The organism is Jiangella muralis, from assembly GCF_001270745.1.
GTDB classification, from domain to species: Bacteria; Actinomycetota; Actinomycetes; order Jiangellales; family Jiangellaceae; genus Jiangella; species Jiangella muralis.
In genome coordinates this window covers 1-42,701 of sequence record NZ_LFXL01000053.1, presented here as the reverse complement: position 1 = coordinate 42,701, position 42,701 = coordinate 1, and the positions used below count along the sequence as shown (strand labels likewise).

Here is a 42,701-nt window from a genome sequence, read left to right as displayed (position 1 = left end):
TTGCCCTGCGCGACCTCGTGCTCGCCGACCTGGTGCCCGCGGGCTGCGAGGTCGAGGCGGGAGTGCAGGAAGACGACGAAGCTGCCGACCTCGGGAGACGTGACACCCTGGCCGGACGACCAGGTCGTGTACTCGGTGGCCGCGTCGACGCGGTAGACGCTGGCGTGCGTGTAGGTGCGAGTGCTGGCCTTGGTGTGGGCCTCGCCGTCGACCTCGTAGCGCAGCTTGCCGTTGCGGAGGGTGGCGCGGGTGACCGTGACGCTGGTGGTGTTCTGCATGTCGGCTCCTGATGGTCGGTGGTCGAGTCCGTCGCTCGACCTCATGAGAAGAACGGTACCCCGTCAAGGTACCACCTGTCTAGCCCGCTAGCGAGATAGACAGCAGCTCGCCCCGCCACCAGGGGGCTGGTGACGGGGCGAGCGGTCGAGGGGATCGGTCAGCGCCAACGCGACGGCGGCACCACCGACCCGAACGGGTTGTCGTACGTGCAGCCCGACGGGCTGACGCACAGGGACCGGCCCGACGACTTCGAGACGGTGCCGGCGTCGGCGACGGCAGCCACGCCGAGCGACAGCGCGACAGCCGACGAGACGGCGGCGACGGTGCGGACGAGACGGTTCACGGTGGTGCTCCTTCGGTTGGGTGTGGTGGTGCGATGTGTCCTGCCCTGTGTGTCCCGGGGGGCGGGCCACAGGGCAGGGGTCTAGGGGATGATCGTCCGGCCTCGGGTGGTCAGCACGACGGGGCGGCCGCGGAGCCTCTTCCAGCGGTCGTGCCAGATGGTGCGGTTGCTGAATGCGGGGATATCCTGGGCGGGCTCGTGGGGGGCCCACAGGATCAGTTCCTCGTCGTACAGCTCCCAGACGGTGCGGGCGTTGGCGCTGTGCACGTAGGTGCGGCCGGCCGGTGAGTGCGGGTTGGTGATGATGACGCCGTACCGCTGGCCGGGCTCGTCGATAAGCAGGATCTCGCCGGCGGGTGCGCTGGCCTGTAGGAGGTCGAGCAGGTTGACGGCGGTCTTGCTGATGGCGATTGGCGCGCTCATGGTCAGGCGGCCGTTTCGGTGCCGGGGTAGGTCGACGTGCGGGTGCCGTCGGACCACTCGGTGTCGACCCGGTAGATGTGGCCGGTGCCGGGGCCGCCGGCGGTGTCGAGGCGGCGGTCGGTGACGCGGACGATGGTTCGCTCGTCGGTGAGGCGGGCGGCGTCGCGGGCGATGGCGGCGGCTCGGTCGGCCTGGCCTTCGCGGTGGCCTTGGGTCATCTTGTACGACGCGTTGGCGGGCAGGTCGCGGCCGGCGTAGCCGAGGGCGTGGCCCTGGGCGTGGTGCATGTCGAGGATCTGCCGGCGGGTGAGGCGGGGCTTGCGGTAGCGGCCGCGGGGGCGCTGGCTCATGGTGTGCTCCTGATGGTGTCGGGGCGGCCGCGGGGCCGTCAGTCCCCGGTGCCGTTCTCGTGCTCCGACGGTAACCTGTGGGGGTACCGGTCGTCAAGCTTTCTCGACAGCTAGCCCGCAAGCTAGCTGGCAGGCCGGGCGATTGTGTTGTCGTGAGATATCCGCCTATGATCAACGTTCCAATTCACATCGAATGTCAGTCGATGAGCGAGGGCCCGCCCGGCGTGCAACCCGGGCGGGCCCTCGTGCGTGGCGGGTCAGGTGATGTCGGTGGTGGTCACGTAGGTCATGGTGGCGGCGTCGGTGACGACGTCGCTGGTTTCGACGCCGCGGTCGCCGTGGTGGAAGATCCGGGTCAGGTTCATGACGGCGCCGGCGACGGGGAGGTCGAGTAGGGCGCGCTCGTCCTCGGTGGCGAGGCGGGCGCGGACGTACTCGGTGACGCTGGTGGCGGGGACGCCGAGGTCGTGTAGTTCGTCGATGGTGCCGCCGCGCCATGGTTGGGCGGCTGGGTCGGCGACGTCGGTCCCTTCGGCGAGGGCGTGGTCGATCCAGCCGACGCGTAGCCGGCGGGACAGGCCGGGTGCCTCTTCGATGAATTCGCGGCGCAGCGCCGGCGCGCCGGTGGGCATGCCGAGGCGGGAGGCGACGATGTGTGGGGCGGCTTCGACGCTGTAGCGGACGACGGTCAGCTCGTGCTGGTCCCAGTCGATGCCGTCGTCGGGCATGCGTTCGCCGCGGTCGTCGTCGCCGCGGCGTAGCCGGGCGGCGGCGTCGAGCTGGTGCCAGCGGGCGGCGGCGACGTCGTACCGGACGATGCGGGGTGCGACTCGGGCGACGACGCCGCGGGCGGTGACGATGTGGCCGCGGGCGGCGAGGAAGTCGAGTGCGCTCGTGACGGTGGTGATCGTGACGCCGGTCTGCTGGTGCAGCTCGCGTTTGCTGGGCAGCGGGTCGCCTGGTGCGAGGCGGCCGTCGTCGATCGCGGCGACGATGGCGTCGGCGATCTGCCGGTACTGCGGCCGCGCGCGGTGCGGGTCGACGGTGTCGGCGGCGAGTAGCTGACTCATGGGCGCATGATACCGGCAGGGCCTTGACTTAACCACATATGTGGTTACCCTCGTGATCAACGCCGGTCCGCACGTGACCCACCCCACAGCATCACCCCGATCCGTGCGGGCCGGCGCCTCAATCTCCCCGTCGAGGAGTTGGCCGTGTACATGAGGCATCACGTTCCGACGTTGGGCCCGGTGGCGTGGTCGACCGCGGAAGTCGACGACTACGCGGCCGAGCTGCTGCGGACGCATAGGCCGGTCCGGCGGGGGGCTGGGGGTTGGCTGTTGAGGCGCCGCCCGCTCGTTTGTGGCCGCTGCGGCGGCCTGTGGGCGTGCCCTGACGCGATGTGGGCGCTCGGGTGGATGACGTCGCTCGACCGGACATTGGCGCTGGACCGTGAGTAACGGTCGAGGTCACCCCATTGTGGTTGAAACGGGTCCGGGTGACCTGGTGCTGCTGCTAGCGTTCGGCCCCGTTCTGGTCATCCTGGTCGCGCTGCTGGTGATGGTGGCGTGGCGGGATCTGGACAGCCGTCGGCGACCGGGTCGACGGTGATGTGGGGGCGCCGGGTTGGGTGCGCTCCGCCCGGCGTCTCCGCTGGTTACTCTGCGACGTCGGTCGCGATGGGTAGGCCGGCCGCGCGGCGGCCGCGGGTGTAGCCGTCGAGCCACGCGTACAGCGCGACGGGACGGTCCCGCTCGTACGGGCAGTCGGTGACGGGGCCGCCCATGACGCCGACGTCGTACCCGGATCGGGCGGCGCGCAGCGCGAGCCCGCGGGGCCCGTACTGGCCGGCCTCGACCGCGGTCGACGTCATCAGTCCGTCCTCCGGTTGCGGATGGTGTCGCCGCCGCGGTCGATCTGCCCGCGTCGGCGCCGCCGGTCCCGGTCGCGTCGGCGCTGGGCCCGCGCGTCTGGGTCCTCCTCGTATCGTGCCATCGCCTCGTCGCGGGCGCGAGCTGCTGCCTCGGCTCGCTGGCGCATGGTGGCGTTGTCGACGCCGGCGCCGAGGGCGTACTCGGCGAACGACAGGCGCGGGTTGTCGACCCACCAGCGCCACAGGTCTTCGGACGCGTAGTAGAGGGCACGGTCGATGGGGCCGGTCAGTAGCGACAGGAGCGTGATGCCCTGGTCGGTGGCCTCGACGGCGCGGGCCCGGGAGATGTGCGAGGCGCCGCGCAGGTACCGCTCTATTTCCAGCGACGTCCGCATGGTGTGGTTGTCCCACTCGTCGCGGACTCTGTCGATCGCGCGGCTGGCCCGGGCCGGCTCGGTGCCGCCGGCGAGGACGCCGCCGGTGGCGTTCATGTGTTCCTCGTAGGCGGCGCGGATGGCGGCGATCTCGTCGTCGGTGGGTGCCGTGTCGTCGAGCCCGATCGGGGCGTCCCAGTCGTCGTCTGGCGCCCGGTACAGGTCGGCGTCGGTGGGCACGAGGGCCTGCTCGTCGACCTCGGTGAGGGGCTGCGCGCCGGCGCGGCGGTCCAGCTCGTCGCCGTACCGTTCGGCGGTGTCGAAGTCGCCGCGGCTGGTGGCGGCGTGCAGGGCGGCTTCGAGGGTGTCGTCGTCCATGCCGTCGAGGTCGTTGACGTCGACGGCCGGTTCGGGCGCTGGTGGCGGGTTGACGGGGCCGCGTGGGGTGCGGTCGGTCGGGATGGCCGGCGGGGGCCGGTCGCCGGGGTCGTCGAGGGTTGGCGGCGACTCGGTGCCCCACACGAGCACGAGCGTTCCGCGGCAGCGGCCGCCGCCGGCGCAGGCGACGTAGCCGCCCATGTCGGGGTAGTCGACCAGCGCGGCCGCGAGGTCGGTGTAGGTGCGGCCGTCGACGTCGCCGCAGGGGCGGCAGGTGTCGCGGTCCATCAGTTCGGACGCGTAGACCTCGCGCGGCTCGGGCATGGTGGCGGCGGCTTGGGCGCGGCCGGCGCCGTGGGCGCGGTTCGCGGCCTGGCGGGCGACGTCGGCGGTGCCGGCGTCGCTGGCGGACTCGGCGGCGGTGATAACGGCGTCGACGACGTCTATCGGGTCGGCGTCGCTGGCGGCGCGTGCGGCGGCACGCTCGGCGACGGTGAGGAGTCGGGCGACGGGCTGGGCTGCGACTCGGCGGGCTTCGCTGTGCGCGATGCCGCGGGCTTGGTCGCTGACGGGGTCGTCGTCGCCGGTGGGCGGCGGGGCGGGCTGGCGGGCCTGGCGGGCGTTCTCGGCGGCCAGGCCGCGGGCGCCGTTGCGGGACAGGTTCAGTAGGTCGGCCTCGATGGTGGCGGCCGCGTCGTCGACGGCGCGGGCGACACCGGGCAGGACGGCGCCGCTGGACGGGTCGGCGAGGGCGCGTATGCGGTCCAGGATGGTCAGCGGGCTACCGGTGGTGGCTAGCTCGGTTAGGTCGTTGGCTAGGGCGTCGAGCAGTTGGTCGCGGACGCCGGCGGCGTGGCGGTAGACGCGGCCGCCGGCGCCGGCGATGGCGCGTTCGAGGTCGCCGAAGCGGACGTGCGCGGTGACCTCGTGCCGGTGCAGCGGGCGGCGGGCGCCGGGCACGGACCAGCCGGCGGCAACCTCGGCGCGGATCAGCTCGTCGCGCAGCTCGTCGACGACGGTGTCGGCGGCCAGGCGGGCGACACCGTCGCATAGGTCACACACGGGCCGCCCGCAGGGCTTCGATGCGCTCGACCAGCTCGCGGGCCTCGGCGAGACTCACGTGCGCGGTGGCGGCGATCTGCTCGGGGTCGAGTTGCGGCGGGACGGGACCGGCGGCCGCGGGGGCGTCGCCCTCGACGGGCAGCTCGTCGACGCTGTCGTCGCCCGGCTCCGGGGCGGGGGGCGGGGCCGGCTTCTCGGGTGCGGGGCCCTTCATGCCGATGAGCTGGCGGGCCTCTTCGGGGCTGATGATGTACGCGTCGACGAGGGCCGGTAGGCCGACGTCGGCGAACGGGGACGACTTCGCGGCGGCGTCGTCGTCGTTGACCTTTTCCATGGGGGGGAGGCTGTAGCGGCGCCGCACGTCCGCTTCGAGGGTGGCGTCGGGGGTGATGAGGCCGGCCTCTTTGAGCAGCTTCAACGCCTCGGCGGTGGGGGTGGACTCGGCCGAGATCTCGTCGGGGACGAGGGACGGGTAGGGCTCGTCGGCGCCGAAGTTGATGGCGACGAACTCGGCGATGGCGCCGCGGGTGCCGTCGTCTCCGTCGGTGGTGATCTCGCCGGCCCACTCGCACGTGTACCGCAGCGACATGACGAAGTAGTCGACGAACGTCTCGCCGAGCGCGCGGGCGCCGTTGTCGTGGCCGAGGTTCATGAACATCGCCAGGGCGGACTTCGACATGGCGCGGTCGTGGTACTCGACGAGCGGCAGCTCGTCTTTCGTGGTGCCCGTCACGCCGAGCAGTTCGACCCGGCCGGCGCCATCGGGGATGGCAATGCCGGCGGTGGCGCCGGCGCGGGCCTGCGTGGCGATCGCTAGGGCCTCGTCCTTGCCCATCTTGTCGGTGTAGTAGACGACGGGCAGCCCCATGCCGGTGCGCTCGACGGCCTGAGCGCCGGTGCGCAGCAGGGCGTCTTTGATCAGCCAGTTCTTGTACGACTGGCGCAGCAGGGACCGGCCCGTCCAATCGGCGCCCTCACGCTCGAAGGAGTAATAGGCGAGGTTGGCGGCGTCGATGAACGTCGGGGTCGCGTCGCCGGGGTCGCCGATGCTGGACGAGCGGGCGTACTTGACGGCGGGGTCGCGTAGGCCGACGTCGTCGCCGAGGGGCGCTTGCACGACGCCGGCGAGGGCGCCGCCGCGGGTGACCCGGATCTCTTCCATGGTGCGGGGGTGACGGATCGCGAGCTTGGCCAGGTGAACGAGGTCGTTGCCGTACCGCGGGGTCTGCCCGGGGTGGGGGCGGCCGTACTCGAACACCTTCTCGAACGGCATGAACCCGAACACCATCGACAGCAGCAGGTCGGACAGGTGGCGTTTCCACACGATGGCGCCGGGCCGGCGGCGGGGCGTGTTGCCCTCGTCGTCGGGTATCCCGAACTCGATGCGGACGGCCTCCATGACGTCGGAGGCGACGTCCTTCCCGACCAGGTGCCAGCCGGTGCGCAGCATCGGCAGGCAGATCGCGCGGAGCAGGCCGCCGATCTGGCTCTCGCTGTCGCGCATCCGGTCGTAGATCGGGAGGTTGTGCGGGAACACCAGTTCCGGCGTCGCCTCGTAGCCGAGGGCCTGATAGCCGTCACCGGCGTACGGCGACCACGATCGGATGTGTCCGCCGGGCTGGCCGAGTTCGCGGCCGATGTTGGGAGTGTCCGCCATGGTCGTCACCGTGCCTGTCCTGGTCGGGGTGAGGTTGGAGGCGGCCGGTGTCGCGGCCTCAAGGGAACATCGCGACACCGGCCGGGCCCGGGGTTAGGCCGGCACAGGTGCCGGCGTGCCCGTGATGAGCCGGGCGAGCAGCGCGCCGAGCTGGCGGTCGCACTCGGCGCGCTTGGCGTCGAGGAACGCGGCGGGCGGGCCGTACAGCGGGCGGTCACCGAGGAACCGCTCGACGCCGGCAGAGCCGTCCTCGATGGCGGCCAGATCCTCGGCGAGGTCGCGGAGGTCGGACGCCTGATCCCTGGTCGCGTTGATGCGGAGGATGCCGAGGTCGGCGACCAGTTCGAGCAGGGACTCGCCGCGGGCGAGGTTCAGTGCGACGGCGGTGAGGATGGCGTCGCGGACCTCGGGGCGGTAGTCGCTGGGCATGAGCACGGTGCGTCTCCTGATGGTTGGTCCGGGTGGTCGTTGCCGTCACGCTGGCCACGCGGGGTGGTGGTGGGTGGGAGGTCGCCGGTGTCAGAACAGGGCGACGGTGCCGGCCGGGTCGGCCGGTGGGACGAGGGCGAGCTGCTGGTCGGTAGCGGCGGCGTCGAAGTCGCGGCGGCCGAACGGCAGCCACGGGCGCGGCGTCGTCGGCGTGGCGATGAGGTCGTCGACGTCGGCGCCGGCGCGGAGCCGGTAGGCGGTGGCCTCGGGGGCGGTGACGGTGGCGGTCATCGGTCGCCACCGTTCATCAGCTTGTCCAGCTCGGCCCGCCGCGCCGCCTGCTGTTCGCGCTGCCGGGCGTGGATGCCGCAGCGGCCGTCGCGCTTCACCGGCCGCCCGCACGTGACGAACTGCCAGTCGGGGCGCTCGCGGTAGTAGACCTCGGCGCATGTGGCGGGGGCGGTGGTGTTCTGCATGTCGTCCTCCTGGTGGCTGGTGCCGGCGGCCGCGGTGGGCGGCCGCCGGCGGGCGGGTCAGACGCGGCGCAGGACGCGGATAACGCGGTCGGCCGGGTGGATGAGGGTCTTGCCGCCGTCGCTGTTGAAGACGTGGAGGTTGCCGGCGGCGTCGGCGACGTACCGCGACCGCTTGAGGTGTTCGCGGCGGCTCCCGCGCGGGATGCCGAACGACTCCCAGATGACGCCCTCGGTGGCCTCGGCGGCGATCTCGCCGGCGCGGAAGGCGAACACCTTGTGACCGGCCGGGACGCCGTCGATGGTGTGCCGGCCGGTGTAGGTGTCGCGGGCGATGTAGTTGGGGGCGGCGGTGGTGTTCGTCATGAACAGAACGGTACCTTGACGGGGTACCACTTGTCTAGCCCTCTCGCGAGATAGCTAGCTAGCGGGCTCGCCGTCTCGACGGCCGCCGGCGTGGCTCGTGGTCGGGGTCGCACGCGGGGTGCTCGGGGCGGCCGTTGACGAGCGGCACGACCGGGTCGACCGGGGTCCGGCAGGCGTGGCAGCGCGGCCACCCGGACGTGTCGGCCGCGGTCGGGCGGGCGTAGATCGGGCGCAGGTCGGCGAGGGTGGTGCCGGGCGGCGGCGTGGGTGGGGTGTTCCGGTGCTCGGGGCAGTAGTAGCCGCCGGGCGCCGGGCGCCAGCAGTAGCCGTCGCTGGTGGCGTCCCAGCACCAGCCGATGCCCGGGGGGAGTTGCTGCGACCGGCTGGTCGGGTACGCAGGGCCGGCCGGGGCTGGCGCCTCGACCGCGGCCGGGGCCGCCGGCTCGGCGTCGATGAGTAGGTCGGCGACGGCGTACCACGTGTCGTCGCTGGCGGTGTTGACGCCGGCGTCGCGGCAGACGGCGCGCTGCCGGGCCGCGGGGGCGGCGACGATCTCGGGGCCGATGCTGTTGGTCTGGCAGTAGGCGGCGAGGGCGGCGGCCTTGGCGGCGCGGTTGCGTCGGGCCTGCTCGGTGTGGGCGAAGTCGACTGGTGCGGTCACGTGGGTTCCTCCTGATGGTGCGGTCGGGCCGTCATCCCAACCGGTACCTTGTCAGGGTACCAGATTGAGCGGGGGTGGCGAGCAGCCGTGTACGCTCTAGTCAAGGCCGCACGCTTCTCCTGATGGGGGCGTGGCAGGCCGGCGGGACACCCCCGGATTGCCTCCCGAGCGCCCGTCAGCGCGGAGGATTCACAGGCGCCGGCCGGGTGTCCCGTTCGCATGTCAGAACCCGGCCGTGGTGAGGTCGGCCGCCGCGGCGGCGACGTCGCCGGTGTGGGCGCCGACCAGCTCGCGGCCTGGTGGGGGCGCGGTGGAGCGGTGCGGGCCGGCGCCTTCCAGCTCCATCAGCAGGTACCGCAGCGCGTCGTAGGCGTGGTCTTCGGCTTTGGTGTCGACGTCTTCGGGGTCGCGGGTCGACCGGCCGAGCGCGGGCAGGGTGCGGATGAGGTTGACGCACGTCGAGTAGACGAGCAGCCGCGGTAGGCCGTCGGGCCGGACGATGAGTTTGTCGTCGACTAGGGCGACGCCGGCGCGGCGGTCGTTGCGGGCCTTCACGACGTGCGTCCCGAACTTGCTGGTGTAGCTGTGCGCGATCGACCCGATGGGCGGGGCGTCGGGGTCGACGACGGGGGCGACGGCCTTGCCGGCGGCGTGGGGGTTGCGGGCCCATGTCGACGGGTCGAGGGCGAGCGGGACCGGGCGGGCACGCTCGTCGGCGGTTTCGGCGTCGGCGATGGCGGCGGCCTGCTTGCGTGGGGTGAGGCCGGCCTCGTACAGCTCGCGGTAGACGACGACGAGGCCGTCGCCGAGCCGCGCACCCCACAGGGCGGCGAACGGGGCGTCGAGGCCGTAGTCGACGCCGATCGCGCGGACGGTGCCGCCGAACGTGATCGGCAGCTCGTGCGGTTCGATGACGTGGATGTCGCGGCGCCAGCGGGAGAACCGGGCACCTTCGAGGACGTCCCAATCGCCGTCGCGGAGCGCGCGCCGCAGCATCTCGTCGAGCCCGTTGAGGCGGTTGACATAGGAGCCGTCGATGTGCGGGTTGTCGGTCACCCGGGCGGGGATGAACGCGCGGGTGCCGGGCTGTGGGTCTTCGAGGGTTGCGACGGGTCGCCACACCTGGCCGGGGCTGGCCGGGTCGATCCACCGGGCCTTGACCCAGTGGTGGCCGGGGCCGCCTGGGTTGGCGGCCGACATCACGCGGGGCCGCAGCCCGAGTGCGGCCATTCGGTCGCGGACGTCGCCGCCGGCGCGCAGCCGCGACAGCAGGTACCGGTACTGCGACTCGGTGAACTGCGTCAACTCGTCAAACGCGATGAACTGGTACTCGGCGCCCTGGTATTTCAGCACGTCGTTTTCGCGGCTGAGGTGGGCGAGTTCGATCGTTGAGCCGTTGCGGAATGTCCACCGGTGGGCGGTGGCGTGCCATGTGGCGACGCTGCTGGGTAGGTACTTCAGCAGCCGCGGGATCAGCGACCGGTCGAGGTCGGGGAACGTGCGGCGGAAGATCACGGATGCGCTGCCGGGCACGAGCAGCGCGAAGTGCACGGCGGTCGCGAGCAGCATTTCGGACTTGCCGCCGCCGGCGGCGCCGCCGTACAGCATCTCGTCGACGCCGCAGTCGTGGGCGCGCTGCTGTGCTTCGGTGGGCGTGTAGGGGTAGCGCCAGCGGGGCGGCTCGGCGGCGCCGCCCTCGGTCACGGGTCCAGCTCGACGGCTTCGTCGTCGGACTTGCCCATGTCCGGGATCATCCCCGGCATGATCTCGATGATCAGGGGGTTTCCGCCGGCGCCGGTGACCTCGGTCTTGGTGGGCATGTCGAGGCCGAGCAGCTTCGCCCGGCGCACCATGATCCGCAGGATGCCGGTGAGGGCCTTGTCGTCGCCGAGCGCTGGCTCGAACCGTAGGGCCTTGTCCCAGATGGCTTGCTGTAACTCGTCGAGGCGCTGCGCTTCGAGTATGCGCAGCTCGTCGACGTTCTCGACGATGACGCGTTTCAGGGCGCGCTCGACGGCCTTACGGGCGCCGGACCGGTCGGCGTACCCGACCAAGATCGCGATGTCGTCGTAGGTCTTGCCCTCGCGGCGGTACCGCAGGCACTGGGCCTCGCGGTCGACCTGGTCCGGGTCGGGGCTGTTCTTGGTCACGGATCACCGGCCCGGGTGGTCAGGCCGGCAGCGCGCCGCCGGCGCGGCGTGCGGCGATGGTGAGGGCCCGGTCGACGGCTGACGCGATGATGCCGGCGCGGCGCTCGCGGCTGATCCGGGTGAGGGCGGCGCGGCCGGTGCTGCCGAACGGGTCGACCGGGTCGGCCGCCTTGGCGAGCGCGGACGGCCAGCCGGCAGCGGAGACGCGGGGGAGGGTGCGGGCGAGCGGCCGGTCGGTGGCGGCGTAGACGGTCGGGGCGGCGTCGAGGTTCGCGCGGTCGGAGGGGCGGGGGGTTCGGCCGGTGCGGTGGGTGAGCATGGCGGCTTCGGCGTCGTCGGCTCGGCGGGCGGGGCCCTCGGGCGACGGCGGCGACGGTGGCATCGCGGCGCGGGTCTCCGTGGAGATCTCGTCGGGGTCGGCCTGGATGACGCCGGCGCGGCGCAGCTCGTCGGCTGCCTCGGCCAGGGCGTAGCGGCGGCCGAGTGAGCTGGACTGCGGGTCGTCGGGTGGCAGGACGGCGGCGGCCTCGCGGGACGCCGCTTCGAGGTACATCTCGATCGAGCGGGCGACGACGGCCGGCTCGTCGCGGTAGAGCGCGGCGGCGCCGAGCTGGATAGTGCCGGCGCCGCGGCAGACCGGACAGTGGTCGTCGACGAGGGCGGCGTAGCGGCGGGTGCACGCTGGGCAGAGACGAGAGGGCATGTTCGTGCTCCGTGGAGGTGTCCGGGATGTGAGAGTCCTGCCACGGAGACTACGTGCTAGCAGACTGGCTCGCCAGCTAGCCAGCGGGCTAGCTGGCTGGCTATCCCGCCCGGCCGCTGGGCAGGCGACCGGGCGGGGTTGAAACGTCTCGGGCGTGTCGTCAGGCCGGGGGGCGTTTCGGCGTGCAGGTGATCTTGACGTCGAGGCCGTAGAGGTCGGCGACCTCGGCCAGCTTCGACAGCGACACGTTGTACTCGCCGCGCTCGTACCGGCGCATCGTCACGTGCGTTACGCCGAACTGGCTGGCCAGCGCGCGGAGGGATAGCCCGGCTGCCTCGCGCGCCTGTCTGAGCTGCTGCCCGACGTCGGCGGCGAGCGCCGATCGGGGCTTCGGCGGGTCTGTGGTCATGTGCGCTCCTGGTTGTCGTCGGTGCCGTCCAGCGGGCCGAACACGATGGCGTCGTCGACGTCGTCGAGGTCGTCCTCGTCGACGGCCGGGCCGAGCGCGCGTGCCGCGTCCTCGTCGCTGAGGGCATCGGCGACCGGGGTGCGCGCAGGGTCCGGGGCGTCTTGGTCGCTGGGTGGTGCTGTGCTGCTACACAGTGCCAGCGTTCCGGCCGTAATGGCATCAGCGATGCGGTCGAGTTCTTCGGCGTCGGCGAGCGCGTTGGCGATCCGGACGGCCGCGGATCGTGGGTCTTTCGGTGCGGTGGCGCGCAGGGTGGCGGCGGCTTTGGCGGCGGCGCGGCGGCCTGTTCTGGCGGCGTCGCGGAGCGCCTGGGCGACGAGGGCGGTGTCGGCGGCGGCGGTCACCGCTGCGCCTCGTCGGGGTCTCCGAGTCCGAGCCGCTGCTCGTCGCCCGCGGGGTCGTTGCGCCACCAGGGGTCGTGCTCGTCGAGCCACGCCTCGGCCGTGGCCTTGTTCAGCGGCTCGCGCAGCATGCGGCGCGCCTCAACCTCGGGTGTGGTGGCGCCGCCCTGGACGTTGGTCGCGTGCGCGACGGCGTGCTCGATGGACTTCCACGACCCGTCGGTGTTGAAGAACGCCGGGTCGACGACGTTCGGGGCGTCGGTCGTGGTGGTGTCGTCGCGCGGCTCGTCGACAGGCTCGGCGAGCGCGGCCTCGATCGCGTCGGCCTTGGCGTCCTTGTCGACGGCGACGGTCAGGTGCGGGTTGGACGGCTTGCCGCCGAGGCCGGGCACGATGACGCCGAGCTTGCGGTCGGCGGCGTAGTACCGGGTCTCCCCCTCGGGTGCGGCCGGGTCTTTCTCGACGACCAGTTCGCCGAGGTACTTCCCCTGGAACGCCTCGCGCACGGTGGCGTCGCTCTCCTCGACCGGCACGCCGGCGAAGTCGAGCGCTTCGAGCGCGGCCGGGAGCTGGTCGGCCGGCACGGTGATCGTGGCGACGACCTCGGTCGGCCACTGTTCGGCGACGAACGACGCGAACTCGGCGCGGTCGCTGACGACGGCCTTTGGGTCGAGATCGGCGCCGTCGAGGCGGATCGTGCCGAGTCCGCGGATCTTGTACGACGGTGCGGCGCCGGTTGCCTGCCATTCGGCGCGGGCGCGCTCGTCGATGCGGGCGCGTAGCCGGTCGATCCTGGCTTTGGTCGCGTGCTGCTGGGCGGTGAGCCGCAGAACCTCGGCGAGGTCGGCAGCGTTGCTGCTGGTCATGTCTGGCGTGCCTCTCTGATGGGGGCGGCGGGCGCCGGCCGCCACCGACGGTGTAACCCTGTCAGGGTAACAGACGGCTAGCGGTCTAGCTAGCTCGCTGGGCAGCGTGCAAGCTGGCACGCTGGCGTGCGAGCGGGATGGTTGAGCCGGCGACGTCGTAGGCCGAGCGGACGTGCCGCAGCTTGCCGCCCTTGCCGATGCGGTTGAGGCCGAGGGCGCGCTCGCGGTCGGACACCAGGACGAGCGGGTACGCCGACAGGGGCGACGAACCGTTGCGGCCGGGCGGGACGCGGACGAGGTTCGGCCACACGGCGAGCAGGTGCCCGAGCACGAGGCCGGCGGCGATGACCGCAGCGGGGTTGATCTTCGAGTCGCCGTCGCGCCGGCGGACGTGGGGGTTGGGGGCGACGACGGACTCGGCGCCGACGTGCTCGACGGCGTGCTCGTGGACGAGCTGGCGGGCGGTCTCGGCGATGGCGCCGAGGTAGATCGGGCCGACGCCGACGCCGCGGGTGCCGTCGTCGGCGTCCTCGTCACGGTCGCGGTGCACGGTGACGTGCGCCAGGACGTCAAGGCCGCAGCGGACGACGAGACCGGTGTCGACGCTGCCGGGATCGATGCCGAGGACGTGCGGCGCTGTGCGGCCCGTAGACGGGTTCACTCGGTGCCTCCGGTGGTCGCGGCCGCCGGCGCGGCGCCGGGCTGGCTGGGGCGGCGCGTGGCGCCGTTGGCGCCGCTCTTTCGGATCGCCGAGCGTGCACGTTCGGCGCCAACCTGGGCCGGGATGGCGTCTCGCCGGTGAGCGAACAGTTCGTCGAGCTGCTGGCGGGACGCCTCGCGGTCGCGCTGCGACCGGCGGTGAAGCTCGGCGGCCTCGAACGCCTCGCGCTGGTCGCCGCAGCGACGGCACGCCGGCGCGTCGAGGGACAGCCGGTGCGCGGGGCACGTCGGATAGAGCGGCCCGAACTGGTCGCGCTCGGTTGCCCGGCCGGCCGCGCCAGCGGCCGGCAACGGGCCCGCCGCCGACGTCGGAACTTCGGGGGGGTTTGCGCTCGCGTGCGCGGAACGGTGAGTTTCTACACCCTGGGTGACCACAGGTGGGTTAGTGGACGGTTCGGGTGACACCAGTGTCACCCCTTGCGTGTCGTCGGTGTCACCCCTGGTCGGGTGAGGGGTGACAGATTGACGCCCCTCGTTTCTGGCAGGGGTGACAGACTGTCGCCCCTGCTGAGCTGCGCGTTTGCTCTTGCTGGGGGGCGGGTCGTCGCGGCGGCGCGTCATGTCGAGTTCGTAGACGATGGGCGCGTACCGGCCGTACACGGCGGCTGGCGACTGGTCCTCGGCGCGGCTGATGACGCCGGCGGCTTCGAGGTCGCGCAACGTCCGTTGCACGGTCCGCTCGGACACGCGGGTGCGGTACGCGATCGTCGCGACGGACGGGAACGCGCCGCGGCCGTCGTCCCACGCGTTGTCGGCGAGGGCGACGAGCACGAACGCTTCGGTGGGGTTGCTGACTGGCGCGTCGTTGAGTGCCCACAGCATCGCGGCGAGACTCATGCGGTCACCGCCTCGGCGTGGCGTGGCGCGGGCATGCTGACGCGGGCAAGGTGTTGCTCTACCATGGGTGTTGCTGCCTCTCGTGCTTAGCGGTCGGAGGTGGTCAGCCCGCGGCGGCGGTCACCGCGCGTCGGGCCTTAGCGTTAGGCGCCCGGTCCCGGACAGGACCGGGCGCCTCGCTCTGTGTGGAGTTGATCGACGTCACGCTAGCCCCGGCCGTGACGGGCTCGACGGAGGCGCGCCGTTTGCGGTCGGCGTCGACGAGGGCGAGCACGTAGACCGACGTGGGTATGCCGAGGTCGGCGGCCTGCTCGTGCACCTGCTGCCGCTCCTCCGTGCTCATGCGGAGGAAGAGTCCGGCCGATTGGCTGGCCGGGCGTGGCGCCCGCCGGTCGGTTCGCCGGTGGGAGGTTTGGGCGGTCTGTTCGCTGGGCATGGTGCCAGGGATAGCCCGCAGGTATGAGGCGTTGGTGGACGCGGCTCGTGTCGCGTCGATCGGGGCGAAGCGGGCAATGCCCGAGCTTCGGGCCGGTAGGTTGGGCATCGACTGTGTCCTGTTCCGTGATGTGAGAGTCCCGGGGGAAGCGGTGCGGTCGATCCGTGGGGCGCGCTGGTGTAGGAGCCAGCGCGCCCCCAAGTTTTCCTTGGGTGTTACACCTGGTCATGGCGCGGTTCGGGGTGGTCACAACCAGTGACGCTTGTCGCTACGCAGGGTAGCCCGACGGGGTACCACCCCGGTAGAGCAGAGCCCGCATAGTCGGGGCCGGACAGGCGAGCTGTTCCGCCCTGACAGCGCCCTGACACCGGTTACAGCACGCCTCCGCTTTGGATCTACGTTGACGTGCTGTAACGCCGTCACGACGGCACCGGCTCCGACGGGGCGTCCTCGCGGGGGAGCGCGGCCTGCCGACTCATGATCAGCCTGCCGATTGTGACCAGTCCGTTATCGGGGGTCTCGACCTCGACGCCGCGGATGTCCAGCTCGCCCGACTTGCGCCACGCGTCGCGGTAGTCCTCGACGTTCTGCGCCTGGCTCAGCTCGGCCATGAACGCGATGACGACCGGCGGGTACGTGCGGCTGCCGTCGTCGTCCTGTGCGGGCTCCTGCTGCGCGCTGCTGGCGGCGCTGGCGGCCGCGGGGGCGGGCTCGCGGTAGAAGCGTTCAGCGCGCCGTTGCTGCGGCTCCTGCGGCGCAGGGGCGGCCTGCTCAGCCGGCGCCGCCGGCGGCGCCTCGCGGGGGTCGATCGCGGAGTGCTGCCGGGGCGCGGTCGCGTCGGGCGCGTCGAGCCCGAGCCGGCGCCACAGGGCGTCGACGGTGAAGTTCTCGAACGGCTTCCGCTCGCCGACCGGGACGTCGTACTTGACCGACCGGACGCCGGTGACGAACGCCTCGCCGCGGCGCGGGATCTGCACGACGACGCCGACGTCGAACGGCAACGACTTCTCGGTTTTGATCTTCAACTCTTTCGCCGTCGACGGCTGCCCGTTCACCATGACGGTGACCTCTTCGAGCCGGGCCGTGATGATGCTGGGCCCGTCGTGGCCGCGGAGCGCGTCGACGAAGTGCGCCCACCGCTGCTTGGCGATGTTCCACTGATCCATGGTGATGGTCGCGTCTTCGCCGTCCCACTCGCGACGGGCCCGCTCGGCCTTGCGGCGGGCGCGGTCGTTGGCGACGAGCTGCTGCTGATCGCACAGCAGGTCCCAGTACCGGGTACCGGAGTCGCCCACGATGAGGTTCGGCAGGCCGTCGATGCGCGGCTGTCGGGTCGCCCACACCGCCGCGCCGAGCAGGTCGCGGTAGGTGCCGTCGTGCTTGACGATCTCGAAGTCGGCGCCGGGGACGTGCTTGTACTCGTCGGGGTCGTCTTCGCCGATGCCGATCCAGAACGTTCGGCCGACGAGGTCCGAGCCGGACGCCTGGGCGGCCGTCCAGCTCTTGCCGGCCTTCTCGGCGCCGGCGACCAGGACGATCGGCCACGGCGGCTTGCCGGTCGGTCGGCGGGTCTCGTACTCGCGGGTGATCATCGCGCACATTGGGGTGGTGCTCCTTCCTGATGGGTGCCGCCGGGCCGTCACCCGGTGGTACCCCCACAGGTTACGCGCGAGCGGGCTAGCCCGCAAGCTAGCTGGCTGGCTAGCTGTCGAGCAGGGTGGCGAGACAGGTGGGCCCGCCCGCCAGATGGCGAGCGGGCCCGAGAGCGAGACGGCTGGTCAGCCGCGCCGCAGAGCGGCCGTGCCGGGGTCGCCGAGCTTCCGCGCGGCCTGCGCCTTCAACCACGTCAGGCCGGCCAGGATCGGCACCGCGGCCCACTCGGGCAGCGACCCGACCTCGACCGCGGTGACGGCGATGGCGGCCTGCACGGTGGTCGAGGCGATGCGCTCGCCGGCGTCCTTGGCCCACTGCTTGAACTGGTTCGCGTCCATGATCGATCTTTCTGTGAGGGATGGGATGGGGTGCGGGGGAGTGCCGCGGCCGCCCGGTCAGGCGGTGACGCGGAACCCGTGCTTGGAGCCGAGCCGCCGCAGCGAGTCGAGGCCGGGGACGCCGTCGGCGTCGCGGCCGCTGTAGCCGCAGCGGCGCTGCCACGCCGCGTAGGCGGCGACGGTCTTGGTCCCGAACGACGCGTCGGACCACTTCGGGTCGAGCAGCCCCTCGGCGACGAGGGCACGCTCGACGGTGCGGACGTGCTCGGACGCGCCGCGGGTGTGCCCGCCCTGCGACCGGTCGGGGTCGTGCCGCGCCGCGGTGCGCAGCACGGACAGGTCGACGACGTCCAGCGAGGGGCCGTTGCCGCCGCCGCTCGGCGGCTTGGGCTTGGCCGGCGGCTTGGTCGTGCCGGTGCCGTAGGCCGGGCGGCCGTACCCGACGATGCCGCGCTGCCCCTTGCCGACCAGCTTCTTCCGGCGGTGACGGAACACACCGATCCCGGTGCGGCTGCCCGTCGTGTTCGTGTTGCCCTCGATGGTGATCACGTCGCCGCCGTCGACCTTCTCGACGATGCCGATGTGACCGATCCGCCCGAGTTCGGGGTAGTAGATGAACGCGAAGTCACCCGGCCGCGGGGTGGTGACCCACCGGCCGGCGGCCTTGAACGCGGCCGCCCCGGACGGCGTGTAGTGCACGTGGCCGGGCAGCCCAAGCCCGGTCACCTTGGCCATGGCTTCGAGGAAGATCCCGCACCACGCCCACCCGTCCGGGTGGCCGGCGATCTCGTGATACGGCGTGTTGTTGTTGCCGGTCTCGCGGGTGCCGAGCTGCGCACGGCACCAGGCGAGCGCGGCCGCGACGGTGGCGACAGCGGCGCCCATGCTCAGTCCTCCTGCTCGTCGTCGTCGCCGGGCAGCCGCGAGCCGGCCTCCTGCGGGAGGTTCTGCAGGCCGTCCCAGGGGCCTGGGTTGTTGTCGGTGTCGACCGGAACCTCGTCCGGTTCGGTGTGGGTGTCCATGCCGTCGACGCTCGCCGCCGCCGGCGGGTCGTGGGCGGACGCGGCCCGTGTCGCGGGCTATCCGCGGAGCGCCGCGGCGACGGTGGCGACGGCCACTACGACGGACAGCAGCAGCGCGGCCGCGGTGAGCGCGGCGCTCACCCAGCTCGGCCGCCGCGCGGCCTGCTCGTCGCGTTGCCGCTGTAGCTCGGCCCGGAACGCGGCGAGCTGTTCCACGGTGACGTACGTGCCCTCGATGTGCCGCAGCCGACCCTCAGTGTCGACGTTCTCCGAGATGAGGCGGGCGATGCGCTGGTCGTTGGCGGCGATCCACTTCTCGACGGTCACCTGTAGGCCGGCGACGTTCGACGCCAGCGCGCCGACGTCGCGGTGCACGTCGACGATGGTCACGCGCATGGTGGTGCCGTCGTCGTCGGTCATCAGTAGATGTCCGTGGCGATCCAGCCGAACGAAAACGTGCCGCTCCACGACCCGCCGTCCATGGCGTCCGCGGTGACGTTAAAGCCCGTCGACGTCGCGCCGTTGACCTTCAGCTCGACCATGCTCCCGGGGAGCCCCCGCTTCTGGAGGATGACGACAGGGCTCTGCGCGAACGTCTTGCCAAACGCGACGCTCTTTGAAACAGGGCTGCTGGTGGCGCTGGCGGTCCCGATGCTGTCGCTCCCGGCCGCGAAATGGGCGTCGAAAAAGCTTTCGACCCAAGCCCTTGTAGCGGCGTCGCTGCCAACTGTTGGTGCCGCGAGGCTGGTGATCCGCCTGCTGTTCATGTTGACGTTCGCTGTCGGGGGGGCCAGAGCCGATAGCGGGATCGCAGAGTGCGCGGCGGCGTCGTGGGCCGGCATGGTGTGGGTGTGGTCAGCTCGGGCGATCCGGGCCGATGTGCCCTCGACGCCGGCGCCGCCGTATGCCAGGGCGCCGCCGGCGCCGGCGCCGCCGATCGGGTTGACCTCGCTCCACTGCGTGCCGTCGTCGCGGTACAGGCGCCCGGTGCCGGTGACGAAGCAGTACCGGCCGGTCACGCCGGCGGTGGGGCGTGCGTCTACGGTCGCGACTTGCAGGTCGATCGCGAGCATTTCGTCGAGCGTCTGCTGCTGCTGGTCCCACCCGGCGCGGCCGGGCCATGCGTCGGTTCCGGCGGACCAGCGGTTGAGCCCGAGCCGAGGTGTCTGTGTCACCGCCATGCGGCCAACGCTGACCGAGCCGGCCGGCCCATGGGCGGACGTGGCCGGTGTCGCGACCTCAGTCGATGCCGGTCGAGTCGATCGGCGCCCACGTCTGCTGTGCGTCGATGTCCTGCCACAGCGGGAACGCGGTGTCGACGGCGCTCCACGGGATGTCAGCAGACTGCACGACCAGCCCGTACCCGGCCGGTTTCGCGCCGGCGGCGACGACGGCGTCGGCCACCAGCGACATCGGGGAGGGCGCCTCGTCGGACCTGACGAGGATCAGCAGCGCGAACGGGTCAGGGCCGGCGTGTGGCCGCACGTCGACGTACCGGGTGCCGGTGAGTGCCGCTTGGGCGGCCTCGGCGATGGCGGCGCGGGTGCCGGACTGCCACCCGGTGGCGCCGCCAGAGATCGCGTCCCGCTGCTGCTGCACGGTCATGCCGGCGCGCAGCCGCACGCCGACGAGCTGCGCCAGCCACGGCAGCCACGCCGGGTCGGCGGCGGCCGGGTCGGTGAGGTCGCCGGCGTCGACGCGGTCTGCCAGCGTGTCGACGTCGCCGGCGATGTCGCCGAGTAGCGACAGGTACCGCAGCAGCGGGTACGTGCCCTGCGCGGCGTCGGCGTCGCGGTACAACTCGGGCAGGTCGGCGTAGAGCCGGGCCGTGAACTCCGAGACGGCGGGCGGCGTCATGGGCCGGGCACGACGGTCACGGTGACGGTGCCGGCCTGCGCGAGCGGCGCGACACCGGTGAGGGCGACGTCGGCGGCCGGCTGGACGAGGCTGGCGACGCGGCCGACGCCGGCCACCCGGTCAACAAGGCCGATCAGTTCGTTCCGCCAGACGGTGCCCTGCCACGGCCAGACGGCGGGGTCGAGGTACGCGGCGACGGCGGACGAGACGGCGGCGATGACCGAGGCGTCGTCGACGGCGGTCGACGTCACCTGAACTGTGACGGCGACGGTCGTCGTCGTCGGGTCGATGACGTGCACGTCGAGCCCGGCCACGGCGCGCGCTTCGAGCAGCCCCTCGACCTCACCTTTCGTTGGTGCTGGCAGCGGCGCGCCGTCGAGGTCGGCGACGGCCACCGTGACGTGACCGGTGTGGTCGCCCGGCGCGCCGGTGCCAGCGGTCGGGTCGTACAGGTCGATCGTGACCGCGCGGCCGACGCCGGCGGTTTCGAGCGCGGCCGCGGTGAAATGGCCCGGCAGGACCAGCGTCGACACCAGGCGGGACAGCAGCGCCGACCCGCGGTCGAAGTAGGCCGCGTCGGTCTCGGCGTCGCGGCCGCCGGCGAACCCTCCGACACCGACCTCGACCAGCTCGACGTACGGGACGGCGTCGATCAGGTCCAGCCGCAGCCCTTCCGCCAGGCCGTTCGCGTCCTCGCCCTGCTCGATGGCGGTCGCGTACACCTGACCGACGGTGGCGCCGGACAGGATCTCCAACGGCTCGTCGGTGAGCAGGTCGACGACAACACCGGTGGTGGCGACGGTGGCGCGGACCCTGGTCTGTGCGGGGATCAGGTGCCCGAGCGAGTCGGCCAGGGTGAACCGGACGCGGCCGCGGGTGCGGGCGCCGGCGTCACGGGGCAGCCCGTACAGGCCGAGCACGCCACCCATGACGGCGTCGGGTAGCCGGTTGATCGCGTACACCAGCTCGGCGACGACGAGCGCCGTCGACTCGATGAGGACCACCTCGGTGTTGCCCTCGCGTGGCGCCCACTCGGGCAGCTTGATCGCGGCGTCTGCGATGGCCCGGTCGACGAGCACCCGCTCGTCGGCGTCGTACAACGACTGGTCGACGTAGCCAGGCAGGTCGGGCGAGACGGTCACGACGGGTCCTCTTCCTCAAACGTGATGGTGGTGACGGCCGTGGTGTCGTTCTCCCACTCCGTGTCGACGGACTCGACGGTGACGCCGTCCGGGCCCCACTGCGACAGGCCGGCGGACAGCTCGCCGGCGTCGTACCCGTCGAACGCCGGGTCGGACACCCCGAACGCCGGCACCATGCGCCGCTCCCCGAGGCGGGTGAGGGCAAGCACGGCGACCGCTTCGGCGGCCGCCGCCGTCGTGCCCTCGTCGACGGTCACGACCGCGCCGGTGTCGGCGATCCGGAACGGGTGCGACAAGATCCCCATGCGGCCCAGCGTCGCCCGACCTGGCCGGGCGGTGTGGGATGCGGGCCGCTACTGGAGCACGCCGAGGACGGCGACGTCGTCGCGGCGCCCTTCCAGCGGCGCCACCAGCACCCGCGCACCGGCCACGTACGGGCCGCCGGCGGCGACCGCGTTGCACGGCCCGTACTCGTAGTCCTTGGCGGACAGGCGGGGCACGGTGACGTAGACGGCGGGCCCGTCGAGACGGGTGACGGTGCCGATCCAGACGCCGGGCAGGGCGGGGCGGGCGGCCATGGGGCGGTCCCTTCTACGGGTACTTGATGCCGGGGACGAGCCCGCCGGCGATCCACCGGACGGTTTCGCGGCCGGTCGCGGACATCTCGGTCACGCCGTACGAGCGGTTGACGGCCTCGATGGTGCGGCCGTTGCCGAGGCTGATGGCGACGTGCCCGTTCGCGAAGAGCAGCGCGCCGCGCGTGTTGATGGCCCGGTCGACGCTGATGAGCGTGCCTTTCCGGTCGCAGTAGGCGCGCTGGTTCCCTGAGCCGTCGACGAACTTGACGCCGGCGCGGGCGGCCGCCCACTCGACCAGCTCGGAGCAGTCGAACGCGTTGGGGTCCGGGTCGCTGGCGGACGCCTCGGCGCCGTAGACGTACCGGTCGCCGGCCTGCGCGAGCGCGGCCGCGACGAACGCCTCGGCGGTGCCGTTGGCGCCCTGCTCGCCCGACCTGCCGCCGCCGGCAGGGGAGGGGTCGTCGGGGTCGTCGGGGTCGTCGGGGTCGTCGGGCGGTTTGGGGTCCGGGTTGATCGGCGTGCGGATGCCGACAGAGACAGGTGCGTCGTTGGCGAACGGGATATCGACGCTGCTCACGAGATAGTCGTCGTTGAAGTAGGGGACGCCGCGGAGCCGGACAGCGTCGCCCGGCCGGATGCGCTCGGCGTCGTCGCCGATGATCTCGATGGTCCCCTCGATGCCGGTGTCGGAGTCCTCCGACCTGCGCATCTTCGGCAGCGACACCAGCCCTTCGGAGGCGTCATCGTCGAACGACCAGGTGAAGTGGTACATCGTGGCGCGGGTCATCAGCCACGTCGGGCGGCCGAAGTAGAGCGTCCCGCCGGCCTCGAACGTCACGTAACCCAACTCGTCGGCCAGGCGGCGTATGACGTCCCACGAGTTCTCGGGGGTGTCGCTGCCGGTGCTGGCCTGGCGGGCGATCTGGCGGCGCTTCGCGGACGGCTCGCCGACGAACCGCAGCCCGAACCGTTGCGCCTCCATGGCCGCGAACTCGGTCGGGCTCAGGCCTTTCCACACCTTCTCCCCGGTGGCCTTCCGCATCGCGCGGACGTGCACCGACCGGGCGGTGACCTCAACGGCTGGCACGCCGTCGGCCTCGGTGAGCGCGACGGCGGCGATGCCGAGCAGCAGGTCGGCGTAGTCGCACTGCCCGCCGATGTCGAAGATCCGGCCGGCCAGCAACCCAAGGTCGGGGTCCTCGGCGGTGAGCGTGAGCTGCGTGACCTCGGTCATGGACAGGCTGACGCGGCCGCTGGTGATGGCCTCGGCGATGTTCGACGTGTTGCCTCGGCGGCCCCGCACGACGAGGCGGCCGATGTGCTCGGTGTACAGGTCAGCGGCAGCCATCACGTCACCGCGGCGGGATCGTCAGCTTGTGCCCGATCTGGAGCTTCCTCGGGTCCTTGACGCCGTTGAGCTTGGCTATCTCTTTCCACCGGTACGGGTCACCGAGGAACTTGCGGGAGATCTCCCACAGGGTGTCGCCCTTCTTCACGACGTACGTCCGGGTGGCCGGCCGGGGCGGCTTCGGGGGCGGCGGCTTCGGCGCCGTGCGGGCGATCTTCGGCCGCACGCTGTAGTCCTCACCCAGGGACACGTTCGCGGTCGCGCGGGTGATCCGGTTCGTCCCGGCCTGCATCGCCTCGGTCGTGATGGTGAGATCGTCGATCTTCCACCAGTCGCCCGAGATCTGCCCGAGCCGGTACAGCAGCACCCGCTCACCGTGCCGGGCGATCTGCCGTAGCTGGTTGATCTCGGCTTCGATGGGTTCCTGCGCGTCGGTCTCACCGATGATCGCGGAGAACCGGAGCGTGCGGGAGTGCCCGCCGACGCGGCGCCGCAGCGGCCGCCGGCCGGGCCGCTTGACGAGCGTGAACTCGGGAGCGTCGCCGCCGGCGTCGAGGATGCGCGGCGCGAACGGGAAGATGAACCGGCGCCCGGACTCGTCCTGGATGTACGCCTTGGGGTGCTTCCGCGGCGGGGCGGCGGCGCGGCTGTCGGTGCGGCGGCGGATCGCAACAGTGGCCATCAGCGGGTCCGTTCTTCCTGCTCGCGGAGGATGCGCCGCAGCGCGCGTTCGACGGCGTCCTCGATCTCGGCGTCGTCGCGGGGGTTGACGACGGTCACCTGTACGGCGCCCTCGGCGACGACGACGCCGGCGCCGCCGGAGCCGACCGAGCCGTGCCGCGGGGTGGCGGTGTCACCCATGACCGCGTGGACGTGGCGGCCGCCGCCGTCGCCGTGGATGGCGGCGTACCCGCCGCCGGCCCGGACGGCGCGCGCGTACTGCGGGAGGTTCCGCCCGACGACGTCGACAGCGCGGCCGGCCTGGTGGTCACCGGAGCCGCCGCCGTGGCCACCCCCGCCGACGAGCGCGTTCGAGATCCCGTACCCGCCGCCGAGCGACATGGCGATGCCGTAGTGCGCGGAGAGGGTGCGTTTCAGGTTGCCGGGCCCGCGGCCGCGGCTGGTGGCGGTGTCGCCCATGCCGGGCGCCAGTACCGTCCCGGACCCAACTCCGTTGCCGGCGAACGAGCTGATCGGCATGCCGGTGTTGTTAGCGGCCTGGATCTGCACCCATATCGGTTTGTTCGCGACGCTGGTCCGCAGCTCGTTGATCGCAGCCTCGGCCTTCGACGGGTCGGCCATGATCTCTAGCTCGCGCTCGATGCCGCCCAGGGCCTCGTTCGCGTCTTCCTTGAAACCGGAGATGGCGTCGGCCGCGCCGTCGAGCTTGTCACCCAGGCCGGGCACCCACCCGAACGCCCGCGCGGCGCCGTTGACCAGCGTCTCGACCACGGTCAGGTAGAAGTTCACCAGGTGCCGGAACGCGGTGACGGCGACCTCGGCAAGCCAGATGGCGCCCTGCTTGACGGCGTCCCACGCCCCGGTCACGATGTCGCGGAACGTCTCCGATTCCTGCCATGCGTACGTGATCGCGGCCACAAGCAAACTGAGAATGGTTATCACTGTACCGAGGGGGTTGGCGCGCATCGCCGCGTTGAGCCCTTTCTGCGCGAGCGTGGTGCCGGCGATGGCGGCCGAGATGGCGCGGTACGTTCCGGCCAGCCATCCGATCGTCCGGTACGCGACGAACCCGGCCAGCACAGCAGCGAGGACCGGTTGCAGCTCCTCGGCGTTGTCGGCCACGAACCCCAGCCCCTCACGGGCCAGACCGAGCGGACTGAGGAACGCCGGCAGCGCGCCGGACAGGTCGTCGATGGTGGGCAGCAGCACGTCACGGAGGACGGTGCCGGCGTCGTCGGCGAAGTCAGCGAAGGACGTGAGGCCGTCCTCGATAGGGCCGATCAGGTCGCCCGTCCCGCCGAGCATGGCGTCGATCGTTTCGGCGGCGCCGCGCGCGTCACCGGACGACAGCGCCGCCCACAGCTCCGGCACCAGCGCGGCGGCCCGCTCGACATGGTCGGCGAACTCGGGCACCTTGGCGACCAGGCCGTCGACGGCGGGCCCGAGGCGGGAGTCGAGCGCCTGCGCTGCCTGCTCGGCGGCCGGCAGCAGCGCCGTACCGACCGCGGTGGCGGCCTCGATGAACCGGCCCTTGATGGCGCGCATCTTGTTCGCGAGCCCGTCCGACGTGCGTTCGAGGTCGCCGTTCGCGTCGCCGAGCCCCTGCATGATGAGCTGGTGCCGGACCATGACCTTCTGCGCCTCGGTCAGCTCGCCGGTCATCCCCATCGTCGCCGCCTGCGCCTTCATGGTGGCGTCACTGAGGAAGATGCCGAACTGTCGCAGCGGCTCGGCTTCGCCGGCGAGCCCGGACCGGAGCGCCATGAAGACCTCGGTCGGGTCAGCGTTGTAGAAGCTGGACAGGTCAAGGCCGGCCTGCGTGAGCGACGTCGAGAAATCGCCCAACGCGTCGATCGGCACGCCGGCAGCCTTACCGAAAATACCGAACGTATTTGCGGCCGCTTTCAATTCAGCGGTAGGAATTCCGAAACGCGAATACGTTTCGTCAATGTATCCTTGGACTTCGGCCGCCGCGCTGGCGAACACCGTCGAGAACGCCGACGCCGTCTCCGCGGCGTCGCTGGCCATGCCGAGCAGCTTGGCGCCGCCGATGACTGCTGCCGCGGTCAGCGCGGCGACGCCGGTAGCTGCCCCCTTCAACAGGGTGAGGACGCCGCCGCCGAGTCGGCGGGCCAGCCCGCCGACACCGGCCGTCATCTCCGAGAGCGACTTACTCGACCGCTTGGCCGACCGGTCGAGTTGGTCGGTGTCGTCCTTGGTCTTACGGATGCCTTCGCGGACCTTCGCGAGGGCGCGGGACAGGTCATCTTCGAGTGACGCCTTGACGACGATCTCGTCATCGTCCACCCGTCCCGCCTCCCATCAGCTCTTTCGGTTCGCCTTGGAGATCTCGTCGTTCACGTGTCGGGCCGCGGCGATGCGGACCGCGGCCGTGACCCTGTCCCGCTCGCCGAGCACGACGGCCGGGTCGATCTTGAACAGGTACGCGATGTTCGCCGCGGCGTGGACTCGCGCGTCATCCCTGATCAGGGCGAAGACGCGGCTTACGTAGGGTCCACAACGTCGGCGTCGTCACCCCATCCGGACTCGGCGAGAACGGTCTTGGCGGCCGAGTCGAGGTCGCCGTCGCGGCCGAAGAACGCCTTAGCGGCGTCGGCCGCGCTGCGCACCTTCAGCACGTCGAGCAGGTCGGGGTGTCGGAACGTGAGCGGTTCCTCGTCCTCGCCGAGCAGCCGCTTCCCGTTCTTGTGGATGGCGACGCACGTGTACGCGAGGATCAGCCCGGCGAACTTGACGTCGTCGATCTGCTCCCGCTTGACGCGGGCGATCTTCCGCCACTTCGAGATCTCGCCGCTTTCGACGTTGGTCCGGCACCACGCGGTGTAGCCGGGGCGCCCTTTGACCTTGATCGGGACCGGCTCGCCGAGCTTCTGCTTGACGTCGGTCGCGATCATTTCCAGGTCGGACGGGCCATCGTCGTCGAGCGCGGTGGTTTCGTCCTCGACGGGCCCGCGGCGGCGGGGCTCGTGCGGTGCGTCGGCGGGCAGGGCGTCGAGGTCGGCGCGGGCGCCACTCTCGAACTGGAAGTCGGTCGGGCTGGTCATGGGCGGGTCCTTCCTCTGGTGGGTGGCGTGGTGGTTACCGGCCGGCGGCGGTTGCCCGCTCTCTGCTGGTGGCGCGGCTACTCGGCCGCCGGCCGGTGGTCTTCGGGGGTCAGGCGGCGCCGTCGGTCGCCCACTCCATCTCGAAGGTCGCAGCGTCGCCGCTGGACGAGTCGAGTTCCGGGTCGTTGACCCGGACGAGCAGCGAATTCGGGTACGTCGTCGGCCGCCCAATGGGGGTGAGGTCGGCGTCGGTGGGCTGCTTGGTGACGGTGCGGCGCAGCCGGCCGACCTGCTTCCGCAGGGACGCGATGACGGGCTGGTCGCGCTGCGGGTCGTACGGCCGACCGATGACGAGATTCGACGTCTCGGCCGGCGCCGACAGCGTCGACGGCTGAAGCTTCCCGCCGTCCCACACCTTCGACACAGCGGCGGTGACCTCACCGCCGGTCTGCGTGGCGAAGTACTCCGGGATGCCCTGCACGTTCACGAGAAACTGCCGCTGACTGGCGCGCGCCATGATCGGTTTCTCCCTTCTCAGACGGACGCCGTCAGGGCGGCCTTGACGATGGTGAGCCGGATGAGGGTGCCGACCGGCGACACCCGGACGGCGAGCACGGCGTTGATCGTGTTCGACGCGAGCACGGCGTCGGTGTTCACGGTCTCGCCGACGTCGACGGAATAGCCGGGGTCGATCTGCTCGCCGTCCTCGGTCAGCCGCTCGAACAGGCCGCCGTCGGCGCGGATCGGGTCGACGAGCCCGACGAGGGTGGACTCGACTCGCGACAGCAGCCGGCCGCCGCCGTCGATGGTCTCGAACACGAACGGTTCGAGCAGCGCCTCGGCCTGCACCGCGAGGTAGTTGAGCATGTCCCGCCCGACGAGCAGGGCGTAGTTGTCGGCATCGGGGGACAGCGACCGCCACCCGTAGAGGCGGGTCGTGTTCACGATGCGGCGGATGGCGCTGACGCGGCCCTCGTCGAGGGCGTCGCCGGCGGCCCGGTTCAGCTCGACCGACGGGCCGAGGATGTACCGGGACTGCGCGATCTGCCCGGCCGGCGCGCGCCACGGGCCGACGTCGCGGTGCGCGCGGGCCCGGCACGCCGCGACGTACCCCTCGGGCGGGATCGGGCGGGCGCCTGCGCCGTCCGGCATCAGCACCCACGGGTAGAACAGGCCGGCGTGCTCCGAGCCCGGCAGCGCGCCCAGAGTGGCCGCGGCTGCGGTCGCCTCGGACTCGACCGCGTCGACGTCCATCGCCAGCGCGACGAGCCGGTTGTGCGTGCGGGCGTGCTCGATCAGGCCGGGCCCGACGAGGTCGGCGGTGTAGCCAGGCGCGGCGACGATGCCGGCGCCCAGCTCGGGGGCGAACCGGGCGGCCGCGGCGACGACCTCGGGCGCGTCGACGTTGGCGCGGTCGTCGGTGCCGGCCGACAGCGCCGTCGCGGCGAGAACGGCCGGGAGGTTGTCGGGCGCCGCGGTGACCGAACCGAGGTCGGCGACGGTGATCCACGTCGACGCCGCGGTGCGGGTGACGGCGGCGGCCGGCGTGGCGATGTTGTCGTACCGCTCGACGACGCGGCCGCCGTAGGAGATGACAAGCCGGAACGTGCCGGCGGCGGTGCCGGCCTCGACGGCGACGGTCATCCCGGTCGACCAGGCGCCGGGCGACGCCGCGGTCACGGACAGCGTCGCGACCGCCGGGGTCGCGCGGTCCATGAGCTGCAACGTGCCGGCGGACGCGGCCGGCCCGACGACGCGGGCGACGAACGCCTCGGCGCCGCCTTCCTCGAAGAACACCCGCAGGTCGTCGTGCAGCGCGCCGTACGCGACACGCTGCCCGAGCAGCGCCTCGTACTCGCCGAGGGACCGCACCCGGACGGGGACGGTGGCGTCGCCGCGCTCGGTGAGGCCGAGCACGAAGTACCGCGCGGCCTGGTCGCTGGCCGGCGCGACCGGCCCTTGCCGGGTCGCTGTGGTGATGGTTACGCCGGGCATGTCACTCCTCGCTGTCGCCGGCGCCGCCGTCGGCCGCCGTGTCGTCGGTGTTGGTCTTCGCGCGGGAACGTCGGCGCTCGCGCGCCTGCGCGGCCAGGTGCCGCGCCTCGTGCGTCTCACGCATGGCAGCAGCGGCCGCCCTGGTGACGCCGGTCGCCGGTACCGGGTCGAGGGTCTGGACGACGAGCAGCCGGCACGCGGCGACAGCAGCGGCGACGACCGGCGACTCGACGTCGCCGGTGCCCCAGGAGCGGGCGCCGATCATGCGGCCGTCCGCGGTGCGCCGGCGCGGCGTGTCGCCGGGGTTGTACAACGTCTCCCACTGAGCCATACCGGCAGCGTCGTTTCAGAGCGCGGGATGTGGTGGGAGGGCGCCCGTGTCGAGCGCTATCGACTCGACCGTGCCGACGCCGCCGTGGTCGATGGTCTCCTCGACCGTGACGTCGACGGTGACGTACGCACCGGCGATGGTGGCCGCCGAGTCGTCGACGGCAACCTCGCTGTACGACTCGGTGATCGACGTCGGGGCGACCGCGGCCAGCGGGCCGAGGACGCGGCGCGTCAGCAGCAGCTCACGCACCGCGAGCGTGTACCGCTTCCGCGCGGTGTCGGTCTCGGCGGCGTGGGTGCCGCGGGCCCACACGAACAGCCGCAGCGCGTACGTGCACGCGTAGCTCTCGGTGGTGCCGGTCACCCGGGCGGGCGTGATGGCGCGGGTGTCCTGCCCGACGACCAGCACGCACGGCCAAAACTCGATCGGTAGCTGTACCTGGTCGTGGGCGAGCACGTGCGCCAGGTCTGGCAGCTTGTCGGGCCCGACCCTGTAGCGGGCGCGCAGCTCGGTCAGCTTCCCCGGCATGCGGTCGCGGACCGCTGCGGCGACCAGCTCGGAGGCGCCCTCGATGCCGGTCGGGTCCTGGACGTAGGGCCCGCCACCACCGGACGCGACGACCTCCACGACGGACACGCCGCCGCCAGCGCGGCCCGACGAGCCGTCGCCGTCCGCGATGACGTCGACCAGGGCGACGCCGCCGCCGGCTCGCGAGCTGACCCCGCCGCCGTCGGCGACCGCCTCGGCCACGGAGACGGCGCCGCCGGGCCGGGCCGACAGCCCGCCACCGGTGGGCGCGGCCTCCACGACGGCGACCCCGCCGCCCTCGTGATGCTCGGCGAGTTCGTACAGCTCGACCGAGGACAGCCGCACAGCAGACGCCGCGGCCTCGTTCGTCGCGTCGTTGTGCGCGAGCGTGATGGCAGCCCGCAGCCCCTTCCGCATGTGGTCCTCGACCTGGTACGGCCACGTCGACGGCTCGGGATTGCCGTCGTACCAGAGGCGCCCACGGATCGTGTCGCCGGCCGCTTCCAGCCGGACCCACGTGACCGGGCCACCGACGGTGGACACCTCACCGGCCAGGTTCTCAACGAGCATCGTGTAGCCGTCGAACTCACGCGTCCCGGTCATCGACGCCGCGGTAGCGATGGGGGAGCGGCGCAGCAGCCGGATCACGGTGCCAGCCGTCGAGTGCTGCCGGGCGGGCAGCTCGAACAGCATCGAGACGCCGGCGCCGAACTTGTCGTCGGGGGTCTTGGCGCCGGCGACGCTGGTCGTGGCCGCGCCGCGGATCGTGGGCACCCAGAACGAGTTCGTGTGCCCGGCGACGGGGATCTCGTAGCGGAGCAGCATGCCGTGATCAGCGGGTAGATCCGCGGCCGCCGTCAGCCAGGCGAGCGACCCGAGCTGCGTCCCGTCCGTCGACAGGGTGACGCTGCCCGTGGCCGGGGTGACCGTGCCGCCCGCGGCCGTGGCCGGGGTGAGCCACGCCGGCACCGCGCCGTCGGCGAAGTTCGTCGCGTGGATGGTCCGCCGGGTCACGGCCGGCGGCGGTGTGGTGGCGTCGCCGCTGCGGCCGACCATGTCGACGACGGCGGCGATGCGCTGCACGCGGCCCTCGGTCCCGGAGGGTGTGGCTGTGGCGTGGATGGCGAACCGGTCAGCCGGCACCGCCGAAACGGCCGTCGCGATGACGTACCAGGTGCGGCCGTCCATGCTGGCCGAGTAGGTGAACGTGGTGGTGGGCTGGTCGTAGGCGAGCCGAAGCCACGTCGGGCCGCCGTAGAGGACGCTGCCGAGGGTGTCGGTCGTGGTGATGGAGGCGCGGGTGCCGCTGGTGTTCGTCGTGCCCCACCGGTGGAACCCGAACCACATCCGGTCGGCGCGGAACGTGCCGGCCTGCGCGTCGGTGAACGACGCGAACCGGGCACCCTGGATCGTCGCCGAGTTCAGCGCGAGCAGGTCGAGACCCTGATTGGGGAGAGTGATCGACTCTTCCGCCAGCGCGACGGCGATGTCCCACGACCCGCCGACCGGGGTCCAGATGTGCGGGCCCTGCGGTGTGGTCCCCGTCGTGAACAGGCTGTTCATGGTCTGGCCGGGGGCGATGGCCAGCTCGGCGTACCCGCCGCCGACGACGACCGACGAGCCCGCCGGAGTGACGGCCGTCCACCCGGCGGGCAGGGTAGCGCCGTCGAACCGGGTGACGGTCACGGTCAGCCCACCGGGGCGCGGTGGAGGATGCCCGTGTCGGCGGCGCGCAGCAGGTACGTGCCCTGCCCGGTGTACGTCTCGGGGGCCGGGGCGCCCTGGTCGTCGACGACGGCGGCGCCGCCGTAGTTCGTGCCGCCGGTGGCAGCGCTGTAGCCGCGCCACCCGGCCACGGTCGAGCCCGGCGGGATGTCGAACGGCAGGTCGGTCGTCGGCCGGGCGAGCGCGGCGTCAGTCCAGGTGACGGGCTGCCGCGCGTAGGCCGGGTCGCCGCCGGTCAGTTCGACGCCGGCGCCGTTGACGAGCCCGATGTGCGTGATGGCGTCCGGGCCGGTCGAGCCGAGCCGAGCGAAGTAGGCCGCATCCATGAGCGTTTCTCCTGGTCAGGTGGGTTAGGCGTTGCCGGTGATCACGAAGCGTTGGATGCGGCGCATCCACTCGCGGCGCATGTTCTCCGTCAGCTCGACCGGGCGCCGCTGCGGCAGCCCGGCGCCGCCGCGCTGGTGGTGGCGGCCGTAGTCGACGTCGGAGCCGATCGCCATCGACTTGTTCTCGATGACCTCGACCCCGAACGGCCGCGTGGTCAGGCTCTTTCGCAGCGCGCCTGTGCGTTCGAGGACTCGCGTGCCGGGGTAGTGGCGTGCCTTCCAGCGGGCGTACCGCGGCGACAGCGGCGACCAGCCGCCCGACGCGAACGCACCTTCGCTGTTGAACTGCCGGGTCTCGGCACGCTGGAACGACTCGGCGAGCCAGTACCAGACCGGCGTCAGGTCGTCGACGTTGTCGCCGACGCGGGCGAGCGTGCGGTCGAGCTGCACGTCGCCGTAGAACGCGAACGAGATCCGCACGACGTCACCACCTGATGCCGTCGTAGAACGTCACCGGCGGGAACGACCAGGCCGGCCGGTCCGACGTCGGGTCGGCCGACTCGTCGGGGTCCTGCGTCCACTCCTCGACCAGCTTCGCCAGGGCGTCGAGGCCGGTGGTGTAGCGGTCCCACAGGATGCCCGAGTAGCTGTCGGTCGCCTTGCCTGCACGCTCGGGGAACCGGGCCGCCTGCGCGTAGCTGCCGGCCGCGTTGTGCACGAGGTCGCAGGCAGTGAGCTTCACGTACTCCCGCCGCGAGTCATCGCGCAGCGCTTCCCACCCGTCGAGGCGTAGCGCCACCTTCGCGCAGAACTGGTCAACCCACTCCTGCACGGTGGCCCTGGTGACGATCTTCTGCCCGGGCTGCGGGTTCACCGGCGCCGATTCGAGCAGCGGCGCGTCAGGTAGGAGAGCGGCGACACCGTCGACGGTCGCGCCCCAAGGCTGGCCCTCAGCCATTCGCCGCTCTCCTTTCCTGGTCTAGTGCTACGCGCTGGCGTCGGGCGCCGGTGCGAGGACGCCGAGCTTGACGCCGCGGTCGGCGTACTTGTCGTCGATGAGGACGACGTCGCCGCGCTGGGCGGTGCTGTGCTGGCCGTTGACCATCACGTTGAACCGCGACGCGACGACGAGCATGCGGCGGGAGCCGCCCCACTCCCGGACCACGCCGTTGGGCGTGATGACCGGTTGCGGGGCGGCGTCCCCACCACCCACCGTGGAACTCGTGACCGGTGCCCCGCCGGCCACGAGCAGAGCCAGGGCGGCCGCGCGGGCCGCCTCGGCTGCGGCCCCGTCGTCGGCGTTGCCCGCGCCGTCGACGGTGGCCTCTGCGCCGGGCGCCTCGGGGGAGGCGGCCGGCGCGCTGTCCCCGGCGCCAGCAGGGGGGCTGCTGGCGCCGGGAGTCGGTGCGGCGACCTCGGGCACCGGGGCGACCGCGGGGGCCGTCTCCGGGGCTGTGGGCGCCGCGGAGCTGACGTCCGGTGCGGGGTCCGCGCCGGCGGCCAGCTTGGCGAGCGCGGCGGCCTTGGCGGCCTCGCGCTTCTCCGCAGTGGTGGGGCCCGCCATCACTGCGTACCGGAGATCCGGTAGATGGCGAGCGGGTCCGTGATGATCGGCACGGACACCCGGCCGGCCTGGACGAGCCACGCCTCGCGCCACGGCAGGTCGATGACCCGCGTGTACAGGGGCAGCTCGTCGCGCTGCGAGCCGATGATCTTCGCCTGGCAGACGTCGACGACGCCGGCGGTCTGCCGGTTGGTGACGACCCAGTTTTCGATGCCCGCGAGACCGGCCAGCTTCCCCGACAGGACCGGGTTGATGGTGGTGTTTTCCCGAGGCAGCGCGTCGCGGATGTCCTTCCGCTTCAACAGGTTGAGCGCGTCGGACGGGTGGATGACCGTCGTGTCGGGCTCGTAGCCGAGGTCACTCTGGCTGATCGCGGACTTCGCGGTGTAGAAGTCCGACAGCGGGTCGCCGGTCGCGGCGACGGTCCACTCGTCGGCCGCGTTGCCGCCCTGCTTCAGCGGCTCGGCGGTGATCTTCGCCATGGCGACACTGTCGACCTTCTTGATCATCGTGTTGCGAAGCTTGGTGGTGCCCCGCTGGATGACGTCGCGCTGGTTGCGGCGCACGTTCTCGTACGTGACGAGGAACGCTCCACCACGCTTGACGACGGCGTCGACCTTGGGGGTCGGGTCCGACGCACCCACGAGGGGGAACTCGGCACCGGGCGCGATCTCCTGCACGTCGCGGTCGGTGTAGAGGTCCTGCTCCGTGACCTGGTCGTAGATCACGGCGCCGCCCTGCGCGTCGCCGGGGGCGAAGAGGAAGTCGGCGACGAACCGCTCGCGCGACAGCTCCTCCATGACTCGCTGGACCCTCGTCGGGTTCTTGAGCCACATGTCGACGGTGATCAGCCGGCCGTTGATGGTGGGCGGCCCCGGCGGGTTTGTCAGCACGGTCTATCTCCTTTGCTGGTCAGACGGGTTGTCGGGGCCCGGTCAGGCGACGAGGGCGGGGTTGAACGCGACGAACGCGTCGGCGCCGCTGGCGACGTCGAACACGACGGTCCCGATGGGGATGCCGGTCGAGACCGCGACGACGACGCCGGCCGCGCCGGCCTGGACGACGGCGCCGGCGGTGAGGTTCGTGCCGGCGGTGACGGGCAGGACGCCCTCACGGAGGACGTTGACGAGCTGGCCCGTCGCGACGTCCCACCCGGCGACACCGAACGCGGCTTCGCCTGCACCGGAGTGCGCGACGAGGACGTTGCCCGAGCCGTTGCCGGACACCTTGACGAGCCGCTTGCCGGTCACGTTCGACGCGGCCTTGCAGGTGAGGTCGGAGCCGGGGGCGTAGAGGGGGATCGCGTCGTTCGCCATGTCACTTGCTCCCGTCGGTGATGCCGAACGTGTCCGACTCGAACGCCGCCCACGCGGCCTCTTCCGAGGCGCTGAGCTGCGTCGTCGCGGGCGTGGTCGCGTGGCCGGCGGCCTCGGTGTTGAACCGCGGCTGGATCTTGTCGAGCAGCGTGACCGTGCCCGGCTCGTCGCCGGTGAGCGCGGTCTGCCACGCCTCCAGCTCCGGGGGCGTGATCTTCCCGGCGCGCACCGCGTCGTCGAGGATGCGGGCGTGCCGCTGCTCGGCCAACTCGCCGTGCGCGGCCGCACCCAGGGACGCGTTCTGCGTGAGCGCGGTGAGCTGCGCCGCGGTCAAGGTGACGGTGCCGTCGTCGTTCGGCTTCGGCTCGTCGACCTTGTCGGCCGCGTCCTTCTTCGCCTTCTCGGCCTCGGCCGCCTCGGCAGCCTCGGCGGCCTTGGCCTTGTCCGCGTCCTCGGTGCCGTCGTCGCCCAGCAGCTCGCGCAGCTTCGCCTCGACGTCGTCGTCGCTGGCCTCGGCCAGCGCGGCGGTCACCTGGTCGCGCTTGATCTTGGCCATGCGCTTCCTTCCGTTCGTGGCGCCGGCGGTTGCCGGGCCCTGGTCTGTGCCGTCGTCGTCAGCTTTGGCGGGGTCGACGACCGCGTGTGGGATGGATGCCGTGTCGTGCACGCCGGCGAGACGGTCGAGCCGCGCGAGGGCGGCGTCGACCTTGTCGTCGGGGATGCCGCTGGCCTCGGCGAGCTGGACGACCTCGACACGGGCAGCGGCCAGCCAGGCGACGGCGGCCGCGTCGTCGACGCCGTCGACGAACTCGACCAGGTCGACCCGCTCGGCCTCGGCCGGCGGCGCGCCGTACAGCGCGAGGACGTCAGCCAGTCCCTTCACGGCGGGCCGGGAGACGCCGAGCAGCGCGAGCCCGGTGAGCGCGGCCCGGTACGTCTTGCCGGCGGCGGTGCGCAGCCCGTGCGCGATCTCGACCGAGCGGCGCCGGTAGGCCGTCGGCATGATCTCGGCGAGCTTCGCCGGGATGCCGACGATGTCGCCTACCACCGTGTCGGGGTCGCCGTCCTTCGCGCGGACGTTCGCGACCCACCCGAGCGCCGGCTCGCCGTCGAACCTGGGGTCGATGTGCCCCAGCTTGATCACGGGCCGGTCGACGCCGGCGTCGCCGTACGCCTCGACGATCGATGCCAGGTCTTCGGTGGTGACCTCGACGGGCCCGGTCGAGGCGTTCCATTTCCCGGCCTTGACCAGCTCTACGCCGCGGATGGTGGCGGTGGCCATGGTCAGCCCACCCGTTCGGGCCAGTGCCACGTACCGCCCGGGTGCTGGTCGGTGTCCTCTTCCTGCCGGCACCCGCCGGAGGCGAGGGGCTGGAAGAACATGCCGGTGGGGTTGATCACGGCGAGCCCGACGACGGTGTCGTCGTCACCGGTCTCGGTGATGACGGCCGCACGGCACTGGCTTCGGTACTCGCCTCCTGGGGTGCCGTAGCTGACGTAGTGCACGGCCCGGCCGACGCTCGGTCGCGGCGCGCTCGGGCGCTGCGCGGTGGTCTGCTCCATGGCCGCGACGCTGCCGCCGGCGGGTGCGTCACGGTGGGACCGAACGCGTGTCGCTAGCCAGCCAGCTAGCTAGCGTGCAACACTGAAACGGCGGGCTATCCCGCACATGCCCAGGCCAGAGAGGAACCGATCACACGTGACCGCGCTGGCGGTGGCCAATCAGAAGGGCGGCGTTGGGAAGACCACGACGACCCTCAACCTCGCGTACACATGGTCGTCTCGCGGTGAGACGGTCCTCGTCATCGACTGTGACAAGCAGGCCGCCGCGACCAAGACAGTCATCGCCGACGCCAACGTTCGCGCTGACCTGCCCACTCTTGCCGATGCGCTCGGCCCGACCGGGCGGACGAACGTCGGCCTGGTCGACGTGATCGTGCGGGCTGACGCACAGTGGGGCGGCGTCGACATCGTGCCGGCGTCCCTCGACCTGGAAGACGTGTGGAAGAGCGCGCGTCCTGACCTGGTGTTCTGGCTGCGGCGTGCGGTCGCAGAGACCGGCGTGGGGGAGAAGTACGACCGGGTCCTGTTCGACTGCCCACCGGACCTCGGGCCGGGCATGGTGTCCGCGGCGCTGGCTGCCGACACGGTGATCATCCCGACGCACCCTGAGCGGATGTCTCTCGATGGGGTCGCGGACACGGTCGAGATGGTCGACGTGCTGCGGCGCGACTTTGAGCCCGAGTTGCGGGTGTCCGCGATCGTGCCGTTAGCGGTTGACCGGCGGGTGAACGAGCACGTCGAACGGCTCGACGAGGTCCGGCGGCTGTACGGGGAGTTGGTGACGCGGGCGGTCATCCCGCACCGGGTGAAGAGTGACGAGGCGTCCGGCGCGGGGGCGCCGGCGGCGTGGCTGGCCGGCGACGCCGGCCGCGCGCTGTCGACGGCGTACGGGGATCTCGCGAAAGAGCTGGACGAACGAGCAGGGGGTCAGTGATGGCAGCGACAGAGCGACGGGCGGCGGCGGCGCCGCGCAGTGTTGAGGCGCAGGTGACGCGGATGACGAACGCGCCGGCGACGTCGGGTGACGACGAGGGCCCGCGGTACGTGGCGCTGTCGGTACGGGTGTCGACGGACCTACGGAAGCGGGTGCGCCGCGCGGCGATCGATCACGACGTCGAGATTCAGGACATCGTTACCCAGGCCATCGAGGACAAGCTCGCCGACCTCGAAGCGCACGGCTGGTCCGGGAAGCGCGGCCGCCGGTGACCGTGGCCGTTGAGGCGCCGCCGGCGGCGGCGTTCCGGTGGGCCGGCGACGTGCTGGACGAGTGCGGCTCGTGTGGCTGGTGGGTGCGGGTCGACGAGCTGCACGCGGGGTCGTGTACGTGGTGCCGCGGCGCCGTGCTGACCGGATAGACGCCGGGCCCCGTCCGGCCCACCCTCGGACGGGCCCGGACATGCGTGAGCCCGGCCTACCGGTCATTCCGACCGGCCGCCGGGCTCACGTCTTCCTCGGGCTACTGCCCTCGGCGTCTCGTCCGGCCGGGCCCCGCGAACGGGGTCACCGGCCTCGCTTCCTCACCCACCTCGATGGGCTGGCGTGATCACTCTACTCGGTGCTGACCGGACCGGGCGCTGACCCGCCGACGACGCCCTCACAGCGGCCCTGACGGCAGCCTCTCACGCTGACCGGATCGGGTAAGCATGCAGGTCACAACCGAATCCGGGTGCTGACTGGCCGGTCAGCACCCGGGCCCGTGGGTCAGCAGACTGCGGCCTACTCGCGGCCGTCCTCGTCGCCGTCCGGGTCGGTCGCCGACACGTTGAGCTGTGCCCGCTCGACACCCTTCCCAGACGCCGGCCCCCGGGGCTTCGAGGCGTCCCACACGGTCTTGGGCTCGATACCCAGCTCCCGGAGCTGCCGGCCGACGCTGTGCGCCGTCAGCGACCCGTACGTCGGCTCCCGCAGCGCCGCCAGGCCGGCCGCGAGGTCGCCCAGGTGGATGGTGTCGGCCGACCCGACCACGGTCCGGCAGTCGGTGAGGAAGTCGACCTGTTGCATGACATCGGCGATGTCCTCACCGGCGGCGTACCCCGACAGCAGCCCGGCCGCCTCCCGCGCCGCCCGCGCCCGCAGACCGATCTTCTCGGCCTGGACGCCGTCGAGCCCGAACACGCTGCGCACGATCTGCGCCTCGGCGCCGTCGGCGCGCAGGTACCCCATGCCCTTGTCCTCGTAGGCAAACACGGTCGCGTTGATGCCGGTCTTGTACGCCCCAGTGCCGAGGACAGCGTCGTTCGCCGGCTGCCCCATGACCTTCAACGAGAACCGCACCGCGGCGTTCGCGGAGATCGCCGTAGGGATGCTGCTCGCGTCCGGCTTCTGCGTCCCAAAGTACGAGTGAATGCCGACCGCCGGGCCACGTTTCACCAGGTCAGTGCATATCTGGATCAGTTCCTCACGGGTCGCCTTGTCCGGGTGCTCAAACCACACCTGGCACTCGTCGACGAGCAGCAGCACCGGGCCCATCCGCAGGTCCCGCATGGACGCGATCTGGTCCGTGATCTTGTTCTCAGGGCACAGTGCCCGGTTGGACTCGGCGAGGTTCCGGATCTCCTTCACCCGGCGCCGCATCTCGCGGTGCAGGCCGCGGAGCTGCACGAGCTGGTCGCGCATGTCGTCAGGCTCGTCGCCGACCCCGTACCCGTGCGCCACCAGCGACAACGGCCCAAAGTCCCCGGTGCCCTTGAGGTCGTAGGCGTAGATCACGCACCGGGGGTCGAGCGCGAACACGAGCCCAAGCTGCCGCATCACGAACGTCTTGCCCATGCGGGGCAGGCCACCGATGACGCCGGACGTGTAGGCCAGCAGCAGTTTCATCCAGTGGCCGCGCTGGTCGGTGAACAGCGGCACCGGGTCGAAGATGTTGACCTGACCCTTGTCCATGAGCGCCCACGGCCGCTGACGTGCGGTCGATACCGGCTCGTCGGCGACGTACAGCTCTAGGTGCCCCTCGTGCCGCTTCCCGCGGGTGGGCCAGACGGTACCGAGTTCGCGGCGCAGCGCCGCCGACAGCTCCTCCCGCTTCGCGATGACCTTGGTGGCGGTGACGCCGGCGGGCAGCTCTAGGCCGACCTGGTACCCGCCGGCGGTACGGGCGACGTCGTACAGCAGCCCGATACCGTCGGCGTCGTTCATGCCGCCGATACCGACCCTGGCCAGGGCCTCAGTGACCATCGGTGCCGACATCGGCGGCGGTGCGCCGTCGACGAGCGGTACCGCGTTGAGCAAGGGCCGATCCTTCGGCCGGCCGATCCACCCGAGCAGCAGCACCAGCACCGCCGCGACAGCGACCGATACCAGCCGCGGGGCGAGCAGCCACAGCGAAACCGCGCCGCCGGCGACGAGGGCAGCGACGATACCGGCCACGATGAGCCGATCGTGCACGCGTGCCCGGTGGACACGTTCGAGAGTGACGAACTCGGCGGACTCACCCCGGCCCGCGTGGGCGTGCTGCAAGGTACTGGTCTCGGCGTCGAGCGTCGTCCGTACCGCCCAGGCCGCCGCCCGCCACAGGCCGCGGGGGAACCACCGCAGCAGCCGCAGCGCGTACCCCGGCGCCCACATGGAGTGACGGGCGACGGTGCGGACCTTGCGGCGGCTGACGGTGCGGACGGTATCGACGAGCGCGCCGTCACGCATCCACGGCGGCCGGATCGGCTCCTCCCGGTCGTGGCTGGCGGTACTGGTACCGGCGGCCGGGGGAGTGGTGCGCGGCGTCTCGGTGTCGGGGCCGGCTTGGCCGGTACTGGTGGTCATGCCGCCGCTTCCTGGTCCGATCGCGAGCTGATGGGGGCCGGCGGTATCGAGAGCTTGTCTTTCAGCCGCTTCGCCCGGGTCTGCGACACGCTCAACTCGGAGGTCAAAGCCCTCAGCGGGGCGTCCTCCAACCCACGGCTGCGAATGAGTCGCAACAGCTCGTCGTCGCTGCGGTTCCGGGGCGGCTTGGTAGCCGATACCGCAGCGGCCGCAATCGCCGGCGCCGTCTCGGCGGTGACCGACGAGGGCGCAGGCGGCGAGGCCAGACCAGCTACGGGGGCGGTATCGGGCGTCACCGTGGTCGAGGTCGGGTTCCATTCGGGGTCGGTCCTTCCGGTGAACAGGTGAACCACGAGACCGACCGTGATGGCCGGCACGGACCCGACGGCGGTGACGACCACCCAGCCGGGATCGAGCATGTCGGTACTGAGCAGGTGGGAAGCCGCGTTCCCGGTGACGGTCGCCGCGACGGCGCCGACCGATACCGCGGCGGCGGTACGAGACCGCGTGCGCCGGTACTCGGTGAGAGCTGCGGCCGCGAGCGCGTCGAGGGACAGCGGCAGCAGAGGCGCCGTCCAGGTGGGCCAGCCGGCGTAGATGGCGAGATCGCGGAGGAACACGAACGACGCCAGTACCGCGGCGGCTGCTGATACTGCGATGAGGGCTCTACGCCACCAGATGATCACTCAGGCATGATACCGAACGTTTGGAACGTTTGGATATCGATGTATGCTGCCGGTACTGCCAAGCCCCCAGAGGCGCCGCATTTGGCTGAACGCACCGTCTCACTGGGGACCGAGGTCCCCCGAGACACCGCTTGTAGGCACAACCGGACGACCGAAGACGGTGGGCTTGGCAGCCCCGCCGCCGCGTCTGCGGGGCTACTGCTTGGGGGTGGGGACGCGGAAGGTGCCGCGGGCCGGCCTGGCGACGACCAGCCCCTCATCACGGAGCACCTGAATCGCGGCCCGAACGGTACTGCGACCGAGGCCGAACTCGTCCATCAACTCGACCTCGGTGGGGAGCTTCCCGCCGGCCGGTATCGCGTCAGTGGCCATGCGGTCGCGCAGGATCGCGGCGAGCTGGCGGTACCGGGGCTCTTCGCTCCACTCGTCAATCGGCACGATCGCATGGTACCGAACGTTCCGGACGTTCGCCCTCACTCGTCGGCCGGGGCCAGGTGCGCCGACAGGGCGTACGTGGGGTGCCGGTCGAGCCGGTTCCGGGCCCGGTCGTACCGGCGCGTCGTCCGCGGGTCCTTGTGACCAAGGCCGTCCTGAACGTCGCGCAACGGCACGCCGGCGTCCAGGGACAGTGTCGCGAACGCGTGCCGCAGGACGTGCGGGGTGACCGACCGCGGGTCGTTGAGACCGGCCGTGACCGCCGCGAGCTGGACGTCGCGGTATGCGCCCGTCGTCGTCAGCCGGCGACCGTTGCTCGTGATGAACAGGGGCCCTTCGGTCCGGTCGTCGAGGTACCGCTCGATCAGGTACCAGGCGGCCGGCGAGACCGCGACCCGCTTCCGGGCGCCGCCTTTCCGGGTCACGTCGATGGTTCGGTGCCCTCGGTCGGTGCCGAGGTCGGCAACGTCGATGTTGACGGTTTCCTCCACGCGCAGCCCGTCGAGCAGCATGAGCGCCACGCCGGCGGCCGCGCGCGGCCCAGCAAGGTGGGAGCGCATGAGCAGGGTCGACGCCTCGTCGCGGGACAGGCCGCGGGTCGACGACGCGTCGGGGTCGACGTACGGGCGGGCGGCGTGCGCGACCGGGTTGCGGGCGTCCTCGACTTCTTCCCGCACGAGGTACGTGTAGAACGAGCCGACCGCGGCGAGGCGCCGAGCAACGGTCGACGGCTTGGGGTTGGGTATGGCGCTGCCGGCGCCGGCGTCGCGCCATCCGTCGACGTGCAGCCGGCGGGCTTCGAGGAAGCCGACGCCGTGCTCGTCGAGGAACGCGAACCATCGGTCGATGTCGACGCCGTAGGCGCGGCGGGTGTGCCGGGACCGGAGCGACAGCAGCCACGCGGCGCGCAGCAGGGACCGACGCCGGTCCTCGGGTGTGGTGATGGCCGGCAGGGGCGCGCCGACCGCGGTGAACACGTCGAGCTGATGCGCCGTCATGCCACCCACTCGGGCCGGTAGTCCGGGTGTGTGGCATAGGCCGTGGCCAGAGCTTCGACGGCGCGCTGAAACGCCGCCCGCTCCTCGGTCCAGAACGGCCGTAGGCGAGCGTCTGTTTCGCCTGCCTCGACCCTGACGGCACGCTCGTACATATCGACGATGCGCCGCTTGGCCGCGATGTCGGCCAGCACGTACGCCGGGTCGAACATGGCGAAGTGGGCTTCACCAGCCTCGAACGTGCCGCGGTCGCTGCCGTTCCACCCGTCATCGTGGCGGTACCAGATCACGCCGAACGCGTCGGCCTGCCGCGGCTTGCGATCTCCGGGGGTGCCGTACATGCTGCTCGACGCAACGATCGGCCGCACGGCGGCGGCCGACGCGGTGGCCTCGGCTTCGTCCCACCGGGCGCGCAGGAACGCGACCAGCTCGGCCGCGAGCGCGTTCACTGCGGCCACTCGGACGTGTCGAGGCGCGGCGGGCCCGGCTCGGGTAGCGGCGACTCCGCGGCCGGCTTCGGCGCGCAGGCCGGGCAGATGTCGTACCCCTCGGCCGAACTGGTCCACCCGCCGGCGCGAGCCTTGGCGCGGGCGGCCGCCTCGGG

General features: G+C 72.0%; 56 protein-coding genes. 3 read left to right on the top strand and 53 right to left on the bottom strand.

All coding sequences use genetic code 11. From position 1 onward, the window contains the following. From ACW62_RS30925 to ACW62_RS30685, 48 genes are all read right to left on the bottom strand, one after another. Positions 1–278: hypothetical protein (locus ACW62_RS30925; protein ID WP_157575101.1), on the bottom strand; the 278-nt coding region annotated here is incomplete at its 3' end. Between the two features lie 158 nt (positions 279–436). Then, positions 437–622: a hypothetical protein gene (locus ACW62_RS30920; RefSeq protein WP_053207985.1), complete on the bottom strand. Its 186-nt coding sequence runs from the start codon at positions 620–622 to the stop codon at positions 437–439. 81 nt (positions 623–703) lie between these two features. Further along, a complete protein-coding gene (locus ACW62_RS30915; protein ID WP_053207984.1) occupies positions 704–1,045 on the bottom strand; it encodes a hypothetical protein in 342 nt (113 codons plus the stop codon). A 2-nt stretch (positions 1,046–1,047) separates the two neighbouring features. Next, complete coding sequence (locus tag ACW62_RS30910; RefSeq protein ID WP_053207983.1) at positions 1,048–1,395, bottom strand: hypothetical protein; 348 nt, start codon at positions 1,393–1,395, stop codon at positions 1,048–1,050. 257 nt (positions 1,396–1,652) lie between these two features. Then, the gene (locus tag ACW62_RS30905; RefSeq protein WP_053207982.1) at positions 1,653–2,465 is read right to left on the bottom strand and encodes a GntR family transcriptional regulator; all 813 of its coding nucleotides are present in this window, start codon (positions 2,463–2,465) and stop codon (positions 1,653–1,655) included. A gap of 587 nt (positions 2,466–3,052) precedes the next feature. Beyond that, positions 3,053–3,268, bottom strand: a complete 216-nt coding sequence (locus ACW62_RS30895) for a ribosome modulation factor (protein ID WP_053207980.1) — start codon at positions 3,266–3,268, stop codon at positions 3,053–3,055. Beyond that, positions 3,268–5,082 carry a hypothetical protein gene (locus ACW62_RS30890; protein ID WP_053207979.1) on the bottom strand — a complete coding sequence of 605 codons (1,815 nt, stop codon included), beginning with the start codon at positions 5,080–5,082 and terminating at the stop codon, positions 3,268–3,270. Before ACW62_RS30890 ends, ACW62_RS30895 begins: the two co-directional genes overlap by 1 nt. Then, positions 5,075–6,739, bottom strand: a complete 1,665-nt coding sequence (locus tag ACW62_RS30885; protein ID WP_053207978.1) for a phage portal protein family protein — start codon at positions 6,737–6,739, stop codon at positions 5,075–5,077. Before ACW62_RS30885 ends, ACW62_RS30890 begins: the two co-directional genes overlap by 8 nt. A gap of 93 nt (positions 6,740–6,832) precedes the next feature. Further along, positions 6,833–7,174, bottom strand: coding sequence for a hypothetical protein (locus ACW62_RS30880; protein WP_053207977.1), 342 nt, complete (start codon positions 7,172–7,174; stop codon positions 6,833–6,835). Positions 7,175–7,258: 84 nt separating this feature from the next. After that, the gene (locus tag ACW62_RS30875) at positions 7,259–7,459 is read right to left on the bottom strand and encodes a hypothetical protein (RefSeq protein WP_053207976.1); all 201 of its coding nucleotides are present in this window, start codon (positions 7,457–7,459) and stop codon (positions 7,259–7,261) included. After that, positions 7,456–7,644 carry a hypothetical protein gene (locus tag ACW62_RS30870; RefSeq protein WP_053207975.1) on the bottom strand — a complete coding sequence of 63 codons (189 nt, stop codon included), beginning with the start codon at positions 7,642–7,644 and terminating at the stop codon, positions 7,456–7,458. Before ACW62_RS30870 ends, ACW62_RS30875 begins: the two co-directional genes overlap by 4 nt. Positions 7,645–7,701: 57 nt before the next feature. Continuing rightward, positions 7,702–8,007, bottom strand: a complete 306-nt coding sequence (locus ACW62_RS30865; protein WP_053207974.1) for a hypothetical protein — start codon at positions 8,005–8,007, stop codon at positions 7,702–7,704. Positions 8,008–8,065: 58 nt separating this feature from the next. Continuing rightward, entirely contained in the window at positions 8,066–8,668 is a 603-nt protein-coding gene (locus ACW62_RS30860; RefSeq protein WP_053207973.1) for a hypothetical protein, read from the bottom strand. A 222-nt stretch (positions 8,669–8,890) separates the two neighbouring features. After that, complete coding sequence (locus ACW62_RS30855) at positions 8,891–10,372, bottom strand: terminase large subunit domain-containing protein (protein ID WP_053207972.1); 1,482 nt, start codon at positions 10,370–10,372, stop codon at positions 8,891–8,893. Continuing rightward, positions 10,369–10,818, bottom strand: a complete 450-nt coding sequence (locus ACW62_RS30850; RefSeq protein ID WP_053207971.1) for a hypothetical protein — start codon at positions 10,816–10,818, stop codon at positions 10,369–10,371. Before ACW62_RS30850 ends, ACW62_RS30855 begins: the two co-directional genes overlap by 4 nt. Before the next feature lie 19 nt (positions 10,819–10,837). Next, positions 10,838–11,521: a hypothetical protein gene (locus ACW62_RS30845; RefSeq protein ID WP_053207970.1), complete on the bottom strand. Its 684-nt coding sequence runs from the start codon at positions 11,519–11,521 to the stop codon at positions 10,838–10,840. 160 nt (positions 11,522–11,681) lie between these two features. Beyond that, a complete protein-coding gene (locus tag ACW62_RS30840; protein ID WP_053207969.1) occupies positions 11,682–11,930 on the bottom strand; it encodes a helix-turn-helix domain-containing protein in 249 nt (82 codons plus the stop codon). Next, positions 11,927–12,334, bottom strand: a complete 408-nt coding sequence (locus ACW62_RS30835) for a hypothetical protein (protein WP_053207968.1) — start codon at positions 12,332–12,334, stop codon at positions 11,927–11,929. Before ACW62_RS30835 ends, ACW62_RS30840 begins: the two co-directional genes overlap by 4 nt. After that, positions 12,331–13,197, bottom strand: coding sequence for a hypothetical protein (locus ACW62_RS30830; RefSeq protein ID WP_053207967.1), 867 nt, complete (start codon positions 13,195–13,197; stop codon positions 12,331–12,333). Before ACW62_RS30830 ends, ACW62_RS30835 begins: the two co-directional genes overlap by 4 nt. Positions 13,198–13,282: 85 nt before the next feature. Then, entirely contained in the window at positions 13,283–13,858 is a 576-nt protein-coding gene (locus ACW62_RS30825; RefSeq protein WP_053207966.1) for a hypothetical protein, read from the bottom strand. Continuing rightward, the gene (locus ACW62_RS30820; RefSeq protein WP_053207965.1) at positions 13,855–14,754 is read right to left on the bottom strand and encodes a helix-turn-helix domain-containing protein; all 900 of its coding nucleotides are present in this window, start codon (positions 14,752–14,754) and stop codon (positions 13,855–13,857) included. Before ACW62_RS30820 ends, ACW62_RS30825 begins: the two co-directional genes overlap by 4 nt. Positions 14,755–14,857: 103 nt before the next feature. Continuing rightward, positions 14,858–15,097 carry a hypothetical protein gene (locus ACW62_RS30815; protein ID WP_053207964.1) on the bottom strand — a complete coding sequence of 80 codons (240 nt, stop codon included), beginning with the start codon at positions 15,095–15,097 and terminating at the stop codon, positions 14,858–14,860. Between the two features lie 512 nt (positions 15,098–15,609). Further along, on the bottom strand, positions 15,610–16,791 hold the full coding sequence (locus ACW62_RS30810) for a hypothetical protein (RefSeq protein WP_205629710.1): 1,182 nt from the start codon (positions 16,789–16,791) through the stop codon (positions 15,610–15,612). 177 nt (positions 16,792–16,968) lie between these two features. Next, a complete protein-coding gene (locus tag ACW62_RS30805; RefSeq protein WP_053207962.1) occupies positions 16,969–17,181 on the bottom strand; it encodes a hypothetical protein in 213 nt (70 codons plus the stop codon). A 57-nt stretch (positions 17,182–17,238) separates the two neighbouring features. After that, entirely contained in the window at positions 17,239–18,066 is an 828-nt protein-coding gene (locus ACW62_RS35500; protein WP_053207961.1) for a CHAP domain-containing protein, read from the bottom strand. A gap of 2 nt (positions 18,067–18,068) precedes the next feature. Continuing rightward, positions 18,069–18,203 carry a hypothetical protein gene (locus tag ACW62_RS36325; RefSeq protein ID WP_276202985.1) on the bottom strand — a complete coding sequence of 45 codons (135 nt, stop codon included), beginning with the start codon at positions 18,201–18,203 and terminating at the stop codon, positions 18,069–18,071. 57 nt (positions 18,204–18,260) lie between these two features. Beyond that, positions 18,261–18,623, bottom strand: a complete 363-nt coding sequence (locus ACW62_RS30795; RefSeq protein ID WP_053207960.1) for a hypothetical protein — start codon at positions 18,621–18,623, stop codon at positions 18,261–18,263. After that, complete coding sequence (locus ACW62_RS30790) at positions 18,623–19,384, bottom strand: hypothetical protein (RefSeq protein WP_053207959.1); 762 nt, start codon at positions 19,382–19,384, stop codon at positions 18,623–18,625. Before ACW62_RS30790 ends, ACW62_RS30795 begins: the two co-directional genes overlap by 1 nt. A 58-nt stretch (positions 19,385–19,442) precedes the next feature. Next, a complete protein-coding gene (locus ACW62_RS30785; protein WP_053207958.1) occupies positions 19,443–20,060 on the bottom strand; it encodes a phage tail protein in 618 nt (205 codons plus the stop codon). After that, complete coding sequence (locus tag ACW62_RS30780; RefSeq protein ID WP_053207957.1) at positions 20,057–21,202, bottom strand: baseplate J/gp47 family protein; 1,146 nt, start codon at positions 21,200–21,202, stop codon at positions 20,057–20,059. The genes ACW62_RS30785 and ACW62_RS30780 overlap by 4 nt, the downstream gene beginning before the upstream one ends. Next, positions 21,199–21,507, bottom strand: a complete 309-nt coding sequence (locus ACW62_RS30775) for a hypothetical protein (protein ID WP_053207956.1) — start codon at positions 21,505–21,507, stop codon at positions 21,199–21,201. Before ACW62_RS30775 ends, ACW62_RS30780 begins: the two co-directional genes overlap by 4 nt. A gap of 48 nt (positions 21,508–21,555) precedes the next feature. Next, a complete protein-coding gene (locus ACW62_RS30770; RefSeq protein ID WP_053207955.1) occupies positions 21,556–21,780 on the bottom strand; it encodes a hypothetical protein in 225 nt (74 codons plus the stop codon). 13 nt (positions 21,781–21,793) lie between these two features. Continuing rightward, positions 21,794–23,128: an NlpC/P60 family protein gene (locus ACW62_RS35495; protein WP_205629709.1), complete on the bottom strand. Its 1,335-nt coding sequence runs from the start codon at positions 23,126–23,128 to the stop codon at positions 21,794–21,796. Positions 23,129–23,132: 4 nt separating this feature from the next. After that, positions 23,133–23,810: a LysM peptidoglycan-binding domain-containing protein gene (locus ACW62_RS35490; protein ID WP_053207953.1), complete on the bottom strand. Its 678-nt coding sequence runs from the start codon at positions 23,808–23,810 to the stop codon at positions 23,133–23,135. Further along, positions 23,810–26,116: a phage tail tape measure protein gene (locus tag ACW62_RS30755; RefSeq protein WP_157575100.1), complete on the bottom strand. Its 2,307-nt coding sequence runs from the start codon at positions 26,114–26,116 to the stop codon at positions 23,810–23,812. Before ACW62_RS30755 ends, ACW62_RS35490 begins: the two co-directional genes overlap by 1 nt. Positions 26,117–26,313: 197 nt before the next feature. Next, a complete protein-coding gene (locus tag ACW62_RS30745; RefSeq protein WP_053207950.1) occupies positions 26,314–26,874 on the bottom strand; it encodes a hypothetical protein in 561 nt (186 codons plus the stop codon). A gap of 109 nt (positions 26,875–26,983) precedes the next feature. Further along, positions 26,984–27,391: a hypothetical protein gene (locus ACW62_RS30740; RefSeq protein ID WP_157575099.1), complete on the bottom strand. Its 408-nt coding sequence runs from the start codon at positions 27,389–27,391 to the stop codon at positions 26,984–26,986. 17 nt (positions 27,392–27,408) lie between these two features. Further along, positions 27,409–28,869, bottom strand: coding sequence for a hypothetical protein (locus ACW62_RS30735; protein ID WP_053207948.1), 1,461 nt, complete (start codon positions 28,867–28,869; stop codon positions 27,409–27,411). 1 nt (position 28,870) lies between these two features. After that, a complete protein-coding gene (locus ACW62_RS30730) occupies positions 28,871–29,200 on the bottom strand; it encodes a hypothetical protein (protein ID WP_053207947.1) in 330 nt (109 codons plus the stop codon). Between the two features lie 15 nt (positions 29,201–29,215). Next, complete coding sequence (locus ACW62_RS30725) at positions 29,216–31,414, bottom strand: hypothetical protein (protein ID WP_053207946.1); 2,199 nt, start codon at positions 31,412–31,414, stop codon at positions 29,216–29,218. A gap of 2 nt (positions 31,415–31,416) precedes the next feature. Then, the gene (locus ACW62_RS30720) at positions 31,417–31,779 is read right to left on the bottom strand and encodes a hypothetical protein (RefSeq protein WP_053207945.1); all 363 of its coding nucleotides are present in this window, start codon (positions 31,777–31,779) and stop codon (positions 31,417–31,419) included. Between the two features lie 24 nt (positions 31,780–31,803). Further along, positions 31,804–32,259, bottom strand: a complete 456-nt coding sequence (locus tag ACW62_RS30715; protein WP_053207944.1) for a phage virion morphogenesis family protein — start codon at positions 32,257–32,259, stop codon at positions 31,804–31,806. Between the two features lie 4 nt (positions 32,260–32,263). Next, positions 32,264–32,737 (bottom strand): hypothetical protein, encoded by a 474-nt coding sequence (locus ACW62_RS30710; RefSeq protein ID WP_053207943.1) that lies wholly within the window; start codon positions 32,735–32,737, stop codon positions 32,264–32,266. 27 nt (positions 32,738–32,764) lie between these two features. Next, positions 32,765–33,343, bottom strand: a complete 579-nt coding sequence (locus tag ACW62_RS30705; protein WP_157575098.1) for a hypothetical protein — start codon at positions 33,341–33,343, stop codon at positions 32,765–32,767. Further along, positions 33,343–34,236 (bottom strand): major capsid protein, encoded by an 894-nt coding sequence (locus tag ACW62_RS30700; protein WP_053207941.1) that lies wholly within the window; start codon positions 34,234–34,236, stop codon positions 33,343–33,345. The genes ACW62_RS30705 and ACW62_RS30700 overlap by 1 nt, the downstream gene beginning before the upstream one ends. 42 nt (positions 34,237–34,278) lie before the next feature. Next, positions 34,279–34,659, bottom strand: coding sequence for a capsid cement protein (locus ACW62_RS30695; protein WP_053207940.1), 381 nt, complete (start codon positions 34,657–34,659; stop codon positions 34,279–34,281). A gap of 1 nt (position 34,660) precedes the next feature. Then, entirely contained in the window at positions 34,661–35,941 is a 1,281-nt protein-coding gene (locus ACW62_RS30690) for a hypothetical protein (RefSeq protein ID WP_053207939.1), read from the bottom strand. A gap of 2 nt (positions 35,942–35,943) precedes the next feature. After that, the gene (locus tag ACW62_RS30685; RefSeq protein ID WP_053207938.1) at positions 35,944–36,222 is read right to left on the bottom strand and encodes a hypothetical protein; all 279 of its coding nucleotides are present in this window, start codon (positions 36,220–36,222) and stop codon (positions 35,944–35,946) included. 136 nt (positions 36,223–36,358) lie between these two features. Here ACW62_RS30685 and ACW62_RS30680 point away from each other — a divergent pair, with 136 nt between their 5' ends. The 3 genes from ACW62_RS30680 to ACW62_RS34500 all read left to right on the top strand — a co-directional run bounded on the left by ACW62_RS30680 (position 36,359) and on the right by ACW62_RS34500 (position 37,577). After that, a complete protein-coding gene (locus tag ACW62_RS30680) occupies positions 36,359–37,156 on the top strand; it encodes a ParA family protein (protein WP_053207937.1) in 798 nt (265 codons plus the stop codon). A 62-nt stretch (positions 37,157–37,218) separates the two neighbouring features. Further along, entirely contained in the window at positions 37,219–37,428 is a 210-nt protein-coding gene (locus ACW62_RS30675) for a hypothetical protein (RefSeq protein WP_053207936.1), read from the top strand. After that, positions 37,425–37,577 carry a hypothetical protein gene (locus ACW62_RS34500; RefSeq protein WP_157575097.1) on the top strand — a complete coding sequence of 51 codons (153 nt, stop codon included), beginning with the start codon at positions 37,425–37,427 and terminating at the stop codon, positions 37,575–37,577. Before ACW62_RS30675 ends, ACW62_RS34500 begins: the two co-directional genes overlap by 4 nt. Before the next feature lie 361 nt (positions 37,578–37,938). On the opposite strand, the gene ACW62_RS30670 is transcribed toward ACW62_RS34500, so the two are convergent. The 5 genes from ACW62_RS30670 to ACW62_RS30650 all read right to left on the bottom strand — a co-directional run bounded on the left by ACW62_RS30670 (position 37,939) and on the right by ACW62_RS30650 (position 42,546). Further along, entirely contained in the window at positions 37,939–39,981 is a 2,043-nt protein-coding gene (locus ACW62_RS30670) for an FtsK/SpoIIIE domain-containing protein (RefSeq protein ID WP_053207935.1), read from the bottom strand. Beyond that, on the bottom strand, positions 39,978–40,667 hold the full coding sequence (locus ACW62_RS30665; protein WP_053207934.1) for a DUF2637 domain-containing protein: 690 nt from the start codon (positions 40,665–40,667) through the stop codon (positions 39,978–39,980). Before ACW62_RS30665 ends, ACW62_RS30670 begins: the two co-directional genes overlap by 4 nt. 195 nt (positions 40,668–40,862) lie before the next feature. Beyond that, entirely contained in the window at positions 40,863–41,105 is a 243-nt protein-coding gene (locus tag ACW62_RS30660) for a winged helix-turn-helix domain-containing protein (protein WP_157575096.1), read from the bottom strand. A gap of 35 nt (positions 41,106–41,140) precedes the next feature. Continuing rightward, on the bottom strand, positions 41,141–42,100 hold the full coding sequence (locus tag ACW62_RS30655; RefSeq protein ID WP_083460364.1) for a tyrosine-type recombinase/integrase: 960 nt from the start codon (positions 42,098–42,100) through the stop codon (positions 41,141–41,143). Continuing rightward, positions 42,097–42,546: a DUF6221 family protein gene (locus ACW62_RS30650; RefSeq protein ID WP_053207932.1), complete on the bottom strand. Its 450-nt coding sequence runs from the start codon at positions 42,544–42,546 to the stop codon at positions 42,097–42,099. Before ACW62_RS30650 ends, ACW62_RS30655 begins: the two co-directional genes overlap by 4 nt. Positions 42,547–42,701: the final 155 nt, after the last annotated feature.

Bases quoted from the DNA above. Each gene is read 5' to 3' on its own strand.
- ACW62_RS30740 (WP_157575099.1), bottom strand. From the start codon at position 27,391: ATGGCGCGCGCCAGTCAGCGGCAGTTTCTCGTGAACGTGCAGGGCATC.
- ACW62_RS30770 (WP_053207955.1), bottom strand. From the start codon at position 21,780: ATGGCCGCCCGCCCCGCCCTGCCCGGCGTCTGGATCGGCACCGTCACC.
- ACW62_RS35500 (WP_053207961.1), bottom strand. From the start codon at position 18,066: ATGGGCGCCGCTGTCGCCACCGTCGCGGCCGCGCTCGCCTGGTGCCGT.
- ACW62_RS30815 (WP_053207964.1), bottom strand. From the start codon at position 15,097: ATGAGCACGGAGGAGCGGCAGCAGGTGCACGAGCAGGCCGCCGACCTC.
- ACW62_RS30690 (WP_053207939.1), bottom strand. From the start codon at position 35,941: ATGGCCACCGCCACCATCCGCGGCGTAGAGCTGGTCAAGGCCGGGAAA.
- ACW62_RS30775 (WP_053207956.1), bottom strand. From the start codon at position 21,507: ATGGGGATCTTGTCGCACCCGTTCCGGATCGCCGACACCGGCGCGGTC.
- ACW62_RS30810 (WP_205629710.1), bottom strand. From the start codon at position 16,791: ATGTGCGCGATGATCACCCGCGAGTACGAGACCCGCCGACCGACCGGC.
- ACW62_RS35490 (WP_053207953.1), bottom strand. From the start codon at position 23,810: ATGGCCACTGTTGCGATCCGCCGCCGCACCGACAGCCGCGCCGCCGCC.
- ACW62_RS30870 (WP_053207975.1), bottom strand. From the start codon at position 7,644: ATGCAGAACACCACCGCCCCCGCCACATGCGCCGAGGTCTACTACCGC.
- ACW62_RS36325 (WP_276202985.1), bottom strand. From the start codon at position 18,203: ATGGACACCCACACCGAACCGGACGAGGTTCCGGTCGACACCGACAAC.
- ACW62_RS30735 (WP_053207948.1), bottom strand. From the start codon at position 28,869: ATGCCCGGCGTAACCATCACCACAGCGACCCGGCAAGGGCCGGTCGCG.
- ACW62_RS30905 (WP_053207982.1), bottom strand. From the start codon at position 2,465: ATGAGTCAGCTACTCGCCGCCGACACCGTCGACCCGCACCGCGCGCGG.
- ACW62_RS30820 (WP_053207965.1), bottom strand. From the start codon at position 14,754: ATGAGTCTCGCCGCGATGCTGTGGGCACTCAACGACGCGCCAGTCAGC.
- ACW62_RS30745 (WP_053207950.1), bottom strand. From the start codon at position 26,874: ATGACCAGCCCGACCGACTTCCAGTTCGAGAGTGGCGCCCGCGCCGAC.
- ACW62_RS30885 (WP_053207978.1), bottom strand. From the start codon at position 6,739: ATGGCGGACACTCCCAACATCGGCCGCGAACTCGGCCAGCCCGGCGGA.
- ACW62_RS30675 (WP_053207936.1), top strand. From the start codon at position 37,219: ATGACGAACGCGCCGGCGACGTCGGGTGACGACGAGGGCCCGCGGTAC.
- ACW62_RS30910 (WP_053207983.1), bottom strand. From the start codon at position 1,395: ATGAGCCAGCGCCCCCGCGGCCGCTACCGCAAGCCCCGCCTCACCCGC.
- ACW62_RS30785 (WP_053207958.1), bottom strand. From the start codon at position 20,060: ATGACGCCGCCCGCCGTCTCGGAGTTCACGGCCCGGCTCTACGCCGAC.
- ACW62_RS30670 (WP_053207935.1), bottom strand. From the start codon at position 39,981: ATGACCACCAGTACCGGCCAAGCCGGCCCCGACACCGAGACGCCGCGC.
- ACW62_RS30875 (WP_053207976.1), bottom strand. From the start codon at position 7,459: ATGACCGCCACCGTCACCGCCCCCGAGGCCACCGCCTACCGGCTCCGC.
- ACW62_RS35495 (WP_205629709.1), bottom strand. From the start codon at position 23,128: ATGGCTGCCGCTGACCTGTACACCGAGCACATCGGCCGCCTCGTCGTG.
- ACW62_RS30915 (WP_053207984.1), bottom strand. From the start codon at position 1,045: ATGAGCGCGCCAATCGCCATCAGCAAGACCGCCGTCAACCTGCTCGAC.
- ACW62_RS30710 (WP_053207943.1), bottom strand. From the start codon at position 32,737: ATGGCTGAGGGCCAGCCTTGGGGCGCGACCGTCGACGGTGTCGCCGCT.
- ACW62_RS30705 (WP_157575098.1), bottom strand. From the start codon at position 33,343: ATGGCGGGCCCCACCACTGCGGAGAAGCGCGAGGCCGCCAAGGCCGCC.
- ACW62_RS30845 (WP_053207970.1), bottom strand. From the start codon at position 11,521: ATGCCCTCTCGTCTCTGCCCAGCGTGCACCCGCCGCTACGCCGCCCTC.
- ACW62_RS30685 (WP_053207938.1), bottom strand. From the start codon at position 36,222: ATGGAGCAGACCACCGCGCAGCGCCCGAGCGCGCCGCGACCGAGCGTC.
- ACW62_RS30790 (WP_053207959.1), bottom strand. From the start codon at position 19,384: ATGGCGGTGACACAGACACCTCGGCTCGGGCTCAACCGCTGGTCCGCC.
- ACW62_RS30720 (WP_053207945.1), bottom strand. From the start codon at position 31,779: ATGGATGCGGCCTACTTCGCTCGGCTCGGCTCGACCGGCCCGGACGCC.
- ACW62_RS30830 (WP_053207967.1), bottom strand. From the start codon at position 13,197: ATGACCAGCAGCAACGCTGCCGACCTCGCCGAGGTTCTGCGGCTCACC.
- ACW62_RS30805 (WP_053207962.1), bottom strand. From the start codon at position 17,181: ATGGACGCGAACCAGTTCAAGCAGTGGGCCAAGGACGCCGGCGAGCGC.
- ACW62_RS30840 (WP_053207969.1), bottom strand. From the start codon at position 11,930: ATGACCACAGACCCGCCGAAGCCCCGATCGGCGCTCGCCGCCGACGTC.
- ACW62_RS30655 (WP_083460364.1), bottom strand. From the start codon at position 42,100: ATGACGGCGCATCAGCTCGACGTGTTCACCGCGGTCGGCGCGCCCCTG.
- ACW62_RS30795 (WP_053207960.1), bottom strand. From the start codon at position 18,623: ATGACCGACGACGACGGCACCACCATGCGCGTGACCATCGTCGACGTG.
- ACW62_RS30695 (WP_053207940.1), bottom strand. From the start codon at position 34,659: ATGGCGAACGACGCGATCCCCCTCTACGCCCCCGGCTCCGACCTCACC.
- ACW62_RS30895 (WP_053207980.1), bottom strand. From the start codon at position 3,268: ATGACGTCGACCGCGGTCGAGGCCGGCCAGTACGGGCCCCGCGGGCTC.
- ACW62_RS30730 (WP_053207947.1), bottom strand. From the start codon at position 29,200: ATGGCTCAGTGGGAGACGTTGTACAACCCCGGCGACACGCCGCGCCGG.
- ACW62_RS30865 (WP_053207974.1), bottom strand. From the start codon at position 8,007: ATGACGAACACCACCGCCGCCCCCAACTACATCGCCCGCGACACCTAC.